This window comes from Pseudonocardia halophobica, assembly GCF_050948485.1.
Lineage (GTDB): Bacteria > Actinomycetota > Actinomycetes > Mycobacteriales > Pseudonocardiaceae > Pseudonocardia > Pseudonocardia halophobica.
The window spans coordinates 3851787-3908576 of sequence record NZ_CP192046.1 but is presented as its reverse complement, the minus strand read 5'-3'; the positions used below and the strand labels follow the sequence as shown (position 1 = coordinate 3908576).

General features: G+C 74.1%; 54 protein-coding genes (2 of these 54 running past the window's edge). 34 read left to right on the top strand and 20 right to left on the bottom strand.

From position 1 onward, the window contains the following. Positions 1-836: the 3' portion of a vWA domain-containing protein gene (locus tag ACQP04_RS18735; protein ID WP_433501865.1), read on the top strand. The gene continues 1120 nt to the left of window position 1, outside the view; only the last 836 of its 1956 coding nucleotides appear in the window; its start codon lies beyond the left edge, outside the window; it ends in the stop codon at positions 834-836. Between the two features lie 67 nt (positions 837-903). Here the strand turns inward: ACQP04_RS18735 and ACQP04_RS18730 are convergent, their stop codons facing one another. Then, positions 904-1758, bottom strand: a complete 855-nt coding sequence (locus ACQP04_RS18730; protein ID WP_433501864.1) for a LysR family transcriptional regulator — start codon at positions 1756-1758, stop codon at positions 904-906. An 82-nt stretch (positions 1759-1840) separates the two neighbouring features. Here ACQP04_RS18730 and ACQP04_RS18725 point away from each other — a divergent pair, with 82 nt between their 5' ends. Together ACQP04_RS18725 and ACQP04_RS18720 are read left to right on the top strand one after the other, a co-directional pair. After that, positions 1841-2836: a bile acid:sodium symporter family protein gene (locus ACQP04_RS18725; protein WP_433508394.1), complete on the top strand. Its 996-nt coding sequence runs from the start codon at positions 1841-1843 to the stop codon at positions 2834-2836. A 105-nt stretch (positions 2837-2941) separates the two neighbouring features. Next, positions 2942-3109 carry a hypothetical protein gene (locus ACQP04_RS18720; RefSeq protein WP_433501863.1) on the top strand — a complete coding sequence of 56 codons (168 nt, stop codon included), beginning with the start codon at positions 2942-2944 and terminating at the stop codon, positions 3107-3109. Between the two features lie 6 nt (positions 3110-3115). Here ACQP04_RS18720 and ACQP04_RS18715 read toward each other — a convergent pair whose 3' ends face one another. The 5 genes from ACQP04_RS18715 to ACQP04_RS18695 are packed head-to-tail and all read right to left on the bottom strand — an operon-like array spanning position 3116 to position 8520. Further along, on the bottom strand, positions 3116-3916 hold the full coding sequence (locus tag ACQP04_RS18715) for a CPBP family glutamic-type intramembrane protease (protein ID WP_433501862.1): 801 nt from the start codon (positions 3914-3916) through the stop codon (positions 3116-3118). A gap of 41 nt (positions 3917-3957) precedes the next feature. After that, a complete protein-coding gene (locus ACQP04_RS18710) occupies positions 3958-5103 on the bottom strand; it encodes an N-acetylglucosamine-6-phosphate deacetylase (RefSeq protein WP_433501861.1) in 1146 nt (381 codons plus the stop codon). A 59-nt stretch (positions 5104-5162) separates the two neighbouring features. Then, positions 5163-6179: an SIS domain-containing protein gene (locus ACQP04_RS18705; protein ID WP_433508393.1), complete on the bottom strand. Its 1017-nt coding sequence runs from the start codon at positions 6177-6179 to the stop codon at positions 5163-5165. A 29-nt stretch (positions 6180-6208) separates the two neighbouring features. Then, entirely contained in the window at positions 6209-7126 is a 918-nt protein-coding gene (locus ACQP04_RS18700; RefSeq protein WP_433501860.1) for an N-acetylglucosamine kinase, read from the bottom strand. After that, the gene (locus ACQP04_RS18695) at positions 7123-8520 is read right to left on the bottom strand and encodes a sugar porter family MFS transporter (RefSeq protein WP_433501859.1); all 1398 of its coding nucleotides are present in this window, start codon (positions 8518-8520) and stop codon (positions 7123-7125) included. Before ACQP04_RS18695 ends, ACQP04_RS18700 begins: the two co-directional genes overlap by 4 nt. Positions 8521-8605: 85 nt before the next feature. On the opposite strand from ACQP04_RS18695, the gene ACQP04_RS18690 reads away from it, so the two are divergent. Both ACQP04_RS18690 and mshC read left to right on the top strand, forming a co-directional pair. Next, positions 8606-9301: a GntR family transcriptional regulator gene (locus ACQP04_RS18690; protein ID WP_433501858.1), complete on the top strand. Its 696-nt coding sequence runs from the start codon at positions 8606-8608 to the stop codon at positions 9299-9301. A gap of 53 nt (positions 9302-9354) precedes the next feature. Further along, positions 9355-10593, top strand: coding sequence for a cysteine--1-D-myo-inosityl 2-amino-2-deoxy-alpha-D-glucopyranoside ligase (mshC, locus tag ACQP04_RS18685; protein ID WP_433501857.1), 1239 nt, complete (start codon positions 9355-9357; stop codon positions 10591-10593). Between the two features lie 93 nt (positions 10594-10686). Here mshC and ACQP04_RS18680 read toward each other — a convergent pair whose 3' ends face one another. Continuing rightward, positions 10687-11841 carry an MFS transporter gene (locus ACQP04_RS18680; protein ID WP_433501856.1) on the bottom strand — a complete coding sequence of 385 codons (1155 nt, stop codon included), beginning with the start codon at positions 11839-11841 and terminating at the stop codon, positions 10687-10689. Between the two features lie 20 nt (positions 11842-11861). Continuing rightward, a complete protein-coding gene (locus ACQP04_RS18675) occupies positions 11862-12758 on the bottom strand; it encodes a PAC2 family protein (protein ID WP_037038846.1) in 897 nt (298 codons plus the stop codon). 76 nt (positions 12759-12834) lie between these two features. Between ACQP04_RS18675 and metH the strand changes: the two genes are divergently transcribed. The 4 genes from metH to hisG all read left to right on the top strand — a co-directional run bounded on the left by metH (position 12835) and on the right by hisG (position 18579). Continuing rightward, positions 12835-16401 (top strand): methionine synthase, encoded by a 3567-nt coding sequence (metH, locus tag ACQP04_RS18670; protein ID WP_433501855.1) that lies wholly within the window; start codon positions 12835-12837, stop codon positions 16399-16401. Beyond that, positions 16391-17143 (top strand): HAD family hydrolase, encoded by a 753-nt coding sequence (locus tag ACQP04_RS18665; RefSeq protein WP_433501854.1) that lies wholly within the window; start codon positions 16391-16393, stop codon positions 17141-17143. The genes metH and ACQP04_RS18665 overlap by 11 nt, the downstream gene beginning before the upstream one ends. 218 nt (positions 17144-17361) lie before the next feature. Further along, positions 17362-17625: a phosphoribosyl-ATP diphosphatase gene (locus ACQP04_RS18660; RefSeq protein WP_433501853.1), complete on the top strand. Its 264-nt coding sequence runs from the start codon at positions 17362-17364 to the stop codon at positions 17623-17625. A gap of 69 nt (positions 17626-17694) precedes the next feature. Next, entirely contained in the window at positions 17695-18579 is an 885-nt protein-coding gene (hisG, locus tag ACQP04_RS18655) for an ATP phosphoribosyltransferase (RefSeq protein WP_433501852.1), read from the top strand. A gap of 66 nt (positions 18580-18645) precedes the next feature. Here hisG and ACQP04_RS18650 read toward each other — a convergent pair whose 3' ends face one another. Together ACQP04_RS18650 and ACQP04_RS18645 are read right to left on the bottom strand one after the other, a co-directional pair. Then, a complete protein-coding gene (locus ACQP04_RS18650) occupies positions 18646-19446 on the bottom strand; it encodes a thioesterase family protein (RefSeq protein WP_433501851.1) in 801 nt (266 codons plus the stop codon). Further along, entirely contained in the window at positions 19443-20558 is a 1116-nt protein-coding gene (locus tag ACQP04_RS18645; protein ID WP_433508392.1) for a PD-(D/E)XK nuclease family protein, read from the bottom strand. The genes ACQP04_RS18650 and ACQP04_RS18645 overlap by 4 nt, the downstream gene beginning before the upstream one ends. A gap of 243 nt (positions 20559-20801) precedes the next feature. Between ACQP04_RS18645 and ACQP04_RS18640 the strand changes: the two genes are divergently transcribed. The 3 genes from ACQP04_RS18640 (at position 20802) to ACQP04_RS18630 (ending at position 24159) form a co-directional block, all read left to right on the top strand. Further along, on the top strand, positions 20802-21662 hold the full coding sequence (locus ACQP04_RS18640) for a tRNA (adenine-N1)-methyltransferase (protein ID WP_433508391.1): 861 nt from the start codon (positions 20802-20804) through the stop codon (positions 21660-21662). 215 nt (positions 21663-21877) lie between these two features. After that, on the top strand, positions 21878-23635 hold the full coding sequence (arc, locus tag ACQP04_RS18635) for a proteasome ATPase (protein WP_433508390.1): 1758 nt from the start codon (positions 21878-21880) through the stop codon (positions 23633-23635). 119 nt (positions 23636-23754) lie between these two features. Then, entirely contained in the window at positions 23755-24159 is a 405-nt protein-coding gene (locus tag ACQP04_RS18630) for a VOC family protein (RefSeq protein ID WP_433501850.1), read from the top strand. A 324-nt stretch (positions 24160-24483) separates the two neighbouring features. On the opposite strand, the gene ACQP04_RS18625 is transcribed toward ACQP04_RS18630, so the two are convergent. Further along, positions 24484-25197, bottom strand: a complete 714-nt coding sequence (locus ACQP04_RS18625) for an AraC family transcriptional regulator (RefSeq protein WP_433501849.1) — start codon at positions 25195-25197, stop codon at positions 24484-24486. Between the two features lie 110 nt (positions 25198-25307). Further along, positions 25308-25868, bottom strand: a complete 561-nt coding sequence (locus ACQP04_RS18620; RefSeq protein ID WP_433501848.1) for a YceI family protein — start codon at positions 25866-25868, stop codon at positions 25308-25310. A gap of 92 nt (positions 25869-25960) precedes the next feature. On the opposite strand from ACQP04_RS18620, the gene ACQP04_RS18615 reads away from it, so the two are divergent. Together ACQP04_RS18615 and lpdA are read left to right on the top strand one after the other, a co-directional pair. After that, the gene (locus ACQP04_RS18615) at positions 25961-26497 is read left to right on the top strand and encodes a MarR family winged helix-turn-helix transcriptional regulator (protein ID WP_433501847.1); all 537 of its coding nucleotides are present in this window, start codon (positions 25961-25963) and stop codon (positions 26495-26497) included. Between the two features lie 88 nt (positions 26498-26585). Beyond that, positions 26586-27989 (top strand): dihydrolipoyl dehydrogenase, encoded by a 1404-nt coding sequence (lpdA, locus tag ACQP04_RS18610; protein ID WP_433501846.1) that lies wholly within the window; start codon positions 26586-26588, stop codon positions 27987-27989. 67 nt (positions 27990-28056) lie between these two features. Here lpdA and ACQP04_RS18605 read toward each other — a convergent pair whose 3' ends face one another. Continuing rightward, entirely contained in the window at positions 28057-28593 is a 537-nt protein-coding gene (locus ACQP04_RS18605; RefSeq protein WP_433501845.1) for an NUDIX domain-containing protein, read from the bottom strand. Between the two features lie 50 nt (positions 28594-28643). Here ACQP04_RS18605 and fdhA point away from each other — a divergent pair, with 50 nt between their 5' ends. The 5 genes from fdhA to prcA all read left to right on the top strand — a co-directional run bounded on the left by fdhA (position 28644) and on the right by prcA (position 33775). Then, a complete protein-coding gene (gene fdhA / locus ACQP04_RS18600; RefSeq protein WP_433501844.1) occupies positions 28644-29858 on the top strand; it encodes a formaldehyde dehydrogenase, glutathione-independent in 1215 nt (404 codons plus the stop codon). A 118-nt stretch (positions 29859-29976) separates the two neighbouring features. Then, a complete protein-coding gene (dop, locus tag ACQP04_RS18595; RefSeq protein ID WP_037039379.1) occupies positions 29977-31479 on the top strand; it encodes a depupylase/deamidase Dop in 1503 nt (500 codons plus the stop codon). A 146-nt stretch (positions 31480-31625) separates the two neighbouring features. After that, positions 31626-31823 carry a ubiquitin-like protein Pup gene (locus ACQP04_RS18590; protein WP_037038873.1) on the top strand — a complete coding sequence of 66 codons (198 nt, stop codon included), beginning with the start codon at positions 31626-31628 and terminating at the stop codon, positions 31821-31823. A 130-nt stretch (positions 31824-31953) separates the two neighbouring features. Next, the gene (gene prcB, locus ACQP04_RS18585; RefSeq protein WP_433501843.1) at positions 31954-32907 is read left to right on the top strand and encodes a proteasome subunit beta; all 954 of its coding nucleotides are present in this window, start codon (positions 31954-31956) and stop codon (positions 32905-32907) included. A 73-nt stretch (positions 32908-32980) separates the two neighbouring features. After that, entirely contained in the window at positions 32981-33775 is a 795-nt protein-coding gene (prcA, locus tag ACQP04_RS18580) for a proteasome subunit alpha (protein ID WP_433501842.1), read from the top strand. 63 nt (positions 33776-33838) lie between these two features. Here prcA and ACQP04_RS18575 read toward each other — a convergent pair whose 3' ends face one another. The 4 genes from ACQP04_RS18575 to ACQP04_RS18560 form a co-directional block, all read right to left on the bottom strand. After that, the gene (locus tag ACQP04_RS18575) at positions 33839-34201 is read right to left on the bottom strand and encodes a VOC family protein (protein WP_433501841.1); all 363 of its coding nucleotides are present in this window, start codon (positions 34199-34201) and stop codon (positions 33839-33841) included. Between the two features lie 25 nt (positions 34202-34226). Beyond that, positions 34227-35054: a formate dehydrogenase accessory sulfurtransferase FdhD gene (gene fdhD, locus ACQP04_RS18570; protein ID WP_037038879.1), complete on the bottom strand. Its 828-nt coding sequence runs from the start codon at positions 35052-35054 to the stop codon at positions 34227-34229. A 76-nt stretch (positions 35055-35130) separates the two neighbouring features. Then, positions 35131-35898, bottom strand: a complete 768-nt coding sequence (locus ACQP04_RS18565; protein ID WP_433501840.1) for a methyltransferase domain-containing protein — start codon at positions 35896-35898, stop codon at positions 35131-35133. Between the two features lie 60 nt (positions 35899-35958). After that, positions 35959-37536, bottom strand: coding sequence for a bifunctional phosphatase PAP2/diacylglycerol kinase family protein (locus ACQP04_RS18560; RefSeq protein WP_433501839.1), 1578 nt, complete (start codon positions 37534-37536; stop codon positions 35959-35961). A gap of 42 nt (positions 37537-37578) precedes the next feature. Between ACQP04_RS18560 and pafA the strand changes: the two genes are divergently transcribed. Continuing rightward, on the top strand, positions 37579-38940 hold the full coding sequence (gene pafA, locus ACQP04_RS18555; RefSeq protein WP_037038883.1) for a Pup--protein ligase: 1362 nt from the start codon (positions 37579-37581) through the stop codon (positions 38938-38940). A 63-nt stretch (positions 38941-39003) separates the two neighbouring features. Here the strand turns inward: pafA and ACQP04_RS18550 are convergent, their stop codons facing one another. Next, positions 39004-39252, bottom strand: coding sequence for a hypothetical protein (locus ACQP04_RS18550; protein ID WP_433501838.1), 249 nt, complete (start codon positions 39250-39252; stop codon positions 39004-39006). Between the two features lie 193 nt (positions 39253-39445). Here ACQP04_RS18550 and ACQP04_RS18545 point away from each other — a divergent pair, with 193 nt between their 5' ends. The 8 genes from ACQP04_RS18545 (at position 39446) to ACQP04_RS18510 (ending at position 48677) form a co-directional block, all read left to right on the top strand. Next, a complete protein-coding gene (locus ACQP04_RS18545; RefSeq protein ID WP_433501837.1) occupies positions 39446-40435 on the top strand; it encodes a helix-turn-helix transcriptional regulator in 990 nt (329 codons plus the stop codon). Continuing rightward, positions 40432-41433 (top strand): helix-turn-helix transcriptional regulator, encoded by a 1002-nt coding sequence (locus ACQP04_RS18540; RefSeq protein ID WP_433501836.1) that lies wholly within the window; start codon positions 40432-40434, stop codon positions 41431-41433. Before ACQP04_RS18545 ends, ACQP04_RS18540 begins: the two co-directional genes overlap by 4 nt. Continuing rightward, entirely contained in the window at positions 41433-41618 is a 186-nt protein-coding gene (locus ACQP04_RS18535; RefSeq protein ID WP_433501835.1) for a hypothetical protein, read from the top strand. Before ACQP04_RS18540 ends, ACQP04_RS18535 begins: the two co-directional genes overlap by 1 nt. Before the next feature lie 61 nt (positions 41619-41679). Continuing rightward, on the top strand, positions 41680-41994 hold the full coding sequence (gene tatA, locus ACQP04_RS18530) for a Sec-independent protein translocase subunit TatA (RefSeq protein ID WP_433501834.1): 315 nt from the start codon (positions 41680-41682) through the stop codon (positions 41992-41994). A gap of 61 nt (positions 41995-42055) precedes the next feature. Further along, on the top strand, positions 42056-42985 hold the full coding sequence (tatC, locus tag ACQP04_RS18525; protein WP_433508389.1) for a twin-arginine translocase subunit TatC: 930 nt from the start codon (positions 42056-42058) through the stop codon (positions 42983-42985). A 76-nt stretch (positions 42986-43061) separates the two neighbouring features. Next, positions 43062-45827, top strand: a complete 2766-nt coding sequence (locus ACQP04_RS18520; protein ID WP_433508272.1) for a DEAD/DEAH box helicase — start codon at positions 43062-43064, stop codon at positions 45825-45827. Between the two features lie 469 nt (positions 45828-46296). Next, on the top strand, positions 46297-47250 hold the full coding sequence (locus tag ACQP04_RS18515; protein ID WP_433508271.1) for a DUF4333 domain-containing protein: 954 nt from the start codon (positions 46297-46299) through the stop codon (positions 47248-47250). 83 nt (positions 47251-47333) lie between these two features. Then, a complete protein-coding gene (locus ACQP04_RS18510; protein WP_433508270.1) occupies positions 47334-48677 on the top strand; it encodes a GNAT family N-acetyltransferase in 1344 nt (447 codons plus the stop codon). 36 nt (positions 48678-48713) lie between these two features. Here ACQP04_RS18510 and ACQP04_RS18505 read toward each other — a convergent pair whose 3' ends face one another. After that, positions 48714-49664 carry a 5'-3' exonuclease gene (locus tag ACQP04_RS18505; RefSeq protein ID WP_433508388.1) on the bottom strand — a complete coding sequence of 317 codons (951 nt, stop codon included), beginning with the start codon at positions 49662-49664 and terminating at the stop codon, positions 48714-48716. 106 nt (positions 49665-49770) lie between these two features. Here ACQP04_RS18505 and ACQP04_RS18500 point away from each other — a divergent pair, with 106 nt between their 5' ends. After that, a complete protein-coding gene (locus ACQP04_RS18500; RefSeq protein ID WP_433508269.1) occupies positions 49771-50898 on the top strand; it encodes a M24 family metallopeptidase in 1128 nt (375 codons plus the stop codon). 32 nt (positions 50899-50930) lie between these two features. Here the strand turns inward: ACQP04_RS18500 and ACQP04_RS18495 are convergent, their stop codons facing one another. Continuing rightward, positions 50931-51989, bottom strand: a complete 1059-nt coding sequence (locus ACQP04_RS18495) for a GDSL-type esterase/lipase family protein (RefSeq protein WP_433508268.1) — start codon at positions 51987-51989, stop codon at positions 50931-50933. A gap of 293 nt (positions 51990-52282) precedes the next feature. Between ACQP04_RS18495 and ACQP04_RS18490 the strand changes: the two genes are divergently transcribed. From ACQP04_RS18490 to ACQP04_RS18470, 5 genes are all read left to right on the top strand, one after another. Further along, the gene (locus tag ACQP04_RS18490) at positions 52283-52471 is read left to right on the top strand and encodes a PspC domain-containing protein (protein ID WP_037038901.1); all 189 of its coding nucleotides are present in this window, start codon (positions 52283-52285) and stop codon (positions 52469-52471) included. A 64-nt stretch (positions 52472-52535) separates the two neighbouring features. Continuing rightward, positions 52536-54032: an amidohydrolase gene (locus ACQP04_RS18485; RefSeq protein ID WP_433508267.1), complete on the top strand. Its 1497-nt coding sequence runs from the start codon at positions 52536-52538 to the stop codon at positions 54030-54032. A 185-nt stretch (positions 54033-54217) separates the two neighbouring features. Next, positions 54218-55036 (top strand): PIG-L deacetylase family protein, encoded by an 819-nt coding sequence (locus tag ACQP04_RS18480; protein ID WP_433508266.1) that lies wholly within the window; start codon positions 54218-54220, stop codon positions 55034-55036. 35 nt (positions 55037-55071) lie between these two features. Continuing rightward, positions 55072-56724 (top strand): apolipoprotein N-acyltransferase, encoded by a 1653-nt coding sequence (lnt, locus tag ACQP04_RS18475; protein WP_433508265.1) that lies wholly within the window; start codon positions 55072-55074, stop codon positions 56722-56724. Further along, positions 56717-56790, top strand: partial view of a polyprenol monophosphomannose synthase gene (locus ACQP04_RS18470; RefSeq protein ID WP_433508264.1) — the 5' portion only. It continues 718 nt past the right edge of the window; the window shows 74 of its 792 coding nt (coding positions 1-74); its start codon is at positions 56717-56719; its stop codon lies beyond the right edge, outside the window. Before lnt ends, ACQP04_RS18470 begins: the two co-directional genes overlap by 8 nt.

Here is a 56790-nt window from a genome sequence, read left to right as displayed (position 1 = left end):
TCCTGCTGTCGCCCAAGGCGTTGCGCCGGCTGGGGCAGTCGATCCTGCGGGACGTCGTCGAGCAGCTCAGCGGGAGGAACGGGCAGCGGGACACCCGCCGGGCCGGTGCGGCGGGGGACGCGACCGGGGCGACCCGGCCGTGGGCCTTCGGCGACACCGAGGCCTGGTCGGTGCCGCGGACGTTGCTCAACGCCCAGCTGCGGCGGGCCGCCGGCGACCCGCGGGCGCTCGACGTCAGCGACGTGGAGATCGTCGAGACCGAGCAGCGCACCCGCGCGGCGGTCGCCCTGCTGGTCGACACGAGCTGGTCGATGGTCGCCGAGGGCCGGTGGGTGCCGATGAAGCGCACCGCGCTGGCCCTGCACCAGCTGATCTCCACCCGGTTCCGCGGGGACGCGCTGCAGCTCGTGACCTTCGGTCGGCACGCGCAGTCCGTCGAGCTGGGGGAGCTGGTGGGCCTGGAGGGGGCGTACGCCCAGGGCACCAACCTGCACCACGCCCTCCTGCTGGCCGGGCAGCACCTGCGCAAGAACTCCGACGCCACCCCGGTGGTCCTCGTGGTCACGGACGGCGAGCCGACGGCCCACCTGGAGCCCGACGGCGAGGCCTACTTCGACTACCCGCCCAGCCCATACACCCTGCGGGCGACGATCGGGGAACTCGACAAGCTGGCCTCGCTCAAGGCGGCGTTCACGTTCTTCGTGCTGGGCGACGACCCGCGCCTGGCGGTGTTCATGGACGACGTCGCCAAGCGGGTCGGCGGGCGGGTGGTCAACCCGACCCTCGACGGCCTCGGCGCCGAGGTGGTGGCGGACTACCTGAAGCGCCGCTCCTGACCCCACCGCGCCCAGCGTGAGCGAACGGCGCTCTCGCTCATACCAAATGAGCGAGAGCGCCGTTCGCTCACTGGTCCGCGGCGGTTCGAAGGGTGCCCGCGCTGTCCAGGATCGCCCCGGCCAGGGCCTCGGCCGGGGCGGTCAGGGCGCGGCGGCCGGTCTGCAGGGTGAAGTCGAACTCGCCGAGGCGCGGCAGCCCGGGGACCGGGGCGAGGCCGCTGGGGAGCAGCGTCTCCGCGTGCGCGACGACCCCGAGCCCGGCCAGTGCGGCCGCCCGCAGCCCGGAGAGCGAGCCGCTGGTGCAGGCCATGCGCCACGGCCGTCCCGCGGCCTCCAGTGCCGCGATCGCCGCGGCCCGGGACAGGCTGGGCGGCGGGTAGCTGACCAGGGGGATCGCGCCGTCGTCGGGCCGGTAGCCGGGGGCGCCCACCCAGACGAACCGGTCGTGCCAGACCGGCGTGCCGCCCGTCCGGCCGGGGGAGCGCTTGGCGAAGAGCAGGTCGAGCTCGCCGCGGTCGAGCTCCGCCTCCAGCGTCTCGCTGAGCCCGACGGTCAGCTCCAGGTCCACCTCGGGATGACGGCGTCGGAACCCATCGAGGATGGTCGGCAACCGGGTGAGCACGAGGTCCTCGGAGACGCCGAACCGCAGCCGCCCCCGCACCCGTGCGCCGCGGAAGTGCGCCAGGGCCCGCTCGCCGGTGTCGAGGATCGTGGTGGCGAACTCCAGCATCGCCTCGCCGTCCGGGGTGAGGGCGACGGTGTGGGTGTCGCGGGCGAGCAGGGTGCGGCCCACCTCGGCCTCGAGCTTGCGGACGTGCTGGCTCACCGTCGACTGCCGGACGGCGAGCCGGGCCGCGGCGCGGGTGAAGCTCAACGTGCGCGCGACCGCGACGAACGAGCGCAGGAGCACCGGGTCCAACATCTGCTCATCGTACGGCGTGATGACAGAGAGAGCGGTGTGCGTGTTTCCGAATGAGCGCCGGCGGCGGACGATAGGACGCGTGCTGCAGCGGTTGAAGCGTCTCCGGGACCGGGTCCGGATCGACACGTTCCTGGTGCTGATCCTCCTCACGGTGGGGATCGCGGCGCTGCTGCCCGCGCGCGGGGCCGTCGCGACCGGCGTCGGGCACGCGACGACCGTGGCCATCGGCCTGCTGTTCTTCCTCTACGGCGCGCGCCTGTCCACCCGCGAGGCCATCGAGGGGCTCAAGCACTGGCGGCTCCACGGCACGGTCGTGCTGGCGACCTTCGTGCTGTTCCCGCTGCTCGGGCTGGCGATCCAGCTCGTTCCGTCCGCGGTGCTGCCCACCGAGCTGAAGCTGGGCGTGCTGTTCCTGTGCTGCCTGCCGTCGACGGTGCAGTCGTCGATCGCGTTCACGTCCGTGGCCCGCGGCAACGTGCCGGCGGCGATCTGCGCGGCTTCGCTGTCCAACCTGCTCGGCATCGTGATCACCCCGCTGCTCACCGGCCTGCTGCTCTCCTCACAGGGCGGGATCTCCGGCGGCGCCATCGTCGACGTCGCCCTGCAGCTGCTCGCGCCGTTCGTGCTCGGCCAGCTCCTGCGCCGCTGGATCGGTGGCTGGGTCGCCCGGAACAAGAAGTACCTGCAGGTCGTCGACCGCGGCTCGATCCTGCTGGTCGTCTACGCGGCGTTCAGCGAGGGCATGGTCGAGGGGATCTGGGGGCGGCTCTCCCCGGCGGCGCTGGGTGCCCTCTTCGCGACGTGCGTGGTGCTGCTCGGCGTCGTCCTGGCGATCACCTGGTTCGTCCCGCGTCGGTTCCCGCGCGCCGACCGGATCACGATCCTGTTCTGCGGGTCGAAGAAGAGCCTGGCCAGCGGGCTGCCGATGGCGGGCGTGCTGTTCGCGGGCCCGCAGGTCGGGCTGCTCGTGCTGCCGCTGATGCTGTTCCACCAGATCCAGCTGATGGCCTGCGCCGCGATCGCCGGCCGGCTGGCCCGACACGCAGACGAGCCGGCCGCCACGCCCGTCCCCGCCTGATCCCGCGAGTCGGCGGGCTCGTGCGACCGAGGTGCACATCCCGGGGGAACGGGAATGTCTGGTTCGGTGACGCGAGAGTGCCGACTCGCGGAAGAGGGGAGCGGCATGTGGACCTGCGAGCGCTGCGGGGCGACGGTCGAGCCCGGTGATCCCGCGCGCCTGGCCTGGAGCGTCGAGCGGGAGCCCGACGGGCGGGACAGCGCGCTCTGCCCGGCCTGCGCCCGAGAACATGTCCGGGACATCGAGGCGCGGCTGCCGCGGGAGTGGTGGTGACCGCCGTCAGGCGGTGCGCGCCGCGAGCCGGGTCACCGTCGCCTCGTCCGGGGCCGCTCCGCGCATCCGCGGGTCGAGTGCGAGGCCCACGGCGAGCACGGTCCAGAGCGCACCGGTGAGCAGGTCCATCCGTGCGGCGTCGGCGCCGGTGAGGCCGAGCACGGCGTAGCCGACGGTCCCCTGCAGGACGTGGAAGACCAGGGTGAGCAGCACGCTGCCGCGCGCCCGGTCGAACAGCCACACGTAGACGACCGTGATCACGACGGTCACCGGCAGCCCGACCGGGGCCAGCTGCCCGGTGACGACCAGCGGCAGGTGCCACAGCGCCACGATCGGCCCGAGGACCAGCGCCGCCGTGAGCGGCGTCCGCCTGACCTGCAGCCACGGCAGGGCGTAGCCGCGGAAGCCCGGCTCCTCGCCCATCGGCCCGTCGAGCGGGTTGACGAGCCGGACGGCGGCGACGAGGGCCAGGTCGCCCCAGGCGATCCGGGCGAGGTCGGGCGCGGGTGCACCCCAGACGGCCACGTTCAGCGCCACGGCCACCGCGAGCACGAGGAGCGGGACGACGATCGCGAAGGCCCAGGGCCCGGCACCGACCCGCCACCGGACGAGCCGCGCGCCCAGGTCCCGGTAGCCCGCCCGGCCGTCGGCGATCCCGGCCACGATCAGCGCCGCGAGCAGCGGGCCGCAGCTCCAGTGGGCCACCGGGGCGAGGTCGACCGCCTGGAACGGCCACGACCACCACGACAGCACGAAGGTGAGCACGAAGAACGCGACGAGGCGGTGCCGGCGCACCAATGCGGTCATGGGGCCGCACGGTCCGCCCGTCCGGTCCGGCCGGCATCGCCCTACGCGGGCGGTGCCAGACGCGCCCCGCGCCGGTAAACCTCCCGCACCTTGAGCTCGGGCGACAGCACGACGACGTCCGCCCGGCGGCCCGGTTCCAGTACGCCGACCGGGAGCCCGAGGGTCGCCGCGGGTGTCGAGGCCGTCATCGCCACCGCTCTGACCAGGCCCGACGCCCGGTCGGGCGCGTTCTCGACGATGCGGCGGAACAGGGCGTCGCCGGTGGCCGTGCTGCCCGCGATCGAGCCGCGCCCGGCCAGCCGGGCGACCCCGCCCTCGACCCGGACGTCGAGCTCGCCGAGCCGGTAGCGGCCGTCGGGCATGCCCGCGGCGACCATCGCGTCGCTCACCGACGCCACCCGCGACGGGCCGGCCGAGGCCAGCACCAGGTCCCACAGCGCGGGGTGCACGTGCAGCCCGTCGGTGACCAGCTCGACCGTCACCCGCGGGTCGCCGAGCAGAGCGGCGGCGGGGCCGGGCTCGCGGTGGTGCAGCGGGGCCATCGCGTTGAACAGGTGCGTGCCGACCCGCGCCCCGGCCTCGATCGCGGCCCGGACCAGCGCGTACCCCGCGTCGGTGTGGCCGACGGCGGCGAGGGCGCCCGAGCCCGCCACCCGCCGGACGGCGTCGAGCCCGCCCTCCCGCTCCGGTGCGAGGGTGACCATCCGGACCACTCCGGTGCCCAGCAGGGCGTCGAGCTCGGCGGGATCGGGGTCGCGCAGCAGGGCCGGGTCGTGTGCGCCGCAGCGGCCCCCGGCGAGCCACGGCCCCTCGAGGTGCACGCCCGCGATCTCGCCGTCCTGCACCAGCCCGGCAAGGGCCGCGACCGCCCGGCGCAGCATCTGCGGCGTGGCCGTGACCAGCGAGGCGAGCGTGGTGGTGGTGCCGTGGGCGCGGTGGAAGGCCACCGCGCGGGCGGCCTCCTCCGGGTCCCCGGTCGTGTAGGCGGCCCCGCCCCCGCCGTGGACGTGCAGGTCCACGAACCCGGGCACGACGACGGCCGCGCCCAGCTCCCGGTCCGCGGGCCGCGGCGGGCGCCCGATGCCGGTCGCCACGATCCGCTCGCCCGCGATGCCGATCCACCCGGGCCCGCACGAGCCGGGCAGGACGACGGTGTCCGCGGCCAGGACGGCGACGTCGCTGCTCACCGGGGGTCGTGAGTGCAGAGTGCCGCTAGAGGGGCGGTCGCCACTCACGGGGTCGGGGGTCACAGGGTCTCCGTCACCTTCCGCAGGCCCCGCGGTGCGTCGGGGTCGCCGCCGCGGTCGACGGCGACGTGCCGGGCCAGGAGCTGCAAGGGCAGGATCTCCAGGAGCGGGGCGAGGGCGTCGGAGGTCTCCGGGAGCCGGATCCCCGCGCCGCCGGCCGTCGACACGGCGGCGCTCCCCACCGTCAGCACGTCGGCGCGGCGCTCGGCGAGGGCGTCGAGCACCGGGCGGAAGGCCTCACCGCCCGGCCCCGCGGACACCACGGCCAGCACCGGGACCCGCGGCTCCACCAGCGCGAGCGGGCCGTGCAGCAGGTCGGCGCCGGAGAAGGCCTGCGCCGAGACGTAGGCGGTCTCCATCAGCTTCAGCGCCGCCTCGCGGGCGGTCGGGTACGAGTAGCCGCGCCCGGTCGTGATCATCCGCTCGGCGAAGCGGTACCGGGTCGCCAGCGCGGCGACCTCCGCGTCCCGGTCCAGCACGCCTGCCCCCAGGTCCGGCAGCGGCGCGGCCGCCGCCGGCGCACCGCCGAGCAGCAGGTACAGCGCCAACAGCTGAGCCGTGTACGACTTGGTGGCGGCCACGGCACGCTCCGGTCCGGCGAGGACGTCGACGTGCGCGTCGGCGGTCGTGGCCAGCGCAGACCGGGCGTTGTTCGTCACCGAGACCGTGAGCGCGCCGCCGGCCTTCGCGACCTCCAGCGTGCGCAGCAGGTCGGGCGAGCCCCCGGACTGGCTGACCGCGATCATCAGCACGTCGCGCAGGTCCGGCCGGGCGCCGTAGGCCGTGAAGGTCGACGGCGAGACCAGACCGGCGGGCAGTCCGAGCGTGATCTCGGCCAGGTACTTCGCGTACAGCGCGGCGTGGTCGCTGGTGCCGCGGGCGACCAGCAGCACGAACCGCGGGGACCGGCGGCGCACGAGCGCGGCCGCGGCGTCGACCCCGGAGGCGCCCGACGGGCCGGACTCGGCCAGCAGCCGACGCCAGACGGCGGGCTGTTCCGCGGTCTCCGAGGCCATCAGCGCACCGGGGCGGCCAAGGGTCGTGGTCACGGGGTCTCCTCCAGGACGGGGACGGCGCCGGCCGGGGTCTCCGGGGCGCTCGCCAGGGCGCGCGCGAGGTGCAGCGCGCCGAGGACGGGTTCGGTGCGCAGGACCTGCAGGTCCACGCCGGGCAGGCGGTCGCGCAGCAGGCGCTGCAGCAGCGGGCGGTGCACGGCGAACCCGCCGCCCAGCACGACCGGACCGGGCAGGTCGAGCCGGTCGAGCACGCAGCGGGCCAGGTCGGCGAGGGCGTCGGCGGCGCGACCGAGGATCGCGGAGGCCGCCGGGTCCCCCGGCGCGAGCCCGGCGACGGCGTCGGCCCGCGCGGCCCAGTAGCGGCGGTCGGGCCGCCCGTAGACGTGGTCGAGCAGCTGGTCGCAGCCCTCGAGCCCGCAGCCGGTGAGCAGGGCGGCGGTCACGGCGTCGTGCGGCAGACCTCGGTCGTGCCGGGCGAGCGCGTGCCGCACGGCCTCGCGGGCCACCCACCACCCGCTGCCCTCGTCGCCGAGCAGGTAGCCCCAGCCGCCGGCGCGGAAGTGCCCGCCGTCGGGCCGGCGGCCCCACGCGACCGAGCCGGTGCCGGAGATCAGTGCGACGCCCGCGTCGAGCCCGGCGGCCGCCAGCATGAGCTGGGTGTCGTGCACGACCAGGACTCTTGCGTGCGGGACGCGCTCGGACAGCAGGGCGGTCAGCCGGGCGACGGTGGCGGGGGAGTCCGCGCCCGCCGCCCCGGCGCACACCGCCTCGACGCCGGTGAGGTCGCCGAGCCCGGCGAACGCCGCGTCGAGCCGGCGCCCGGCCTCGGCGTCGCCGACGGAGGCGAGGTTGGCCGAGCCGGTCTCCGAGGAGCGGCGGCGCCCGTCCGTGCAGCGCAGCGCCCGCGTCGTCGAGCCGCCGATGTCCAGCGCGAGGAGGTCGCTCATCGCGCGGTCTCCCGCTCCGTGTGGTTCGGGGCGGCCGGCCAGTGGCCGTCGTTCTCCCAGTACAGGCGGATCGCCTCCAGCTCCCGGCCGCGGGTCTCCGGCGCGTACCGGTGCACGAACACCATGGCCAGCAGGGCGAGTACCCCGAACACCACGAACGTCCCGACGCCGCCGAGCCCGTTGAGCAGGGTGAGGAACACGGCCGCGACCACGGCGTTGGCCACGAGGTCGGCGGTCAGCATGGTGCTGGCGCCGAGCGAGCGCAGCCGGGCAGGGAAGGCCTCCCCGGCGTAGACCCACACCAGCGAGCCGAACCCGAACGTGAAGCCCACGGTGAACAGCACCAGCCCGACGAACCCGAGCACCGTGCCGCCTCCCGTCGCGAACACCGCGATGAGCAGCACGTTCGCCAGCACCATGATCCCGATCCCACCGAGCAGCACGGGCCGGCGGCCCATCCGGTCCACCGTCACCAGCGATCCGACGACGGCGACCAGGCCGGCCACCTGCACGAGCGCGGGCAGCCCGAGCAGCGCCGCGTCGCCGCTGAAGCCCATCGCCTCGAAGATCCGCGGGGAGTAGTAGACGATCGCGTTGATGCCCGTGATCTGGATGAAGAAGCCCAGCCCGACGACGAACAGCGTGGCCCGGAGGTAGGGCTTGCGCAGCATCTCGCGCCAGACGCCCTTGCGCCGGGTCCCGCCGGACTCGGCGGTGATGTCCGCGAGCGCCGCGTCGGCGTCCGCACCCGGGTCGAGCCGTTCCAGGACCGCGCGGGCCTCGGCGAGCCGGCCGCGCATCGCGTACCAGCGGGCGGTGTCCGGCAGCCGCACGATCATCAGCGTGACCAGCGCGGCGGGCACGGCCGCGAGGCCGAGCATCCAGCGCCAGCTCCCGGTGCCGGCCAGCGCCCAGGCCACCAGGTAGCCGGCGATGATCCCGACGACCGTGGCCACCTGGTAGAGCACGAGCAGCCCGCCGCGGACCCGGGCGGGGGAGGACTCGGCCACGAACACCGGCGCGACCACGATCGACACGCCGATCGTCAGGCCCAGCAGCACCCGCGACACGAGCAGCATCGGCACGCTCACCGACAGCGCCGAGAGCAGCGAGAACAGCCCGAAGGTCGCCGCGACGCCGATCATGGCGGGCTTGCGGCCGACCCGGTTGGCCAGCGCGCCGCCGCCGAGCGCGCCCACGATCTGGCCCACGACGACTGCCGTGGTGACCAGCTCCTGCTGGCGCGTGCTGAGCCCGAACTCGTCGGTCATGAACAGCAGCGCACCGGCGATGTTCGACTGGTCGTAGCCGTAGATGACGCCGACGGTCGCGGCGGAGGCGGCGACGAGGAGTCCCAGCCTCGACGAGCCGCGCAGTTCCCCGATGAATCCCACGGTCGTGTAGCCCCTCTGATTGGTCTATACCAAAGCGATGCCTGGTAGGTTGGCATAGACCAATTCGAGCGTCAAGGGGGTCGGTGTGCGGGTGCCGCGGTACTGGACGGTCAAGCAGGCGCTGCTGGGCCTCGTCGACGCCGGCACGCCGGGCACCGCGCTGCCGACCGAGCGGGAGCTCGCGGAGCGGTTCGCCACGTCCCGGACCACCGTCCGGCAGGCCATCGCGGAGCTGGTCACCGAGGGGCGGCTGGACCGCACGCAGGGGAGCGGCACCTACATCGCCGAGCCGCTGCTCGTCGAGGTCCAGCAGCTCACGTCGTTCACCGACGACCTGGGGCCCGAGCGCGTGGCCAACCGGATCCTCGACGTCCGCACCGAGCCGGCCGACGCCGAGACCGCCGGCAGGCTGGGCCTCGCGGCCGGGGACCCGGTGCAGGTCGTGGAGCGGGTCCGGCTCGTCGACGGCGTGCCGCTCGCCCTGGAGACCGCCCGGCTCGCCGGCGACCTGCCCGGGCTCGCGGCCGAGCTCGAGGCGCGAGGGTCGCTCTACGCCACGTTGCGCGAGGCCTACGGCCGCGGGGTCGACCGGGTGCAGGACGCCGTGCAGAGCCGGTTGGCCGATCCGCGCGAGGCCGAGCTGCTCGCGGTCGACACGGGGCACCCGTTGCTGCTCGTCCGGCGGCTGAGCCACACGGCCGACGACCGGCCCGTCGAGTGGACGCGGTCGGTGTACCGCGGGGACCGGTTCACGTTCGTCGCGCGGGCCCGGACGGTGTGACCGTGCCGGGCGACGGCCCGGAACACCCCGCGTGAGCATTTAGTGTGGACGTCATGCAGACCTGGGCTCCCGTCGACCTCCCCGTGCTCGAGGGGAGCGGACCGCCGCTCCGCCTGTACGACACCTCGACCGCGCGGGTCCGGCCGACCGCGCCCGGCGCCACCGCGAGCATGTACGTCTGCGGGATCACCCCGTACGACGCCACCCATCTCGGCCACGCGGCCACCTACCTGGCGTTCGACCTGGTCAACCGGCTGTGGCGGGACCTCGGGCACGAGGTGCACTACGTCCAGAACGTGACCGACATCGACGAGCCGCTGCTCGAGCGCGCCGAGCGCGACCAGGACGACTGGGTGGTCCTCGGCATGCGCGAGACGGCGCTGTTCCGCGAGGACATGGAGGCCCTGCGGGTGCTCCCGCCGCGGGACTACATCGGCGCCGTCGAGGCCATCCCGGAGATCGCCGAGCTGGTGGAGAAGCTGCTGGTCAACGGCGCCGCCTACCGTATCGACGACCCCGAGTACCCGGACGTCTACTTCGACTCCGCGGCCACGGGGCACTTCGGCTACGAGTCGACCTACGACGAGGAGACGATGGTCCGGCTGTCCCGCGAGCGCGGCGGCGACCCGGACCGGCCCGGCAAGCGCAACCCGGTCGACGCGCTGCTCTGGCGGATGGAGCGCCCCGGCGAGCCGGCGTGGGAGTCCGACCTGGGCCGTGGCCGTCCGGGCTGGCACGTGGAGTGCGCGGCGATCGCGCTCAACCGGCTCGGCACCCAGATCGACCTCAACGGCGGCGGCTCGGACCTGATCTTCCCGCACCACGAGTGCGGGGCGGCGCACGCCGAGGCGCTGACCGGGGACCACCCGTTCGCCCGGCACTACGTGCACAGCGGCATGATCGGGCTCGACGGCGAGAAGATGTCGAAATCCCGCGGCAACCTGGTGTTCGTGTCGAAGCTGCGGTCGAAGGGCGTCGACCCCAACGCGGTCCGCGCGGCGTTGATCTCCGGGCACTACCGCGAGGACCGGCCCTGGACGGACGAGCTGCTGGCCGAGGCCGAGGCCCGGCTCGCGCGGTGGCGCGAGGCCGTCTCGCTGGACGCGGCGCCCGACGCGACCGGGCTGGTCGCGAGCCTGCGCGAGCACCTGGCGGACGACCTGGACACCCCGCGTGCCCTCGCCGCCGTCGACGCCTGGGCCGCCGAGGCGCTGCAGCGCCGCGGCACCGACCCCGTCGCCCCCGCCCTCGCCCGCACCGCGATCGACGCCCTGCTCGGCATCACGCTCTGACCCCGGCGAACGGCGCTCTCGCTCACACCTCGTGAGCGAGGGCGCCGTGCGTGATCGTGGGGTCGCAGGAGCGAGCGGCGCGCTCGTGCCCACCTACTGAGCGAGAGTGCCGTTCGCCGTGTCGGGCGGATCCTCGGCAGGGACCGGGCGGGGGAGGGCCAGGGGTGTGACGAGGGCGAGCACGCCCGCCGGGACGAGGAACCCCGCGAGCGGGTCGGCGTGGTAGACGGGCGGCAGCGCCGCGGGGGAGGCGGCCGCGCCGAAGAAGCGGATCGACTGCACCACCGACACCGCCCCGCCCCGGTTGCCGCCCTCCCGGGTCAGGACCAGCGCGTTCACCCCGACGAGGATGAGCTGGCTGGAGATCCCGGCGAGCGCCCAGCACGCCACGAGCAGCCACAGCACCGGGGCGAGCCCGACGCCGGCGAGCAGCACCCCTCCGGAGATCGCGCCGGCCAGCACGCACCGCCGCGCGCCGAGCCGGTCGACGCCCGCACCCACCAGCCGGGCCGTGACGATCCCCATCGCGCCGAGCCCGGTGAGGGCGAGCCCGCGCGGGCCGGCGTCGAGGGTGAAGACGTCGACCAGGCGCAGCGCGACCAGGAAGCCGAGGCTCGCCAGGCAGCCCCAGCCCAGCGCGGCGATCAGCCCGAGCCGCAGCACGCCCGGCGTCCACGCGCTGCGCAGCGGCACCCGCGCCCGGGCGGCCCCGCGCTCGTCGGCGGGGATCCCGACCACGGCGAGCGCGAGCGCCACCGCGGCGACGCCGTAGAAGGCGTAGTGCCAGTCCACCTCGGCCGCGAGCCCGCCCACCAGCGGTGCCGACGTCTGGCCCGCGGCCTGCAGCGAGCCGTACCAGCCGAGCGCCCGACCGAGGGCCTCCGGCGCGACGGACGCGGCCAACGCGGCCATCAGCAGCGGGGTGGTGAAGGCGTTGGCCACGCCCTGCAGCGCCCGCGCCCCGAGGAACAACGTCCAGGTCGGCGCGACCACGCACGCCAGCGAGGAGAGCGTGTAGAGGACGTACGCGGCGCGGACGGTCCGGCTGCGGCCCCAGCGCTCGCCGAACGTGCCGGAGACCAGCATCGCCGCGGCGAAGGGCAGCAGGAACGCCGTGAGCGAGGCCGACGCCGTCCCGGGGGACACGCCGTAGCTCGTCCCCAGCTCGGGCAGCATGGCCGTGGTGACCCCGCCCCCGAACGGCCCGAGGAAGCCGCCGAGGTAGAGCCCGGCCCGCCGGAGCGACACGCCGCGCAGCGCCTCCTCGGTCAGCTCCCGCCGCCGGGGCCGCCGCGCCGGCGCAGGTAGCGCTCGAAGTCGGCCGCGATCTCGTCGCCGCTGGCCTCGGCCAGGTCGACCGGCTTCTCCTCGTCGTCCTCGGTGGCCTGCTGCTCGAGCTGGCGCACGTACTCCCGCACCTCGTCGTCCGCGTCGGCCATCTCGTTGACCGTGCGCTCCCACTCCTCGGCCTGCTCGGGCAGCCCGCCCAGCGGGACCTCGACGTCGAGCGCCTCCTCGACGCGCAGCAGCAGCGCGATGGCGGCCTTGGGCACCCGGGCCTGCGAGACGTAGTGCGGCACCTCGGCCCAGTACGACAGCGCGGGCACGCCCGCCTCGATGCAGAGGCTGTGGAACACCCCGACGATGCCGGTCGGGCCCTGGTAGGTCGACGGCTCGACGCCCATCTTCTTCGCCGACGCGGTGTCGTAGCCCGTCCCGCGGACCGGGGTGGGCCGGGTGTGCGGGACGTCGGTGAGCATGGCGCCCAGGTTGATGACCTTCGTCACCCCGAGCCGGTCGACGTACTCGAGCAGCTCGGCGCAGAACGAGCGCCAGCGCAGGTTCGGCTCGATGCCGTTGACGAGGACGACGTGCCGGCCGCTGCCCGGGAGCTTGGCCGTGGAGAGCCGGGTGGTCTGCCACTCGATGCGCCGCGTGACGCCGCCCGCGAGCCGGACGAGCGGCCGCGTGACCTGGAAGTCGTAGTACTCCTCGGGGTCGATCGAGCCGAGCGGCTCGGCGTCCCAGCTCAGCTCGAGATGCTCCAGCGCGGAGCTGGCGGCCTCACCGGCGTCGTTCCAACCCTCGAACGCCGTGATCATGACCGGGTCGACCAGATCCGGGAGATCCGAGGGCACCCCCGCCCGCTGCTCTCGCTCGCTCATCCGTCCACCCTACGGCGCGCGCGGGTAACACGACGGGCCCGGTGGGCGACGCCGGTAGCCTGAGGGGGTGTCAGCCGTGAACGCAGCCGCGTCAGATCACAGCTACGACACCACGCTCCTGGGGACGCTGGACCAGCGCGTGGTGATCGCCGACGGTGCGATGGGCACCATGCTCCAAGGTGTGGACCTCACCCTCGACGACTTCGCGGGGCTCGAGGGCTGCAACGAGATCCTCAACGCCACCCGCCCGGACGTCGTGCGGGGCATCCACCGCGCCTACTTCGAGGCCGGCGCCGACGCCGTCGAGACGAACACCTTCGGCGCCAACCTGCCGAACCTCGCCGACTACGGCATCGCGGACCGGATCCGCGAGCTGTCGGAGCGGGGCGCCCGGCTGGCCCGGGAGGCCGCGGACGAGGTGGGCGGCGAGCGCTACGTGCTGGGCTCGATCGGCCCCGGCACCAAGCTGCCTACGCTGGGCCACGAGACGTTCGCCCGGCTGCGGGACGCCTACACCGAGACCGGCCGCGGCCTGCTCGCCGGCGGGGCGGACGCGTTCCTCATCGAGACCTGCCAGGACCTGCTGCAGGTCAAGGCCGCGGTGCACGGCGTGCAGCGCGCGATGGCGGCCGAGGGCCGGCACATCCCGATCATCACCAGCGTCACCGTCGAGACCACCGGCACCATGCTGCTGGGCTCCGAGATCGGCGCCGCGCTCACCGCCCTCGAGCCGCTCGGCATCGACCTGATCGGGCTGAACTGCGCCACCGGCCCCGCCGAGATGAGCGAGCACCTGCGCACGCTCTCCAAGCAGGCCCGTGTCCCGCTGTCCGTGATGCCCAACGCCGGCCTGCCGGTCCTCGGCCCGAACGGCGCCGAGTACCCGCTCTCCGCCGAGGAGCTGGCCGAGGCGCTCTCCACCTTCGTCCGCGACTACGGCTTGCGGCTCGTCGGCGGCTGCTGCGGGACGACGCCCGCGCACGTGCGGGCCGTCGCCGACGCGGTCGCGCAGGTCACCCCGGCCGCCCGGAGGCCGCGCCCCGAGCCGGGCGTGTCGTCGCTCTACGCCCCGGTGCCGTTCCGCCAGGACACCTCCGTACTGATGGTGGGGGAGCGGACCAACGCCAACGGGTCCAAGAAGTTCCGCGAGGCCATGCTCGAGGAGCGCTGGGAGGACTGCGTCGCGATCGCCCGCGAGCAGACCCGCGAGGGCGCCCACATGATCGACCTCTGCATCGACTACGTCGGGCGCGACGGCGCCGCGGACATGACCGAGCTGGCCTCCCGGCTGGCCACGGCGTCGACCCTGCCGGTGATGCTCGACTCCACCGAGCCCGAGGTGCTGCGTGCCGGGTTGGAGCTGCTCGGCGGCCGATCGATCGTCAACTCGGTCAACTACGAGGACGGCGACGGCCCCGGCTCGCGGTTCCAGCGGACCATGGAGCTGGTCCGCGAGCACGGCTGCGCGGTGGTCGCGCTCTGCATCGACGAGGAGGGCCAGGCCCGCACGCGGGACTGGAAGGTCCGCGTGGCCGACCGGCTCATCACCGACCTCAGCACGAACCACGGCATGCGGGTCTCCGACATCGTCGTCGACACGCTCACCTTCCCGATCACCACCGGGCAGGAGGAGGTCCGCCGGGACGCCCTCGAGACCATCGAGGCGATCCGGGAGATCAAGCGCCGCTTCCCGGACGTGCAGACCACCCTCGGCGTGTCGAACGTGTCGTTCGGGCTCAACGCCGCGGCCCGCCAGGTGCTCAACTCGGTCTTCCTCAACGAGGCCGTCAACGCCGGGCTGGACACTGCGATCGTGTCCGCCGCGAAGATCCTGCCGATGTCGAAGATCCCGGACGAGCAGCGCTCCGTCGCGCTCGACCTGGTCTACGACCGCCGCCGGGAGGGCTACGACCCGCTCAACCGGTTCATGGAGCTGTTCGAGGGCGTGACCGCCTCGTCGGCCAAGGCCGGGCGGGCCGAGGAGCTGGCCGCGCTGCCGCTGTTCGAACGACTGGAGCGGCGGATCGTCGACGGCGAGCGCAACGGGCTCGAGGCCGACCTCGACGAGGCCATGCAGTCCCGGCCGCCGCTGGAGATCGTCAACGACACGCTGCTGGCCGGCATGAAGACCGTCGGCGAGCTGTTCGGCTCCGGCCAGATGCAGCTGCCCTTCGTGCTCGCCTCCGCCGAGGTCATGAAGACCGCGGTCGCCCATCTCGAGCCGCACATGGAGAAGACCGACGACGAGGGCAAGGGCACGATCGTCCTGGCCACGGTCAAGGGCGACGTCCACGACATCGGCAAGAACCTCGTCGACATCATCCTGAGCAACAACGGCTACACGGTCGTCAACCTGGGCATCAAGCAGCCCGTCGCCACCATCCTGCAGGCCGCCGAGGAGAACCGGGCCGACGCCGTCGGGATGTCCGGGCTGCTGGTCAAGTCCACGGTGGTGATGAAGGAGAACCTGCAGGAGATGAACTCCCGCGGGGTGTCCGACCGGCTGCCGGTGCTGCTCGGCGGCGCCGCGCTGACCCGCTCCTACGTCGAGAACGACCTGTCCGAGGTCTACGACGGCCGCGTCTCCTACGCCCGGGACGCCTTCGAGGGCCTGCGGCTGATGGACGCGACCATGGCCCGCAAGCGCGGCCTGGCGCCCGCCGTCGACCCGGAGGAGGAGCGCAAGGCCGCGGAGCGCAAGGAGCGGCACGAGCGTTCGAAGCGGATCGCCGCGAAGCGCCGTGCCGCCGAGGCCGAGTCCGCGGGCCCGCTGCCCGAGCGGTCCGACGTGGCGCTGGACAACCCGGTGCCCACGCCGCCGTTCTGGGGCACCCGGGTGGTCAAGGGCGTCGCACTGGCCGAGTACAGCGGCATGATCGACGAGCGCGCGCTGTTCCTGGGACAGTGGGGCCTGCGCGGCGCCAAGGGCGGCTCGGGCCCCTCGTACGAGGAGCTCGTCGAGACCGAGGGCCGGCCGCGGCTGCGGTACTGGCTGGAGCGGCTCACCGCCGAGGGCGTGCTCGCGCATGCGTCACTGGTCTACGGCTACTTCCCGGCCGTCGCCGAGAAGGACTCGCTGCTGGTGCTCACCGAGCCGCAGGCGGACAGCCCGGAGCGGTACCGGTTCGCCTTCCCGCGGCAGCGCCGCGACCGGCACCTGTGCCTGGCGGACTTCTGGCGGCCGCGCGAGGTCGCGCTGGCCCGCGGCGAGATCGACGTCCTGCCGCTGCACCTGGTCACGATGGGCCAGCCCATCGCGGACTACGCCAACGAGCTGTTCGCCAAGGACGCCTACCGGGACTACCTGGAGGTCCACGGGCTCGGCGTGCAGCTCACGGAGGCGCTCGCCGAGTACTGGCACAAGCGGATCCGCGAGGAGCTCACCTGGTCCACCGGCCGCTCCGTCGCGGCGGAGGACCCGGAGGACGTCACCGAGTTCTTCTCGCTGGGCTACCGCGGCGCCCGGTACTCGCTGGGCTACGGCGCCTGCCCGAACCTCGAGGACCGTGCGAAGATCGTCGGGTTGCTGGAGCCGGGCCGGATCGGCGTGGAACTGTCCGAGGAGCTGCAGCTGCACCCCGAGCAGTCCACCGACGCGTTGATCGCGCACCACCCGGAGGCGAAGTACTTCAATGCCGGCTGAGCCCCCCGTGAGCGAACGGCGCTCTCGCTCACCAGGTCTGAGCGAGAGCGCCGCTCGCTCATCGGTCGCCGCCGTCCTGTTCGACATGGACGGCACGCTGATCGACTCCGAGAAGGTCTGGGACCGCTCGCTCGTGGAGGTGTTGCGCTGGCTGGGCGGCACCGATCTCTCGCCGGAGGCGCGCCGGGAGACCCTCGGCGGTAACCTCCGCAGCAGTCTCGCGATCGTGTTCCGCGAGGCCGGCGTGGTGCAGACGCCGGAGCTGAGCGAGCAGGCCGCGCGCAGGCTCGTCGAGCGGACCGCGGAGCTGTTCGAGGGCGGGTTGCCGTGGCGGCCCGGGGCCCTCACCGCGCTGCGGACGGTGCGCGAGGCCGGCTTCGCCACGGCGTTGGTCACCAACACCGGCCGCCACCTCACCGACAAGGCCCTGGTCGGGATCGGGGCGGAGCACTTCGACGTCACGGTCTGCGGGGACGAGGTGCCCCGCGGCAAGCCCGCCCCGGACCCGTACCTGCGCGCGGCCTCGCTACTGGGGCTCGCGGCGGAGGACTGCGTGGCCGTGGAGGACTCGCCGACCGGGATCGCGGCGGCCGAGGCCTCCGGGGCCGCGGTGCTCGCCGTGCCGTGCGAGGTGCCGATCCCGCCCGGGCCGGGCCGGGTCGTGTGGCCCACGCTGGAGGGGATCACGGCAGCGGACCTGACCTCGGCCCACCGCGAGGTGCGGGAGCGTCAGGCCGCCTGATCCGCCCGGCCGGCCCGGTGCCCTGGTCCGGGGGTACCGTCGGGCGTGTCGGAGGCACGACGAGCGGCGCCTCCGTCCGGGTGATCGGCCCGGCGGCGTCGCCGCCCGGCGCAGCCCGTGGTCCGGCGGCCTCACCGCGGTTGATCCGGTTCGTGACCGCGCGGAGCGCCCCCGACACTGGGTGCGCAGGAGTCGGCTGGAGAGGGATCGGCAGGGACGTGAAGACATTCGACGAGCTCTTCGAGGAGCTCCGCGGGAAGGCCGCCACCCGGCCCGCCGGGTCGGCCACCGTCGAGGCGCTCGACGCCGGCGTCCATGCCCAGGGCAAGAAGCTCCTCGAGGAGGCCGGCGAGGTCTGGATCGCCGCCGAGCACGAGGACGACGCCGCGCTGGCCGAGGAGATCTCGCAGCTGCTCTACCGCGCCCAGGTGATCATGCTCGGGCGTGGGCTGAGCCTGCAGGACGTCTACAAGTACCTGTAGGAGCCGACCGTGACGACCGCCCCCGCCCCGTCCGGAACCCGCCGTACCCACCCGAAGGAAGCCACACCCATGCTCCGCGTCGCTCTCCCGAACAAGGGCACGCTCGCCGAGCCCGCCGCGACGATGATGCGCGAGGCCGGCTACCGGCAACGCAGCGACTCGCGCGACCTGTCGATGGTCGACGAGGAGAACGGCATCGAGTTCTTCTACCTGCGGCCGAAGGACATCGCGACCTACGTCGGCTCCGGCGACCTGCACCTCGGCATCACCGGGCACGACCTCATGGAGGAGTCCGGCAGCCAGGTCCAGCAGGTCCTCAAGCTGGGTTTCGGCGCCTCGAAGTTCCGCTTCGCCGCGCCCGAGGACAAGGACTGGAAGCTCGAGGACCTCGACGGCCGCACGATCGCGACCTCGTACCCGCGGCTCGTCCGCTCGCACCTGTCCGGCAAGCGGATCGGCGCCACCATCATCAAGCTCGACGGCGCGGTGGAGATCTCCGTGCAGCTCGGGCTGGCCGACGCGATCGCCGACGTGGTGTCCTCCGGCCGCACGCTGCGCCAGCACGGCCTCAAGGTCATCGGCGACCCGATCGCAGAGTCCGAGGCCATGCTCATCGAGCGCGAGCCGCGGATGGACCGCGTCGAGCCCGACGAGATCAAGGCCTTCAAGCGGGTGTTCACCGAGCGGATCCGCGGCGTCGTCTACGCCCGGCAGTACCTGATGCTCGACTACGACTGCCCCAAGACGAAGCTCGACGCGGCCAAGGAGATCACCCCCGGCCTGCAGGCGCCGACCATCGCCCCGCTGGCGGACCCGGACTGGGTGGCCGTGCGGTCGATGGTGCGCAAGCAGGCGTCGAACCGGGTCATGGACGAGCTCGCCACCCTCGGGGCGAAGGCCATCCTGACCTCGGAGATCCGGTCCTGCCGCGCGGTCGACGGCGGGCAGTACTGACCGAGGAGACCTGGACGACGGTCCCGGCGGCTCCTGCCGTCGGGACCGTCGCGTTCTCCGGCTGGGTCAGCGGCGCCGGACGGTCAGCTCCTGCGCGATGTGCGCGGCGTGCCCGTCGAGGTCGAACAGCGTGGCCGTGACGGTCCCGGTGCCGGTCGGACCGATCGCGGTGGTGGCGTCGATCCCCGTCCACGCGCCCGTCGGCGGGCGGTGCAGGTGCACGCTCAGCTCGGTGTTCACGAACAGCCAGTCCTTCATGGGCAGCGACGCGGCCACGCCGTTGGCGGAGTCGGCGATGGCCGCGAGGGACTGCAGGGGCGTGGACTCCTCGCCCTCCACCACGGGCACCCGCAGCCGCCCCCAGGCGCGGCCCGGACCCAGGTCGTCCCACTGCCCGTCGAGCCAGCGCCACTCGACGGCGTCGAGGTAGCCGGGCAGCCAGCCGTGCGGCCGTTCGGCCTGCGGCGCCGCCACCTCGGGGGCGGGCAGCGGCGCGGCCGCACCGACCGCGGCGTCGGCGGTGTCCGTGATCGCCAGGCGCCAGGCGCGGGCCCGCAGCACGGCCCGGCCGCCCGCAGTCATCTCGGCCGCCAGCATCTCGATCGTCCGGCCCGGGCGCTCGACCCACGTGCGCACCTCGAGATCGCCGACGGATACCACGCCGAGGATCTCGATGGTGTAGCGGGAGAGCTGCAGCGGGGGAGCGTCGGGCCTGCTGGGGGCGCACCGCTCGAAGGCGCGGACCAGCAGCGCCGACGGCGGCCCGAGGTGCTGGGCACCGGCGAACCACGGGCCGGCGGTCGACATCGTCGCGTGGTAGCGGCCCGCACTCTCGTCGACGATTCGGTAGAAGGGCTCCTCGCTCACGCGGCCGATGATGCCCCGCCGCCGTGTGCGTCCCCGTGTGCGGGGCCGGACACGGTGTCGGGTGCGGTGCCGGACGAGGTGAAGGCCGCGGCGCGCAGCTCGGGCCAGCCCGGGTAGGGCGGCGGCGTGCCGTCCCAGGCGGGGCACAGCGCGCGGTGGGCGCACCAGTCGCAGCCCGGGCCGCGCCGCGGCCGGAAGTCCCCGGTGCGGTCCGCCTCCCGGATCGCGGCCCAGATCGCCTCGAGGATCCGCTGGAAGCGCCGCAGCTCGCCGGCCTCCGGGCGGTAGGTCAGCTCCTCGCCGCCCTCGCCGAGGTAGACGAGCCGCAGCTGCTCGGGCACCGTGCCGCGCAGCTCGAGCAGGGCGAGTGCGTAGAACTTCATCTGGAACAGCGCCCGCGCCTCCGCCGCCTCCCGCGGCGCCGCGCCCGTCTTGTAGTCGACGATCCGCAGGCCGCCCTCGGTGTCGACGTCGAGCCGGTCGAGGTAGCCGCGCAGCGGTACGCCCGAGCTCAGCTCCGTCTCCACCAGCAGCTCCCGGGACTGCGGCTCGAAGGAGCGCGGGTCCTCCAGGGCGAAGTAGGTGTCGAGCAGGGTCTCCGCCGAGGCGAGCCAGCCCGGGAGGAGGTCGGCGGCCTCGGGGGGCGGTACGGGCTGCTCGGCCTCCGCGATCTGCTCGGCCGCGACGGCCTCAACGGGCTGCTCGGCCTCCGCGGGCTGCTCGGGCTCCGCGGGCTGCTCGGGCTGCGCTACCTGGTCGGACCCGTCGGTGTCGGCGGCCGCCCGGCGCTCCCGCAGCTCCGCGAGCACGGCGGCCACGAGCTCCGGCGCCTCCTCGGCGATCTCCGCCCACACCACACCGACCAGCGCCTTCGCCCGCGCCGGCACCCGCTCGGCGGCCGGCAGGTCGAACAGCCGCTCCAGCACCGCGTGGACGAGGGTGCCGCGCAGGGCCGCCGCGCTCGGCGCCTCGGGCAGCCGGTCGACGGCACGGAAGCGGTAGAGCAGCGGGCACTGCTTGAAGTCCGCGGCGCGCGACGGGGACAGCGCCGGGCGGCGGCGCTCCTCGGCCGCCTCCTCCGCCGGTGCCGCGCCCGGGACGGTCGCGGGGATCCCCGCCTGCTCGCTCACGCCCGTCAGGCTAGGCGAGCCCACCGACAGTTCCGGCCGACGCGGACGGGCCGCGCGCCGGGAACGCGGCGCCGCGCGGAGGGGCCCGGAGCCGGGGAAGTAGCGTTGCCCCCCGTGCCCGACTCCGATCTCCGCACCGACCCCGTGGCCGACCTCGGCGCGCACGAACCCGCCGATGAGGCCGACGGGGCGCCCCGCGAGGAGCCCGTCGACGCCGGGATCGCGCTGGGCGCCGGGGAGCCGGCCGGGTTCCGCGCCCGCGGCGGCCCCTTCCGCGAGGGGGACCGGGTACAGCTCACCGACCCCAAGGGCCGGAAGTACACCGTCGTGCTGGAGGCGGGCGGCAGCTACCACACCCACCGCGGCGCCCTCGCCCACGACGACCTGATCGGGAGGCCCGAGGGCTCCGTCGTCCACTCCGCGGCCAACACGCCGTACCTCGCGCTCCGGCCGCTGCTCGCCGACTACGTGCTGTCGATGCCGCGCGGCGCCGCCGTGATCTACCCGAAGGACGCGGCGCAGATCCTCGTCTGGGGCGACATCTTCCCCGGCGCCCGCGTGCTGGAGGCGGGGGCCGGATCGGGCGCGCTGACCTGTTCGCTCGTCCAGGCCGTCGGCCCCACCGGTTCGGTGGTCTCGTACGAGATCCGCCCGGACCACGCCGAACACGCCGAACGCAACGTGCGACGGTTCTTCGGCGACACGCCACCCAACTGGACCTTGCGCCTCGGTGACCTCTCCACCCACGACGGGCGCGCCGAACCCGTCGACCGCGCGATCCTGGACATGCTCGCGCCCTGGGAGTGCCTCGAGACTGTGCGTGACGCCCTGATCCCGGGCGGCGTCCTCGTGGGCTACGTCGCGACGACCACCCAGCTGTCGACGCTCGTCGAGAAACTCCGCGAAATGCAGTGCTGGACCGAGCCGCAGGCGTGGGAATCGCTGATCAGGCCGTGGCACGTGGTCGGGCTCGCCGTCCGTCCCGAGCACCGCATGATCGGTCACACTGCGTTCCTGGTGACGGCTCGCCGCCTGGCCGAGGGCGTGGTCCCGCCCCGCCCCCAGCGCAGACCGACCAGTCGCTGAGGGCGTTCGGTCGAGACGTGAGAACCGCTCGACTACGGGAACCAGACACCCCGGTGGCGTCAAGGTGCCGTCCGCGTGAGTGACGGATCACCAGATCGCCTCACCGCCGTGGGCGACGTCTACGGGTACCGTATGGAAACGGAACACGGAGGGAGGATGCCGTGAACCCCTACGACGACGGTCCCGGCACTCACCAGCCAGGCGACGGCGGGGCCCTGTCCCCGGCGGAGGCGGCGGCCCAGATCCGCTACCTCGAAGAAGAAGTCGCGATGCTGCGGCGCAAGCTGACCGAATCCCCCCGGCACGCGCGGTTGCTCGAGCAGCGGCTCGCCGAGTCCGCCAGCAGGCTCTCCCAGCTCAGCGCGCGCAACGAGAAGCTCACCGAGACCCTCAAGGAGGCGCGCAGCCAGCTCGTCGCCCTCCGCGAGGAGGTCGACCGCCTGGCCCAGCCCCCGAGTGGCTACGGCGTGTACCTCACCGCCTACGAGGACAACACCGTCGACGTCTTCACCTCCGGGCGGCGCATGCGCGTCGCGGTCTCCCCGGCGGTGGAGCTCGACACCCTGCGCAGCGGTCAGTCCGTGCGGCTGAACGAGGCGCTCACGGTCGTCGAGGCCGGCGACTGGGAGAAGATCGGCGAGGTCTGCGGCCTGCGCGAGGTCCTCGCCGAGCCGACGGACGGCCTCGCCGGCCGTGCCCTGGTGGTCGGGCACGCGGACGAGGAGCGGGTCGTGTGGCTCGCCGCCCCGCTGTTCGACGAGTCCTCCCCGGACTTCGTGGCGCTCAAGCCGGGCGACTCGCTGCTGGTCGACACCAAGGCGGGTTACGCCTACGAGCGGGTCCCGAAGGCCGAGGTCGAGGACCTCGTGCTGGAGGAGGTCCCGGACGTCGGCTACGAGGACATCGGCGGTCTGTTCCGACAGATCGAGCAGATCCGGGACGCGGTCGAGCTCCCGTTCCTGCACGCCGAGCTGTTCACCGAGTACGAGCTGCGCCCGCCCAAGGGCGTGCTGCTCTACGGCCCTCCCGGCTGCGGCAAGACGCTGATCGCGAAGGCCGTCGCCAACTCGCTGGCCAAGAAGATCGCGGCCCAGCGCGGCGACGACCCGAACGAGGGCCGGGCGTTCTTCCTCAACATCAAGGGCCCGGAGCTGCTCAACAAGTTCGTCGGCGAGACCGAGCGGCACATCCGGCTGATCTTCCAGCGGGCGCGGGAGAAGGCCTCGGCGGGCACCCCGGTGATCGTGTTCTTCGACGAGATGGACTCGATCTTCCGCACGCGTGGCTCGGGCGTGTCGTCGGACGTCGAGACCACGATCGTGCCGCAGCTGCTGGCCGAGATCGACGGTGTCGAGGGCCTCGAGAACGTCATCGTCATCGGCGCGTCGAACCGCGAGGACATGATCGACCCCGCGATCCTGCGGCCCGGCCGCCTGGACGTGAAGATCAAGATCGAGCGGCCCGACGCCGAGGCGGCGCAGGACATCTTCTCGAAGTACATCACCAACACGCTGCCGGTCCACGAGGAGGACCTCGCGGAGTTCGCCGGCAACCGCAAGGCCTGCGTGGACGCGATGATCCAGCGCGTCGTCGAGCGGATGTACGACGAGTCCGAGGAGAACAGGTTCCTCGAGGTCACCTACGCCAACGGTGACAAGGAGACCCTGTACTTCAAGGACTTCAACTCGGGCGCGATGATCCAGAACATCGTCGACCGGGCGAAGAAGTCCGCGATCAAGTCGGTCCTCGAGACCGGGCAGCGCGGCGTGCGGGTCGCGCACCTGCTGTCCGCGATCGTCGACGAGTTCGCCGAGAACGAGGACCTGCCCAACACCACCAACCCGGACGACTGGGCCCGCATCTCGGGCAAGAAGGGCGAGCGGATCGTCTACATCCGCACGCTGGTCACCGGCAAGAACGAGGCCACCGGCCGCGCGATCGACACCGCGTCGAACACCGGCCAGTACCTGTAGACGCGCAGCACGGAAGAGGCCCCGCCCGGTCCGCCGGGCGGGGCCTCTTCCGTTCTCCGGGCCCGGAGCCTGGCCGATTCGTTCACGACGGCGGATGGGCGGGTTCGTAGCGTGGCGTCATGGGACCGCGACCGAGCTCCACCGTCATCGAGATCGTGACCGCCGACCTGGCGAAGGCCCTGGCCTTCTACCGGGACCTCGGCCTGGAGGTGCCCGACGGGGCGGAGGACCAGCCGCACGTCGAGCTGCCGCTGCCGGGCGGGAACCGCCTCGCCTTCGACACCGAGGCCACGATCGCGAGCTTCACCGCCGACTACGCCCCGCCGACGGGGGAGGGCCGGCTCGCGCTCGCCCTCGGCTACGACACGCCGGCCGACGTCGACGCCGCCCACGCCGCCCTCACCTCCGCCGGCGCCCCCTCCGAGTGCGAGCCCTTCGACGCCTTCTGGGGCCAGCGCTACGCCACCGTCCGCGACCCCGACGGCACCCACGTCGACCTCTTCGCCGCCCTCCCCACGACCTGAGTCGTGATCATCAGGAGCTGAGGGCTCGTTCCCTCCCCGGACCCAGCCCTCAGCTCCTGCTGATCGACGCGTCCACGGCCATCACCGATCGCGTGCAGCAACGGCTGCGGAGACAGCGTGATCGCACGAAAGCGGCGATCATGTGAGGCGTAGCGCGGCGCCTCGACACCACGATCAGCTGAAGCGTGCGCCGACGGCTCCGGGAACCGCCCTGAGCGCACCAGAACGGCGATCATGCGGCACGCCGCGGGCGACATCCAGCCGTGAATGCACGCGCCCGGGTCGGTCGGGCCGCCGATGCGCGCGACTCGCGTGCTCGCGGTGTCAGGTCGGGCGGAGGGCGCCGGCGGGGACCCCGGCGAGGGCGCGGACCTCGCGGGAGAGGTGGGGCTGGTCGGCGTAGCCGGTGCGGACCGCGACCTCCGCGGGAGCGACGCCCGCGTGCAGCAGGGTGGCCGCCGCGCGGAAGCGGAGCACCCGGCGCAGGACGGCGGGGCCGTAGCCGTAGACGGCGGTGCAGTGCCGGGTCAGCGAGCGGGTGGACCAGCCCAGCTCCTCGGCCACCGCGCCGACGGCCGCGCCCCCGCCGAGGCGCGTGGTGATCCGGCGCAGTGCGGGCAGACTCCAGGGCGCGGTCTCCCGCCGCGGCTCGGCCGCGGCCAGCGCGGCGACCAGCCGGAACAGCGAGCCCGGGTCGGACGGGACCGTGGGACCCGCAAGGCGGGCGGCGGCGGGGGAGACCTCGGCCAGCGCGACCCGCGTGTCGCGCAGCTCCGCGGCCGGGACGCCGAGCAGGCGGGGCAGCACACCGGGGTGGAAGCGGAGTCCGCCCGTCCATCCGCCCTGCCGGCCGCGCGTGACGAAGGCCGCGGTGTCCGGCCCTGCGACCGTGAGCCCGCCGGCCTCGTCGACGAGCAGGTCCATGCAGCCGTCGGGCAGCACGCGGGTGGGCCCCGTGCGTGCCGTGGGCCCCGTGCTCCACAGGCACTCGACCAGCCCGCGCAGCGGCGCGGGCGGGGCCAGCTCCCGGTAGCTCACGTCCGCGACGCTACCGCCGCGCACCGACTGAATCCGCGCGTGAGCCCCGAGAACGCCGGAGGCCCGTCCACATCGTCGGTGGGCGGGCCTTCCGCAGCGGAGCGCGTGGGTCAGGCGGTGCGGAGCACGGCCTCGATCTCGAGGGTCAGCTGGACCTTCTCGCCGACGACCACGCCGCCGCCGTCCATCGGCATCGAGATGTCGACGCCGAAGTCGTTGCGGTTGACGGTGGTGGTGGCGGTGAAGCCGGCGCGGGTGCCGCCGTAGGCGTCGGGGCCGAAGCCGCCGATCTCGAGGTAGAGCGAGACCGGCTTGGTGACGCCCTTGATCGTCAGGTCACCGTTGAGCTTGTAGTCCGAGCCGTCCGCCTCGATGCCGGTGGAGACGAAGGTCCACTCCGGGTACTTCTCGGTCTCGAAGAAGTCGGCGGACTTGATGTGCCCGTCGCGCTGCTCGTTGTTGGTGTCGATCGACGTGGCGTCGAGCGTCGCGGAGACCGTGGAGTCCTCGAAGCGCTCGGCGGTCTCGATGGTGCCGCCGAACCGGGCGATGCGACCCTTGACCTTGCTGACCATCATGTGGCGCACGGAGAAGGAGACGTCCGAGTGGACCTGGTCGATGTCCCACGTGCCCACGACGTAACCGGGGATCTGGGTGGTGGCTGCGGTCATCGTGACCCTCCAAGAAGATTTGGTTGAACTCTCAGGTGTTGAGAGCGACCATACTGGCGTTGAGTTGAGTGTTCAACCATAGGAGAAGTGACGTGGCGCACACCCGCTGGCTCGACGACGAGGAGCAGCGCACCTGGCGGGCCTTCCTCACCGCCCAGCGCCTGCTGTTCGAGCGCGTCGAGCGCCAGCTGCAGAACGAGGCACGGATGCCGCACGGCTACTACGAGATCCTGGTCCGGCTGTCCGAGGCGCCCGACCGCACGCTGCGCATGAGCAGGCTCGCCGACACCTCGCTGTCCTCGCGGAGCCGGCTCTCGCACGCGGTCGCGCGCCTGGAGGGGGCGGGCTGGGTCGAGCGCACCGCCTGCGAGACCGACCGCCGGGGCGCCTGGGCCCGGCTGACCGACGCCGGGCTGGCCGCCCTGCAGGCCGCCGCCCCGGGGCACGTCGAGACCGTCCGGTCGCTGCTGTTCGACGCGCTGACCCCGGAGCAGGCCGCGGCGCTGCGCGACGTCAGCGAGACGCTCGTCGCCCACCTGACCGACCGGCCCGTCTGGCCCGCGGGCGACGACGCGGGGTGCCCGACCCCGGAGCGGGCCGGCGAGGAGGCCTGCCCGGAGGCCGGGTGACGGCTGTCCGGTGTGCCCCGGATCGCATCGGTCGGCTCCGGCGGGGCCGGGCCCGGCCTGCGCGGCCGCGGCGTCCTAGGCTGGTGGCATGTCTCGCTTCGACGTCGTCGTACTCGGTGCCGGTCCCGGTGGTTACGTGGCAGCGATCCGCGCTGCGCAGCTCGGCAAGAGCGTGGCCGTCATCGAGGAGAAGTACTGGGGCGGCGTCTGCCTGAACGTCGGCTGCATCCCGTCGAAGGCGCTGCTGCGCAATGCCGAGCTCGCGCACATCGTGACGAAGGAGCAGAAGACCTTCGGCATCAGCGGGGACGTCACGTTCGACTACGGCGCGGCGTTCGACCGCAGCCGCCAGGTCGCGGACGGCCGGGTCAAGGGCGTCCACTTCCTGATGAAGAAGAACAAGATCACGGAGTTCGACGGCCGGGGCACCTTCACCGACCCGAACACCATCGAGGTCGCGCTGTCCGACGGCGGCTCGGAGACCGTGCAGTTCGACCACTGCATCATCGCCACCGGCGCCGTCACCAAGCTGCTGCCGGGCACCTCGCTGTCCGACCGCGTGGTCACCTACGAGGAGCAGATCACCACCCGTGAGCTGCCGGGCAGCGTGATCATCGCCGGCGCCGGCGCGATCGGGGTCGAGTTCGCCTACGTGCTGGCGAACTACGGCGTCAAGGTCACCATCGTCGAGTTCCTCGACCGGCTGCTCCCGCTCGAGGACGCGGACGTGTCGAAGGAGCTCGGCAAGCGCTACAAGAAGCTCGGCGTCGAGGTCCTGACCGGCACGAAGGTCGAGAAGATCGACGACTCGGGCGACCAGGTCACCGTCACCGTGTCCGACGCGAAGGGCACCCGGGACCTGCAGGCCGACAAGGTCGTCCAGGCGATCGGCTTCCAGCCGCGGGTCGAGGGCTACGGCCTCGACAAGACCGGCGTCGAGCTGACCGAGCGCGGCGCCATCCAGATCGACGACTTCATGCGCACCTCCGTGCCGCACATCTACGCGATCGGCGACGTCACGGCCAAGCTGATGCTCGCCCACGTCGGCGAGGCACAGGGCGTGGTGGCCGCGGAGACGATCGCGGGTGCCGAGACCCAGGAGCTCGACTACACGATGATGCCGCGGGCGACCTTCTGCCAGCCGCAGGTCGCGAGCTTCGGCTACACCGAGAAGCAAGCCCGGGACCTCGCCGAGGAGAAGGGCTGGAAGGTCAAGGTCGCGCAGTTCCCGTTCACCGCGAACGGCAAGGCGCAGGGCCTCGCCGACGCCGGCGGGTTCGTCAAGCTCATCGCGGACGAGACCTACGGCGAGCTGCTCGGCGGCCACCTGATCGGCCCGGAGGTCACCGAGCTGCTGCCGGAGCTCACCCTGGCGCAGAGGTGGGACCTCACCGCCACCGAGCTCGCGCGCAACGTGCACGCCCACCCGACGCTGTCGGAGGCGCTGCAGGAGGCGATCCACGGCCTCGCCGGCCACATGATCAACTTCTGAGGAACTGCCGCCCTGCACCAACGGCACTCTCGTGCGGACCTACCGCACGGGAGTGCCGTTCGTGCATTCAGAGGGTGGTCAGGAAGTGCTCGGCGAGGATGCGGGAGTCGGGGGCGAACCCGCGGGCCGGGTCGGCCAGCAGCTCCGCCAGCTCGGCGTTCGTCCGCCACCCGCCCTCCGCGACCTCCGACGCCTGGTGGTGCACCGGGCCGTCGGAGAACGCCTCGTAGCCGAACAGGTGGCAGCGCAACCCCTCCGGCCCGCCGAGGCCGGCGCCCGGCCCCGACTCCCACGCCACCGCCAGCAACGGCCGCAACGCCACCCCGCGCACGCCGAGCTCCTCGGCCAGCTCGCGGGTCGCCGTCCCGAGCGGGGTCTCGCCGGGATCGACCACCCCGCCGGCCACGCAGTCCCACAGGCCGGGCATCACGAGCTTGTCGTCCGCCCGGCGGTGGACGTACACGCGCCTGCAGTCCGTGCTGCGCAGGATCACGCCCGCGCTGCCGTGCCAGAGCGAACGGGCGTAGACCTCCGCGCGCGGTGCGGACCCTACGACCGTCCCGGCCGCGTCGTACACGGCGATCACCTCGTTCCCGCTCGTCATGGGGCCATGGTCCCGTTGTGACCTTGGACACGTCGGAGTAGGCAGGGTTCATGGGTGGAAACAGGATCGTCGTCTACAAGGAGCCCGGCCGTGTCGAGGTCGAGGACCACGACATGCCGAAGCTGGAGGTCCCCGCCGACGTCGCGCAGGCCAAGGGCATGAGCCGCGAGGCGCCGCACGCGGTGATCCTCAAGAACGTCTCGACCAACATCTGCGGGTCGGACCAGCACATGGTCCGCGGCCGTACCACGGCCCCGGCCGGCCAGACACTGGGCCACGAGATCACCGGCGAGATCGTCGAGAAGGGCAACGACGTCCAGTTCCTGGACGTCGGGGACATCGTCACGGTGCCGTTCAACATCGCCTGCGGGCGTTGTCGCAACTGCCGGGAAGGCGCCACGGGCGTCTGCCTGAACGTCAACCCCGCGCGCGCCGGCTCGGCCTACGGCTACGTCGACATGGGCGGCTGGGAGGGCGGCCAGGCGGACTTCGTCATGGTGCCGTTCGCCGACTTCAACCTGATGAAGTTCCCGGACCGCGACCAGGCGCTGGCGAAGATCCGGGACCTGACGATGCTCTCGGACATCTTCCCGACGGGCTACCACGGCGCCGTCTCCGCCGGGGTGACGACGGGCATGACCGTCTACGTGGCCGGGGCAGGGCCCGTGGGGCTGGCCGCCGCCTACTCCGCGCACCTGCTGGGCGCAGCCGTGGTGATCGTCGGCGACCTGAACAAGGAGCGCCTCGAGCAGGCGCGGTCCTTCGGGTGCGAGACCGTGGACGTCGGGCAGTCGGCCACCCTCGAGGAGCAGATCGACCAGATCCTCAAGACCAACGAGGTCGACTGCGCCGTCGACGCCGTGGGGTTCGAGGCCACCGGACACGGTGGCGGCGAGGAGAAGCCCGCCCAGGTGCTCAACGACATCATGAGCATCACCCGGGCCGGCGGGAGCCTCGGCATCCCGGGCCTGTACGTGACCGGTGACCCGGGTGCGGCGGACCCGGACGCCAAGGAGGGCACCCTCAAGGTGCGCCTGGGCCTGGGCTGGGCCAAGAGCCACAGCTTCGTGACGGGGCAGTGCCCGGTGCTGCGCTACAACCGCAAGCTGATGATGTCGATCCTGAACGACAAGGCGCACATCGCCGACGCGGTCAACGCCACGGTCATCCCGCTCGAGGACGCCCCGCGCGGGTACCAGGAGTTCGACCGGGGCGCGGCCCGCAAGTACGTGATCGACCCGCACGGCATGATCCCGGCGGCCTGATCCGAGGGCTCCGCACCACGGTGTCCGACCCGCCCGGCGACCGCCGTTCCGGCCGCCGGGCGGGTTAGGCTCTGGGGATGCACTCCCGCGAGGTCCGTTCGTGACCGCCCGCCGCATCATGGGCACCGAGGTCGAGTACGGCATCTCCGTGCCCGGCGACCCGACCGCCAACCCCGTCATCACCTCGACGCAGATCGTGCTGGCGTACGCGGCCGCGCAGGACATCCCGCGCAACCGCCGTGCCCGCTGGGACTACGAGGTCGAGTCGCCGCTGCGCGACGCGCGCGGGTTCGACCTGTCGGCGCCCACGCTCTCCAGCTCGAACAACGACTCGGAGCTCGACGACCTCGGCGCGGCGAACGTCATCCTCACCAACGGCGCCCGGCTCTACGTCGACCACGCGCACCCGGAGTTCTCCACCCCCGAGGTCCTGACCCCGCGCGACGTCGTGATCTGGGACAAGGCGGGGGAGCGGATCATGGAGGAGGCCGCGGTGCGGGCCGCCACCGTGCCCGGCGCGCCGCGGATCCAGCTCTACAAGAACAACGTCGACGGCAAGGGCGCGAGCTACGGCTCGCACGAGAACTACCTGATGGCCCGCCAGACCACGTTCCCGGCGATCGTCGGCGGGCTCACGCCGTTCTTCGTCTCCCGCCAGGTCGTCACGGGCGCGGGCCGGGTCGGCATCGGCGCCCAGGGGGACGCGGAGGGCTACCAGATCTCGCAGCGTGCGGACTACATCGAGGTCGAGGTCGGCCTCGAGACCACGCTCAAGCGCGGCATCATCAACACCCGGGACGAGCCGCACGCCGACGCCGACAAGTACCGCCGGCTGCACGTCATCATCGGCGACGCCAACATGAGCGAGTACGCCACGCTGCTCAAGGTCGGCACCACCGCGCTGGTCCTCGACATGATCGAGAACGGCGTCCGGTTCGACGAGCTGCGCCTGGCCGAGCCGGTGCGCGCCGTCCACCAGATCAGCCACGACCCGTCGCTGCAGCAGAAGGTGGAGCTCACCGACGGGCGCTCGCTCACCGCCGTCGAGCTGCAGTGGGCCTACCACGAGAAGGCCGTCAAGCACGTCGAGAACTCGCAGGGCGCGGACATCGACCCGGACACGGCCGAGGTGCTGCAGCTCTGGGGCGAGATCCTCGAGGACCTCGCCGAGGACCCGATGCGCACGGCGGACCGCCTCGACTGGACGGCCAAGCTGCGGCTGCTCAACGGCTACCGGGAGCGGGACAACCTGCAGTGGAACTCGGGCCGCCTCGGCCTGGTCGACCTGCAGTACACGGACGTCCGGATGGCCAAGGGCCTCTACAACCGGCTGGTCACCCGCGGGTCGATGAAGCGGCTGGTCACCGAGGAGCAGGTCGAGCGCGCGATCCGCAACCCTCCGGAGGACACCCGCGCCTTCTTCCGCGGCCGCTGCCTCGAGCGCTACCCGGCCGAGGTCGCGGCGGCGTCGTGGGACTCGGTCATCTTCGACCTGGGCCGCGAGTCGCTGGTCCGGATCCCCACGCTGGAGCCGCTGCGCGGCACGCGCCGGCACGTCGGGGAGCTGATCGAGGGCTCGCGGACCGCCGAGGAGCTGGTGAAGGCCCTCACCAACGGGTGAGCCGCCCCCGCCGGGACATCAGTTCGCAACCCGCGAACCGTGGGCGACGGCGGGTCCCGGCAAGTAGGCTGGACGCATCGGACCCCGGGGTCTGCCTGCCACGACGGTGGCGGGTCGCCCGGGATCGGACGCGAGGAGGAGACGTCATGTCGCAGGAGCAGACGAAGCGCCAGGGCGGTGGCGGCGGCGACGACGACGAGAGCGGCGACGCCTCGGCCGCCGGCCAGGAGCGCCGGGAGAAGCTGGGCGAGGACGTCGACACGATCCTCGACGAGATCGACGACGTCCTCGAGGAGAACGCCGAGGACTTCGTCCGCGCGTACGTGCAGAAGGGCGGCCAGTAGCCGCACCTGACAGCCGGTGGCGGGTCGGGCCCCGGAAGGGGTCCGGCCCGTCTCTGCTAGTACCTGGTATCCGGCCCCATCCGTGAGCGACACCCCGACAGCGACTTGCGAGAGAGGCACACCCCACACCATGGAGTTCCGCGAGGGCATCCCCGGGCCCGCTGCGATCGGCCGCCCCTTCCCCGGTTCCCCCGAGCCCGCGGCCGGCCGCCGGGACGGGCGGCCCGGGCAGCCCGGGCTCGGCCACCACGCCGCCTTCGCGGCACTGGGCGAGACGTCGTTCGCCAACTACGTCGCGGCCACCCAGCCGCACCTGCTCCCCGGCCGGATGTTCGACGCGCCCCGCGGCCCGGAGGGCCGTCCCATGACGCCCGACGCGCTGGGCGTGCCGCACGGCACCACGATCGTCGCGCTCCAGTTCGCCGGGGGCGTCGTCATCGCCGGCGACCGGCGCGCCACCGCGGGCAACGTCATCGCCCAGCGGGACATCGAGAAGATCTTCATCACGGACTCGCACTCCGCGGTCGGCATCGCCGGCTCGGCGGGCATCGCGATCGAGATGATCCGGCTCTACTCGGTCGAGCTGGAGCACTACGAGAAGATCGAGGGCGTGGCCATGTCCCTCGACGGCAAGGCCAACCGGCTCGCGGGGATGATCCGCGGCAACCTCGGCGCGGCCCTGCAGGGCTTCGTCGTGGTGCCGCTGTTCGCGGGCTACGACACCGAGGAGCCGGACCCGGCCAAGGCCGGCCGCATCGTCACCTACGACCCCACCGGCGGGCGCTACGACGAGTGGCTCGGCTACCACGCCGTCGGCTCCGGCTCGGTGTTCGCCAAGTCCTCGATGAAGAAGCTGCACCGGACGTCGGCGGACCTGCAGACCACGCTGCGCAACGCGCTCGAGGCGCTGTACGACGCCGCGGACGACGACACGGCCACCGGCGGGCCGGACCTGGTCCGGAAGATCTACCCGGTCGTCGTCAGCATCACCGGTCCCGAGGGCGCCGTGCGGCGCTCGGAGGAGGAGATCGCCGGGATCGTCGAGCGGATCGTGGCGGACCGCGCGGAGAACCCGGGCGGCTGAGCGTGCCGCGCCCGGTCCGCCGGGCGCGCCCGCCCCACCCGGCCAGCACGATGAGATCCAGGAGCGTCCCCCGATGACGATGCCCTTCTACTCCTCCGTCGACCAGCTGCTCCGCGACCGGTCGGAGCTCGCCCGCAAGGGCATCTCCCGCGGCCGCAGCGTCGTGGTCATGACCTTCTCCGGCGGCGTGCTGTTCGTCGCCGAGAACCACTCCAGCGCCCTGAACAAGGTCTCCGAGATCTACGACCGGATCGGCTTCGCGGCCGTCGGCCGGTACAACGAGTTCGAGGGCCTGCGCACCGCCGGCATCCGGCTCGCCGACTCCCGCGGCTTCTCCTACGACCGGCGGGACGTGACCAGCCGCTGGCTGGCCAACACCTACGCCCAGTTCATCGGGGCCGCGTTCGTCGAGCAGCAGAAGCCGTACGAGGCGGAGATCTGCCTGGCCGAGGTCGGCGAGACGCAGGACGGCGATCAGCTGTACCGCATCACCTACGACGGCTCGATCACCGACGAGCCGCAGTACGTGGTCATGGGCGGCACCACCGAGCCGATCTCGACGAAGCTCAAGGACGTCTACGACGGCGGGCACGACCTCGGCGAGGCGCTGGCGACCGCGCTGGAGGGCCTGCAGGTCCCCGGGTCCGGCCCCGGAAACGGCACCGAGGCCCGCGTGCTCGGCGAGAAGGCGCTCGAGGTGGCCGTGCTGGACCGCACCCGTCCCGGCCGCGCCTTCCGCCGGATCAGCGGCCCGGTGCTGCGCAGCCTGCTGCCGGCCGCGAACCGCGGCGAGGCCGCCGAGGAGCCGGACGTCCGCGGCGGCGACGACGCCCCGGCCGCGGGCGGTGCCCTGCCCTCGTCGAACTGAACCCGACCCCGGCGCGCCGGTCCACTCAGGTGGGCCGGCTGCGTCGTTCTCGGGGGGTCGTTCTCAGGAGTACGTGCGCAGCTCGACGCCGTTGCCGTCCGGGTCGGTCAGGTAGATGCCCCGGCCCTGGCCACGCGCCCCGAAGAGGTCCTTCGGGCCGGCCACACCGTGCTCCGCGGCGAGGGCGTCGAGGTCCGTCCCGGTCACGACCAGGGCGAAGTGGCCCATGTTGGTCCCGGTCCGCTCGCCGCGCTGGACGTCGATGATCGTCCCCGCGGACACCCGCAGGGAGGCGAACGGCACCTCGCCGCGCCGCCACTCCTCGAGCCGCTCGGGCGCCAGGCCCAGGGTCTCCCGGTACCAGGCGATCAGCCGCTCCGGGTCGTCCGTCACCAGCACGATGTGGTCCAGCCCGTCGACGCGCATGCCGCGAGCGTAGGGCGACGACCGCCTAGAGCGCGATGCGTTCCGGGTGCGTGTAGACGTTGCCCGAGCCGCCGCGCAGGAACCCGACGAGGGTGAGCCCGGCCTCGTCGGCCAGCTCCACCGCCAGGGAGGACGGCGCGGACACCGCGGCCAGCACCGGCACCCCGGCCATCACGGCCTTCTGGACCAGCTCGAACGAGGCCCGCCCGGAGACCTGCAGCACCGTCCCGGCGGCCGGGACCCGACCCTCGAGCAGGGCGTGCCCGAGGACCTTGTCGACGGCGTTGTGCCGGCCGACGTCCTCGCGCGTGACCAGCAGCGACCCGTCGGGCTCGAACAGGCCCGCGGCGTGCAGCCCGCCGGTCGAGTCGAAGACCTTCTGGGCCTCGCGCAGCCGGTCCGGCAGCGTCCCGACGACCTCCCACGGCACCCGCACCTGGTCGTGGGCGGGGGAGAAGCGGGACTTCAGCTTCACGGCGTCGAGCGAGGCCTTCCCGCAGACCCCGCAGGAGGAGGTCGTGTAGAAGTTCCGCTCCACCGAGGTGTCCGGCGGCTCGACGCCCGGCGCGAGGGCCACGTCGAGGACGTTGTAGGTGTTGCGGCCCTCCGCGTCGACCGAGTCGCAGTAGCGGGCGGTGAGGAGGTCCGTGGCGGCGCCGATGACCCCCTCGGTGAGCAGGAAGCCGTGGGCGAGCTCGACGTCGTGCCCCGGGGTGCGCATGGTCACCGTCAGGGGCGCCCCGTCGACGCGCAGCTCGAGCGGCTCCTCGACGGCCAGCGTGTCCGGCCGGCGGCGCTGCGATCCGTCCGCCGCGAGCCGCAGCACCGGCCGCCGTGCGGTGAGCCTTCCCATGGGTTCCAGCCTACGGAGCCGGGAGGTCCGCCGCCTGGCCTGAACGTGTGGGACCGGGCCCTCGGAGACCGGGCCCTCACTCCGGGACGGCGACCACGCAGAAGCGGTTCATGCTGAAGAAGTAGTCGCCACCGCGGACGTCGGCGAGCCACGCCCGGCCGTCCTCGCTGCTCAGACCCTGCCGGTCCGCGACGTAGCCCGCGATCGTGCGGGCGATCAGGGCGCTGTAGGTGTCCTCGTCGAGGCGCGGGTTGAGGATCGGGATCGCCGCCTGCACGGTGACCCGGAACCCGGCGGTCCGGAGGTGTCGGGCCCAGGTCGCGGGCAGGTGCGGGTGCACCAGGTGCTCCTCCCAGGCCGCCATGACACGGGCGTGCCGGGCCCGGTCCGCGACGTGCCAGACCACCGAGTCCCAGTCGGTGTCGAGCAGCAGCACCCGGCCGCCCGGCCGGACGACCCGGCGCAGTTCGGCGAAGGCCTGCGGGATGTCGGCGACGTACTCGTAGACCTGGGTGGACACGACGGCGTCGAGGTCGCCGTCGGGGTAGGGGAGGGCCTCCGCGGAGCCCTGGGCGATGGTCACGACCGGCAGCGCCCCCACCCGGCGCGTGGCCAGGGCGTTCATCGCCGGGCTCGGGTCGATGCCGTGGACGGTCCCCTCCGGGCCGACGGCGGCGGCGAGGGACTCGAGCAGGAAGCCGGGGCCGGAGCCGACGTCGAGGATCCGTTCCCCGGGCCGCGGCGCGAGCAGGCCCAGCACCTCGGCCCGCTGCTGGACGATGTCGGGCGTCGAGTAGACCCGCTCGACCTCGCGGGCGCCTTCCTCGTCGAACGCGAGCGTCATCGGTCCTCCCGGGGGCGTGTCCGGGTGGGTCGGACCGGATCAGCCGGGCATTACCGGCCGTCAGCCCTGGAAGGGCCGGTCCCGGCCGGTCCAGCGCTCCTCGTCGCGCCGGTAGATCGGGATCGGGTTCTTGGCGACCCGGAAGGTGTACCGGCCGGCCTCCTCGACCACCTCGCCGTCCGTGGCGAGCATGCTCGGCACGGCCAGCTCGACGTCGAGTTCCGCGGTCTCGAGCTGGGTGTAGACGCGGCTGTGCCCGAGCGCGCCGAAGATCAGGGCGCCGACCACCCGCAGCCGGGAGAAGGCGACGTCGGCGCGCAGCCACCGGACGTCGAGCAGTCCCGAGTCGAGGGTCGGCCGCCAGGCCGGGACCATGCCGCGCGGGTGGTAGGGCCCGTTGCCGACGAAGATGAACCACACGAGGTGCCAGCGGTCGCCGACCTTGACCCGCACCTTCTCCGACCGGCGCAGCACCGTGACCAGGGCGGCCGCGAAGGCCGGCCACTTGCCCCACCGCGGCTGCCACTTCTCGCGCAGCCGGACCAGCTCGGGGTAGGAGCCCACGCTCGCGGTGTTGAGGAAGTAGCGGGTCCGGATGACCTCGGGGTGCACGGGCTCGTCGCCCGCGCCGGGGTGCGCCTCGACCATCGCCAGGTCGACGGCCACCGCCTCGCCGGCCTGCGTCGCGTCGACCGCCTCCTGCAGGTCGTAGACGCCGACGTCCCGGGCGAAGTGGTTGAGCGTGCCCGCCGGGACCACGACCAGGGGCAGGTGGTGGCGGTCCGCCGCCGCGGCGGCCGCGGCCACGGTGCCGTCGCCGCCCGCCACGCCGAGCGCCCGAACCCACTCGCCCCGCTCGGCGACGGCCTCGTCGAACTGCTCGCCGACGTCCTTGCCCCGGGTCACGCGCAGCAGGTGCGCGGCGGGCAGCGCCTGCCGGACGTCCTCGGTGAGGTCCTGGTCGGGCGGGCCCGAGTGGGGGTTGACCACGATCAGCAGGCCCTCGCCCTGCGGCAGCTCCGGCACGCTGTCCACCGGCCGGGCGCGGGCCTCGTCGGTGCGCCGGGGCGGCCACCACCGTTGGGTGCCGAGCGCGATGCCGGAACCGACGGCGGCCCCCACCACGACGTCGGACGCCCAGTGCACACCCACGTGCACCCGCGAGTACGCGACGGCCGCGGCCAGCGGCACGACCGCGGGCGCCACCTTCGGGTTGTCCAGGGTGACCGCGGTGGCGAAGGCGGCCGCCGAGGCCGCGTGCCCCGAGGGGAACGACGACGAGGTCGGCGGCTTGGCGAGCGTCCGGTACGCCGGCAGCTCGGCCGCGGCCGGGCGCCGGCGCGGCAGCAACGGCTTGAGGATCCCGTTGGCCGTGGCGGACGACAGCGCGATCGCGAGCATGCCGCGCGCCGCCGCCTTCCGGCCGGCCCCGCGGCGCACCGCGAGCACCCCCGCGACGAGCACCCAGAGCGCGCTGTGGTTCGCCGCGGCGGACAGCCGGCGCATGACGTGGTCGAAGCGGGTGTGGGGGCGCGCCGAGACGGCGGCCGTCACGGCCCGGTCGAGGTCGTTGACGGCCGCCAGCCCACGATCGAGGCGGCGGGATTTCAGGGCGACTCGCCGGAACCAGTCGGTCACAGGCGTGACCTTATGGGGGTTCCTGCGCTTACGCTGTGAGACATGCAGCGTCGGATCTTCGGGGTCGAGACCGAGTTCGGGGTCACGTGCACCTTCCACGGCCAGCGCCGGCTGTCGCCGGACGAGGTCGCGCGGTACCTGTTCCGGCGCGTCGTGTCCTGGGGCAGGTCGTCCAACGTCTTCCTGCGCAACGGTGCCCGGCTCTACCTCGACGTGGGCTCGCACCCGGAGTACGCGACCGCCGAGTGCGACACGCTGACCGGACTCGTCGCCCACGACAAGGCGGGCGAGCGGATCCTCGAGGACCTGCTGGTCGACGCCGAGCGCCGGCTCGTCGACGAGGGCATCGGCGGGGACATCTACCTGTTCAAGAACAACACCGACTCCGCGGGCAACTCCTACGGCTGCCACGAGAACTACCTGGTCGCGCGGCAGGGCGAGTTCGCCCGGATCGCCGACGTGCTGCTGCCGTTCCTCGTCACCCGCCAGCTGATCTGCGGCGCGGGCAAGGTGCTGCAGACCCCGCGCGGCGCGGTCTACTGCCTGTCCCAGCGCGCGGAGCACATCTGGGAGGGCGTCTCCAGCGCCACCACCCGCTCCAGGCCGATCATCAACACCCGGGACGAGCCGCACGCCGACGCGGAGCGCTACCGCCGGCTCCACGTGATCGTCGGCGACTCGAACATGGCCGAGACCACCACGCTGCTCAAGGTCGGCACCACCCACCTGGTCCTGGAGATGATCGAGGCCGGCGTCCAGTTCCGGGACTTCACCCTGGACAACCCGATCCGCGCGATCCGCGAGATCAGCCACGACCTCACCGGCCGGCGCACCGTGCGGCTGGCGGGCGGGCGCGAGGCCAGCGCGCTGGACATCCAGCGCGAGTACCACGCCCGCGCCGTCGAGCACCTGCGCCAGCGCGGCAGCGAGGACCGCACGCTCGAGCGGGTCGTCGAGCTCTGGGGCCGCACGCTCGACGCCGTCGAGAGCCAGAACTTCTCCCTGATCGACCGGGAGATCGACTGGGCGATCAAGTACCGGCTGGTCGAGCGGTACCGCGCCAAGCACGACCTGGACCTGTCGAGCGCGCGGATCGCGCAGCTCGACCTCGCCTACCACGACATCCGGCGCGGCCGCGGCCTGTTCGACATGCTGCAGCGCAAGGGGCTGGTCGAGCGGGTCACGGACGACGGCGAGATCGAGGTCGCCAAGGACACCCCGCCGCAGAGCACCCGGGCCAAGCTGCGCGGCGACTTCATCGCCGCCGCCCAGGCGGCCGGCCGCGACTTCACGGTCGACTGGGTGCACCTCAAGCTCAACGACCAGGCCCAGCGCACCGTGCTGTGCAAGGACCCGTTCCGCTCGGTCGACGAGCGGGTGGACCGGCTGATCCAGTCCCTGTAGGCCCCGTACGCGAACGGCCCCGTCGCCCTCCCGGGCGGCGGGGCCGTCGTCGTCCGTTCCGGGCTACTCGATGCCGGGCATCATCTTCTTCCGCAGGGCGAGCAGGTCGTCCTGGATCGGCTTGGCGGCCGGCCCGGCGTGGTCGGGCGCGGGCTGGATGCCCAGGGAGTGCAGGAGCGCCTCGGCGGCCTGCTTGGGGTCGCCGGTCTCGCCGAGCACGGGGTGCAGCCCGTGGTCGGCGAGATGGTGGAACACCAGGTTCACGACGCTCCACGGGTTGAAGGTCTCCGGCTGGCCGGCGTCGTGCGTCATCGCGGTGGGCCTCCTCGTACTGTGCCGTGCGTCACCGGAAGCCTCTGCCGCGGTGATCGCCGGGTCAAGGCCGCGCGGTGTCGCTTCCTGAGACACCGACCCGGCGGGGCGCGCGTTCACCCGACCGCGGCCCGGCGTGCCGAGTTTCTCCGGGTGCCCGCGGCGTTCGAACGGTTGGTCGTATGCTGCCCCCGTGTCCTCCGCCCGTGCCGAGCGCCTGGTGAACCTGGTGCTCTGCCTGCTGTCGACGCGGCAGTTCCTGACCGCGGAGCGGATCCGCGCGACCGTGCCCGGGTATACCGACGCCACCAGCGACGAGGCCTTCTTCCGCATGTTCGAGCGGGACAAGACCGAGCTGCGCGAGCTGGGTGTGCCGCTCGAGACCGGCCGCACCTCGGCCTTCGACACCGTGGAGGGCTACCGGATCGCCCGGGGCGACTACGAGCTCGGCGAGATCGACCTCGACGCCGAGGAGGCCGCCGCCGTCGCGCTGGCCGGCTCGCTGTGGGACTCGCCCGAGCTGTCCGGCGCCGCGCACGGGGCCCTGCGCAAGCTGCGGGCCGCCGGTGTGGAGGTCGACGAGACGCGGGGTTCGGTGCAGCCGCGGGTCCGGGCCGCCGAGCCGGCGTTCGCGCCGCTGCTCGCCGCCGTGCAGGCCGGCCAGGCCGTCACCTTCGACCACCGTCGCGGCGGGCCGACCGGCGAGATCGCCCGGCGTACCGTGGAGCCGTGGGGCGTGGTGTCGTGGCGGGGCCGCTGGTACCTCGTGGGTCACGACCGGGACCGGGAGGACGTCCGGTCCTTCCGGCTGTCCCGCATCCTCGAGCCGGTCAAGACGGTGGGCGAGCCCGGTGAGGTGACCGTGCCGCCGGGCACGGACCTGATGGCGTCGATCCACCGGTCCGTCGACCAGGGGCCGGTCGTCGGGGTCGCCACCGTGTGGGTCGCGGAGGGCCACGCGCACGGCCTGCGCCGGCTCGGCACGGTCGTCGGGCCGCGCGAGCTGGGCGGCCGTCAGGGGGACATGCTGGAGATCGAGCTGCGCAGCGAGCGGACCGTCGCGCGCTGGCTGGCCGGGGCGGGGCCGGACGTCGTCGTGCTCGACCCCCCGGGGCTCGCCGCGCACGTGCGGCGGCTGTGGGAGGGCGCGCTCGCCGCCCACGCGGGGGAGCGCGTCCGGTGAGCGGGGTCGCCGACCGGCTTCCGCGGCTGCTGTCGCTGGTGCCGTACCTGCTGGCGCGGCCGGGCATCCCGATCGCCGAGGCCGCCGCGGACTTCGACATCACCCCGCGGCAGCTGCGCCGCGACCTCGAGCTGCTGTGGATGTGCGGGCTGCCCGGCTACGGGCCGGGGGACCTCGTCGACCTCTCGTTCTCCGGGGACACGGTGACCGTGACCGAGGACGCCGGGATGCGCCGCCCGCTGCGGCTGACCACCGCGGAGGCGACCGCGCTGCTGGTGGCCCTGCGGACGCTGGGCGAGGCACCCGGGGTCGTCGACACCGCGGCCGTGCGCAGGGCCACCGCCAAGATCGAACGGGCCGTCGGCGACGCCGGGGTGGCCACCGTCGCCGTGGACCTCACCCGCGAGGAGGAGGCCACCGCGGCCACCGTGCGCGGCGCCCTGGACCGCGGGCGGGCCCTGCAGATCGTCTACTACACCGCCGGGCGGGACGCGGTGTCCCGCCGGACCGTCGACCCGATGCGCCTGCTGCTCGTCGAGGGCCGCGGGTACCTGGAGGCCTGGTGCCGGCGCGCGGAGGGCGTGCGGCTGTTCCGGCTGGACCGGGTCGAGGAGGTCGCCGAGCTCGCCGAGCCGAGCGCGCCGCCGTCCGATGCGGAGCCGCACGACGTCTCGCGCGGGCTGTTCACGCCCAGCGAGGAGCACCGCACCGCGGTCCTCGAGGTGGCCCGCGAGGCCCGCTGGATCGCCGAGTACTACCCGGTCGACGAGGTCGTGGAGCACCTCGACGGGTCGGGCTCGGCGCGCGTGCTGCTCCGGTACGCCGACCCGGCCTGGCTGGTCCGGCTGGTGCTGGGCCTCGGCGGCGGGGCGCGGGTGCTGGAGCCGCCGGAGCTGGCGGTCGCGGTGGCCGAGCGGGCGCGTGCGGCGCTCGCCGCGGCGACCACCACGGACGACGTGCCCGCGGGCGGGCACGGCACGGGATCGGGGGAGCGTTGATGGGGCTGTACTGGGTGCCGGTGCTGCTGGGGGCGGCGGGGATCGTGCTGCTGCTGGCCGTGGCGGTGGTCTGCCTGGCCCACGTGCGGCGGTTCGTGCATGCCGCGCAGCAGGAGCGCCGGCGCACCGTGCAGGCCGTCCTCCCGCTGCGGTCGGCGGCCGCGGAACTGCGCGCCCGCCGCTGACGTTGCCCGGGGTACCGGTGCGTAGTATCAGGGTGAACCGGTTCCGTCGAAAGGACTGCTCATGCCGAGTCTCGGCGGGTGGGAGATCGTCATCCTCGTGGTGGTGGTGCTCCTGCTGTTCGGAGCCAAGAAGCTGCCCGACATGGCCCGCTCCGTCGGGCAGTCCGCCCGCATCTTCAAGGGCGAGATGAAGGGCATGAAGAACGACGGGAAGACCGAGGAGCCGGCGAAGCAGGAGCCCCCGGCCCAGCTCCCGCCGGCGCAGGGCTCCACCACGGGCACCACCGGCAGCACGGGTACCTCCGCCACCGATTCGTCGGCCCCGGCGGCGCGGCCCGCGGAGCAGCCGGTGGAGCAGCGCGAGCACCAGCAGTAGGGCCGCGCTCGACGTGGTGAAGCTCAGCCTCCGTCGGACCCCGAAGAACCCCGACGGCACGATGACGCTCGTCGAGCACCTCTACGAGCTGCGCAACCGCCTCGGGATCTCGCTGCTGGCGATCGCGGTCACCACGGTCGTCGGCTACATCTGGTTCGAGGTCGGGTTCTTCGGCGCACCGAGTCTCGGCGCCCTGCTCAAGGAGCCGTACTGCTCGCTGCCCGCCTCGTCGCGGGCGGTGTTCACCGCCGACGGGTCCTGCACCCTGCTCGGCACCGGGCCGTTCGACCAGTTCATGCTGCGCCTGAAGGTCGGCGCGGTCGCGGGCATCGTCATGGCCTGCCCGGTGTGGCTGTACCAGATCTGGGCCTTCATCGTGCCCGGGCTGTACCCGAAGGAGCGCAAGTTCGCGCTGATCTTCGTCAGCACCGCGGCGGTGCTGTTCGTCGCGGGCGCGGTGCTCGCGTACTTCGTCGTCTCGCAGGGCCTGGCCTTCCTGCTGACGATCGGCAGCGAGGTGCAGACCACCGCACTGACCGGCGAGAGCTACTTCGGGTTCGTCATCGCGCTGCTGCTGATCTTCGGCGTGAGCTTCGAGATCCCGCTGCTCGTCGTCATGCTCAACCAGATCGGGATCCTGAGCTACGAGCGGCTGCGCAAGTCGCGGCGCGGGATCATCTTCGGCCTGTTCGTGTTCGCCGCGGTCGCCACGCCGGGGCAGGACCCGATCTCGATGACCGCGCTCGCGGCGGCGCTCACGCTGCTGTTCGAGCTCGCCATCCAGATCGCGCGGGTGCACGACCGGCGCAAGGCCAAGCAGCGCAAGGCCGAGGGCTGGGACGACTGGGATCCCGACGCCCCGTCGCCGATCGACACCGCGCCCAGCCGGGTGGACGGGCCCAGCCGGATCGAGGAGCCGGGCGCCGTGCCGCCGCCCGCGCCGGTGAGCAGCGCGGAGCCGAGCGCCCGCAACGTCGACGACGTCACCTGAGCCCGGGCCCGTCCGTGAGCGGGGTAACGGGCCCGTCCGACGGCGGAGTGTCGGTGTGGTGTGACAGCCTGGTCGGGTGGCCAGCAGCACACCGGCCCCCGCCGAGGCGTACGCCGCGGCCCGGGCCCGCGCCGCGCATCCGCGGCTGAGCGAGTTCGCCGGGTCCCTCCCCTTCGGTCTCGACGCCTTCCAGCGGGAGGCGTGCGAGGCGCTCGAGGACGGGCACGGCGTGCTCGTCTGCGCGCCGACCGGCGCGGGGAAGACCGTCGTCGGCGAGTTCGCCGTGCACCTGGCCCTGGCGCAGGGCCTCAAGTGCTTCTACACCACGCCGATCAAGGCGCTGTCGAACCAGAAGTACGCGGACCTGGTCGACCGGCACGGGGCCGCGGCCGTCGGGCTGCTCACCGGCGACACGAGCGTGAACGGCGACGCGCAGGTGGTCGTGATGACCACCGAGGTCCTGCGCAACATGATCTACGCGGGGTCGCGGTCGCTCGACCAGCTCGGCTACGTGGTGATGGACGAGGTGCACTACCTCGCGGACCGGTTCCGCGGCGCCGTCTGGGAGGAGGTCATCCTCCAGCTGCCCGAGCACGTCGCGCTCGTCAGCCTGTCGGCCACGGTGAGCAACGCCGAGGAGTTCGGGGACTGGCTGGTCGCCGTGCGCGGCGACACCGCCGTCGTCGTCGACGAGGTGCGGCCGGTGCCGCTGTGGCAGCACATGATGGTCGGCAACCGGCTCCACGACCTGTTCGCCGAGACGGGCGGCGAGCTGTCCGTCGATCCGGAGCTGCTGCGGCAGACCCGCGAGCTGTCCCGCCAGGACAACATGGCGACCTGGGTGACCGAGGGCCGGCGCGGCCGCTCGTCGGGCCCGGGGCGGGGCGGGCCGCCGCGTTCCCGAGGTGGCATCCGGCCGGCCTCGCGGGTCACGGTGATCGACCGGCTCGACCGGGCGGCCCTGCTGCCGGCCATCACCTTCGTGTTCAGCCGCGCGGGCTGCGACGCCGCGGTGGGCCAGTGCGTCCGGGCGGGGCTGCGGCTCACCACCGAGGCCGAGGTCACCGAGATCCGGCGGATCATCGAGAAGCACACCGGCGACCTGCCGCAGGCCGACCTGGGGGTGCTGGGCTACTGGGAGTGGCGCGAGGCGCTCGAGCGCGGCATCGCCGCGCACCACGCGGGCATGCTGCCGGCGTTCAAGGAGACGGTCGAGGAGCTGTTCGTCGAGGGGCTCGTGCGGTGCGTCTTCGCCACCGAGACCCTGGCGCTGGGCATCAACATGCCGGCCCGGACCGTCGTCCTCGAGCGGCTGGTCAAGTACAACGGCGAGGCCCATGTCGACCTCACACCGGGCGAGTACACGCAGCTCACCGGGCGCGCCGGGCGGCGGGGGATCGACGTCGAGGGGCACGCCGTCGTCATCTGGCAGCCCGGGGTGGACCCGGAGCACGTCGCCGGCCTCGCCTCCACGCGCACCTACCCGCTGCGCAGCTCCTTCCGCGCCGACTACAACATGACGATCAACCTCGTCGAGCGGCTCGGCATCGAGCAGGGCCGCGAGCTGCTGGAGCAGTCCTTCGGGCAGTTCCAGGCGGACCGGTCGGTGGTCGGGCTGGCGCGGCGGATCGAGCGCAACACCGAGGCGCTGCGGGGCTACGCCGAGTCCATGCAGTGCCACCTCGGGGACTTCACCGAATACGCACGGCTGCGCCGCCAGGTGTCCGACCGGGAGAAGTCGCTGCGCCGCCAGGGCTCGGCCGAGCGCCGCAACGAGGTCGCGGAGTCGCTGCGCACCCTGCGGCCGGGGGACGTCATCGCGGTGCCGGGCGGCCGCCGGGCCGGGCTCGCGGTCGTCCTCGACCCGCCGGGCGACCATGAGGACCCGCGGCCGCTGGTGCTCACCGAGGACCGTTGGGCGGGCCGGCTCTCCACCGCCGACTTCCCCGTCGCGGTCAGCACGCTCGGCCGGATGCGGCTGCCGAAGCGCGTCGACCACCGCTCGCCGCGGGTGCGGCGGGACCTCGCGTCGTCGCTGCGCAACACCGGCATCGTGCCGCCCACCCCGCAGCGGAGGAAGCACGGTGGCGGCGCTGCGGACGATCCCGAGCTCGCCGCCCTGCGCCGGGCGCTGCGGGCCCACCCCTGCCACGGCTGCGACGACCGGGAGGCCCACGCCCGCTGGGGCGAGCGGCACGCGCGGCTGGAGCGGGAGACCGAGCAGCTGCGCCAGAAGGTGCGGGCGACCACGCACTCGCTCGCCCGCGGCTTCGACCGGATCCGCGCGCTGCTCACCGAGCGCGGGTACCTCGACGGCGAGACCGTCACCGACCACGGGTACCGGCTCGCCCGGCTCTGGGGCGAGTCGGACCTGCTCGCCGCCGAGTGCCTGCGGCACGACCTCTGGGCGGACCTCGAGCCTGCCGAGCTGGCCGCGGTGGTGTCCGCCCTTGTCTACGAGTCGCGCCGGGACAACGCCCCGGTCCCGCGCGTCCCGCAGGGCGCGGTCACCGAGGCCCTCGCCGAGACCGTGCGGATCTGGGCCGAGCTCGAACAGGACGAGCGCCGGCACAAGGTGGACCGCACGCGCGAGCCGGACCTCGGCTTCGCCTGGCCGATGCACCGCTGGGCCCGTGGCGAATCGCTGGCCCAGGTCCTCGAGGCGGCCGAGCGCAACGGGCAGGAGCTGTCGGCGGGCGACTTCGTCCGCTGGGCCCGCCAGGTCCTCGACCTGCTCGAACAGATCGCCTCCGTGGCCGGGAGGACCACCGGCGTGGGGCGCAACGCCCACAAGGCGGCCCGCGAGGTCCGCCGCGGCGTCGTCGCGGCCGGGGTGGGGTGAGTACTCCCTCGTCGTCGTTCTCCGGCGGCCCCGTTCTCCTGCTGCGGGACGGCGTGATCGGCGGTCCGTGATCACAGCGGGGCTCGTGGCGGTGTGGATGCCGACGCCCGGGTGGTGCTGGTCCCGGGGACGGTCACCGAGCCCTCGGCAGCGTGACCCGCTCCGGCCGTGATCGTCGTTCCGGACCGACGGCGGACGTACGTGGCCAGGGAGCGACCTGTCTGGCGATCATGCCCCCGGTCGGACCGCGAGCGGCGGGGCCGGAAGGGCGAGCGGGACGCGCACCGCTGGTAGCAGCGCGCGCACCCAGGGTGGGAGTGCGTGGTGCGGGCGACGACCGGCCGCGGCGGCGCGCCGAGGTGTGCTTGGATCGTTGCCCGGTGCGCCGGACAGCGCGGCGCGGTGCGGAGGCGCGACGGGCGCCGGACGCACGAGAGGCACGGAACGCAGGACGGACGGAAGGTCGGCGATGAGCACCCCACGGGACCCGCACGGCGAGACGGACCGGGGCCACCGGGCCGCCGGCGGCCAGGGCGACGCGACCGGACCCGATCCGTCCGCCGGGACGGACCGCGACACCTACGGCGCCCCCTACGGCACCGGGACAGCCGGCGCCGAGAGCGGCGATGCGACGGACGACTCCGCGTCGAGGACCGTGCCGCACACCGGGCGTTCCGGATGGGACTTCACCAGCAGCGCCGAGGCCGACCCGCCCACCCCGGCCTACGGGTCGCCGGCCGTCGAGTACGGCGACACGACGACGGGCACGACCGGTGCCGGACACGACGCCACCCCGTCCCACGGCTCGGCGCCGGAGAGCGGCGACACCGGCGGGTCCGAGTGGAGCGCCGCCGGCGGCTCCGGCTGGAGCTCGGGCGCCCAGGGCGAGGGCGTGGGCTGGGATCCCGCCGGAACGGCCGACTGGGACCCGGAGGGCACCCGGGGTCCGTCCGGTGGGTCGTGGGACCCCCGGAGCGACGACCGCACGGCGGCACACCCCGCGCCCGGCGGCTGGGACCCGGCGGGCGCCGGGATCGGCGGTGCCGCGTCCGCGACCTCGACCCTGCCCGGCGGGGAGAGCCGCGCCTCGCGCCGCCGCGGACGGTCCGGCGGTGGCGGGAAGAAGCTGATCGCCGGCGCCGCGGTGCTGGTGGCTGTGCTGGCGGTCCTGGCCGTGACCGCGTTCTGGCAGCCGGGCTTCCTCGTGACCGAGGAGTTCGACCAGCAGGCGCTGCAGGCCGGGGTGACCCGGATCCTCACCCAGGACTACGGCCTCGGGGCGACCGGCGTGAGCTGCCCCGAGGGGCAGAAGGTCGAGGCCGGCACGACCTTCACCTGCTCCGCGAACGTCGACGGCGAGGCGGTCGAGGTCCCGGTCACGGTCCTCGACGACCGGGGCACCTACCAGGTCGGCCGCGTCTGACCCCGCCGCGCGGCGCCGCCGGGACCGCGCGGACCCGGATTTCGGGTGACAGCGGGCGGCCCGGGGCCGGAGGATCGGCTCTCGTGAGCACGACCGGTACCGAATCCCGCGAGCCCGAGACCGACGCCCCGCACACGCCCCCGTCGCCGGACGGCACGGCGCGTCCCGCCGCCGAGGTGCGGGTGCTGGAGCCCGGCGAGTTCCGGGCGGCGCACGCCCTCTTCGGCGCCGCCCTCCACGCCGGCGGCCCCGTCGACGACGACCACTGGGCCCTCACGCGGCTCTCCTACGCCCCGGGCCGCACGTTCGGCGTGGACCTGCCCGCGGGCACGCTCGCCGGGACCGCCATGAGCTTCGGATCCGCGCTCACCGTGCCCGGCGGGGCACGGGTCCCGATGGCGGCCGTCACCCGCGTCGGCGTCCGGGCCGACCGGACGCGCCGCGGCCTGCTCACCGCGCTCATGCGCGAGCAGCTGTCCGACGCCGCCGATCGCGGCGAGGTCACCGCGACCCTGCGGGCCAGCGAGGCGCGCATCTACGGCCGCTTCGGCTACGGCGTCGCCAGCCGCGGGCGGAACCTGCGGGTGACCGCGGGAGCGCGCTTCCGCCCCCACACCCCGTCGGGCGGTGAGGTCCGGCTGCTCCACCCCGAGGAGGCCGCTCCGCTCCTGCCGTCGCTCTACGCGCGCATCCTCGGCGCCACGACGCGCCCGGGTCCCATCGTGCGCGACGAGGGCTGGTGGGCGCACGTCCTGCGCCCCCGGCGCAGTGCCGACGGCGCCCGGGGTATCGCGGTGCACACCGGCCCCGACGGCGACGACGGCTTCGCGACCTGGACCGTCCGCCAGGAGGGCACGGACTTCGGCGAGAACGTCCTCGAGCTCGGCGACCTGCACGCCGCCACCCCGCAGGCCACTGCCGGCCTGTGGCGCTTCCTGCTGGGCTTCGACCTCCTCCGCGCCGTCTCGGCGCACCTGCGGCCGCTGGACGAACCGGTGGACCTCTACCTCGAGGACCCGCGGGCCTGCCGCACCACCGGCATCGGCGACGAGACCTGGCTGCGTCTGCTCGACGTGCCCGCCGCGCTCGCCGCCCGCACGTGGGGCGGGACCGGGGGCGAGCCGCTCCGGATCCGCGTGCACGACGCCCTCTTCCCCGGCAACGACGGCGTACACGTGATCGGCGCCCTCACGACCGACACGAACGGCGCGCATCCCACGGATCCCGCGCCGGCCGAGGACGGCCCGGCCGACCTGGAGTGCGACGTCGCGGGCCTCGCGATGGCCTACCTCGGCGACCGGCGGCCCTCCGAGCTGGTCGCGAGCGGCTGGTGGACCGCGCACGACCGCGCCGCCGTCCCCCGAGCGGACCGGCTCTTCGCGGCCCCGGCGGCGAGCGGCGTGCCGTGGTGCGGGACGTTCTTCTGACCCGGCCGGGGACCGCCGGTGACGGCGACCGGGGTGTCAGCCCTTGAGCGCCGCCACCAGCCGGTCCACGGACCCGCCCAGGCCCCAGCGCTCCGCCAGGGCGGCGAGCGCACCGGCGTCCGCGGGGGAGTCGGGGAGCGCGTCGGACCGCGACAGCTCCACCGGCGCGTCCTGCACCACGCGCACGACCGGCTCGACGACGGCCAGGTAGGCCGCCGCCTTGCCGAGCTTGCTCCGCACGCTCGCGGCGAGCCGGGTGTCGGAGGTGTCCTCGACGGCCGCGACCAGCTCAGCCCACGAGCCGAACTTCCCGACGAGCGTGGCCGCCGTCTTCGCCCCGACCCCCGGTACGCCGGGCAGTCCGTCCGAGGGGTCGCCGCGCAGCATTGCCATCTCGGCGTAGGCCTCGCCGGCCCGGTCCCGCGGCACGCCGTACTTCTCGGCGACCTCCGCCGGCCCGAGCAGCTCGGCCTTGGCCAGCCCTCGGCCGACGTAGAGCAGCCGCACGGGCGTGGGCTCCTCCCGCACGATCTGCATGAGGTCCCGGTCGCCGCTCACGCCGAGCACCGGGTCGATGGTCTCGCGGTGGGCCAGGGTGCCGATCACGTCGTCCGCCTCGTGCCCCTCCGCGCCACCGGTGGCGATGCCCGCCGCGGCCAGGACGTCGAGAATGATCGGCACCTGCGGCTCGAGGGTGTCCGGCACCTCCTCGGGGATCCCCGCGGGTGCGGTGTCCGGCCCGCTCCCGGGCGTGGAGCCCTCGATCCGGTGCGCCTTGTAGGAGGGCAGCGCGTCCACCCGGAACGCCGGCCGCCAGTCGAGGTCCAGGCACGCGACGAGCCGCGCGGGGCGGTGCTCGGCGACGAGCCGGGCGATCATGTCGGTGAACCCGCGGACCGCGTTGACCGGGGTCCCGTCGGGCGCCGTGATCGACTCGGGCACGCCGTAGTAGGCGCGGAAGTACATGCTCGCGGCGTCGAGCAGCATCAGCGAGCCGGCGGGGGCCTGCGGGGCCGGGTTCCGGGGGGCCGTCACGGTGAGCCAGCATGCCAGGTGGGGACGGCGCGCAGCGTGAGCGCCCTAAGCTCGCCCCATGAGCCACGCCGTCCCCACCGAGCTGCTCGCCGACCGGTTGCGCCGGGCCGGCGAGGTCGCCGCCGAGCAGGGCGCCGACGTCCTCCTCATCACCCCCGGCACGGACCTGCGCTACCTGGTCGACCACGCCGGCGAGTCCCACGAGCGGCTGACCTGCCTCGTGCTCCCGGCCGCGGGCCACCGGGCCCCGCCGGCCCTGGTCGTGCCGCGGCTCGAGGCCCCCGGGTTCGACGTCGCCACCCTCGAGGCGCTCGGCGTCGAGGTCCTCACCTGGACGGACGGCGAGGACCCCTACCTGCTCGTCTCCGACCTCGCGGGCGGTCCCACCCGGATGGCGGTGGCCGACGGGATGCCGGCGCGGCACGTGTTCGGTTTGCGGGACGCCTTTCCGGAGGTCCGCCAGGCGCTCGCCGGGCCGGTCCTGCGCGAGCTGCGGATGCGTAAGGACGCCGCCGAGGTGGCCCAGCTCCGCGAGGCGGGCGCGGCCATCGACCGCGTGCACGCCCGCATGGGCGAGATCCTCAAGCCCGGCAGGACCGAGGCGCAGGTCGGCGCGGACATCGCGGCCGCGATCGTGGCGGAGGGCCACACCGAGGCCGCGTTCGTGATCGTCGGCTCCGGGCCCAACGGCGCCAGCCCGCACCACGACGTGTCCGACCGGGTCATCGAGCCCGGCGACGTCGTGGTCATCGACATCGGCGGCCCGCTCGCCAGCGGCTACAACTCGGACTGCACCCGCACCTATGCGGTCGGGGCGGAGCCGTCGGCGCAGATCCGCGAGACCTACGCCGTGCTGCAGGAGGCGCAGGAGCGCTCGGTGCAGGCGGTGCGCCCGGGCGTGACGGCCGAGTCGGTCGACGAGGCCGCTCGCGCCCCGATCACCGAGGCCGGCTTCGGCCCGCGGTTCGTGCACCGCACCGGCCACGGCATCGGGCTCGACGTGCACGAGGAGCCCTACATCGTGGGCGGCAACGCGCTGACCCTCGAGCCCGGCATGGCCTTCAGCGTGGAGCCGGGCATCTACCTCGACGGCGAGTGGGGCGCCCGGATCGAGGACATCGTGGTCGTGACCGAGACCGGCGCCGAGCGCCTGAACAACGGGCCGCGGAACCTGGTCGTCCTCTGAACCGTCGACCGGGGCCGCCGGGGCGATCCTGATCACGCCGCCACCTCCGGGTGCGCGGTCCCGTCCCGGCCGGGTACGCACGCCGCGCGCGCCGCGGTGCCGCCGACGAACTCGCGGAGGCACCCGGCGATCGCGGTGTGCGCCGCCGCGGTCGGGTGGAACGACTCCTGGAACAGGTGCCGGCCCGCCGTGTCGAGCGCGCCCTGGACGAGCGTCCGCGGGTCGACCGTGAGCCGACGCTGCCACTCGTCGCGCAGCGGGCCCGTGCACGCCTCGCGCCCCTCGGCGAGCCGGGTGAGGTCGAGGAACCGCGCGCCCACCCGCTCGGCCACCGCACCGACGGTGGCAGCGAGCTGCGGGAACGCGACGGTGCGCGCCCAGCCGGCGTCGGGCCGGGAGTACGGGCAGCCCTGGACGGCGTGCCAGGCCGGCATCGCCTCGCTGCCCGGCGCGGCGTAGGACAGCAGCACGAACGCGTAGCCGTCCGGCGGGTAGCCCGCCTCGGACATCGCCGCGCGGACGTCCCGGGCGGCCGCCTCGATCCGTGGCGCCACCGCCGCGAGCCGGCCGGCCCAGCCCGGGCCGACGGTCGTGCGGCACCCCGGCTCCCGCAGATCGAGGAAGGCTCGGATGCAGGTGACCGCGACGCCGGACAGGTCCGGCTCGTCGTTCGCGCCCACCTGCAGGGTCACCGCCCGCACGCGGTGCCGCCGCGCGACCTCCACCAGCCGCTGCGCCTGCGATCCCTCGGTCTGGTGCACCGCCGCGCCGAAGGCGACGTGCTCGGCACCCGCGCCGGAGCAGGCGAGGTTCACGGCGAGGTCCGCCAGCGCGCTGCGGTGCACGTAGGCCGCGGGGGAGCGGTGGCACCAGTTCCCGCCCTCGCCGCGGGTGCCCGCCTCGTAGTCGCCGGCGCCTTCACCGGAGGCCGCGCTGTCGCCCAGCGCGACGACCGCCGTCGGCCGCGGATCGGGTGGCACGCCGGCGGCCGAGGCCGGAGGGGCCGCCCCGACCGTGACCAGCGCGGCGAACAGGACGACCACGGGGAGCGCACGGTGGCGGGACGGCGCGGGGAGCAGGCGAGTCGGCACGCGGTGGACGCTAGGAGCGCCGACGCCGCCGGCGGGTTCGTCGTCGCTCCGCTGTGGACAACTCCGGTTCCGGGCACGCGGAACCGCGGACGCGGGCCCGGCCGGGGGTCCTGCTGTGGACAACCGCGCGCGATCGGGAGGAACTGTCGGTGGGGCGTGCTCCGTCGCCCCCTCGGGGGAACCCCGGAGTTTCTCCGGGCGTTGTCAGGAGGCACCCACCCCGCGGAGGCGGCGTCGTGAGGTGCAGGGCGGCGAGAACCGCCGCCGACCGGAACGAGGAGCTCGACGAAACCATGGCAACCACCCTCACCCGCCCGCGCAACGGCGCCGTGATCGCCGGTGTCTGCGCCGGCCTCGCGCAGCGCTTCGGCCTGAGCCCGTTCGTGGTGCGGCTGATCTTCCTGCTGTCCTGCCTGCTCCCGGGCCCGCAGTTCGTGATCTACATCGTGCTGTGGATCATCATGCCGAAGGCCCCGTACTGATCGACCCAGCAGTGATCGCCCCGGTGGCGATCGACCGGGCCGGGGTGCGGTAGACACCCGAACCGTGTCCCGCACCCTGCTCACCGGCCTCCGGCTGCCCGACCGGCCCGGTCCCGTCGCGATCGAGACCGAGGCCGGTCTGGTCACCTGGACCGGGGAAGCCGAGGAGGCCCGGGACCGGAGCGGTGCGCGCGTCGAGGACCTGGACGGCTTGCTGCTGACCTCCCCCTTCGTCGACGCGCACGTCCACGCGACGGCCTCCGGCCTGCTGCTCGACGGCCTGGACCTCACCCGCTGCGCGACCGCGGAGGAGGTCCTGGCCGCGGTGGCCGCGGCAGCGGGCGCCGCGCCGCCGTCCGCGGTCGTCTGGGGGCACGGCTGGGAGGAGGACCGCTGGGCCGGCGCACCTCCCACCCGGACGGAGCTGGATCGCGCCGCCGACGGCCGCGCCGTCTACCTCAGCCGGATCGACGTCCACTCGGCCCTGGTGTCCACCGCTCTGGTCGACCGGGCCCCGGGTGCCGTGGGGGCCGCGGGGTGGAGCCCGACCGGCCCGCTGAGCGCCGACGCCCACCACCACGTCCGCCGCGCCGCGCTCGCCGCCCTCGACCCCGCGCAGCGCCGCTCGGCCCAGCGCGCCTTCCTCGACCACGCCGCCGCCCACGGGGTGGCGGAGGTGCACGAGTGCGCCGGCCCGGAGATCTCCGGTCGCGCGGACCTCGCAGATCTGCTCGGGAGCGGGCACGGCGTGCACGTCGTCGGCTACTGGGGCGAGGCCGTCGACAGCGCGGAGGCCGCCGCCGCCCTCCGCGCGGACACCGGGGCGCACGGCCTGGCCGGCGACCTGTTCGTCGACGGCTCGCTCGGCTCCCGCACGGCGGCGTTGCGTACCCCCTACCGGGACGCCCCCGGCTGCACCGGCAACCGCTACGTCGGGCCGGAGACCCTGGCCGCGCACCTCACGGCCTGCACCCGCGCCGGGATCCAGGCGGGCTTCCACGTGATCGGCGAGGCCGCGGTCGAGGACGCCGTCGCCGCGCTGGAGGAGGCCGCCCGCCGGACCTCGCCCGCCGCGGTCCGCGCCGCCCGGCACCGCCTCGAGCACCTGGAGATGGTCGACGCCGGCCAGGCGGCCCGGCTGGCGGCGCTCGGGGCCGTGGCCAGCGTCCAGCCGCTCTTCGACGCCCTCTGGGGTGGCCCGGACGGCATGTACATGGCCCGGCTCGGGGTCGAGCGGGCCCGCGGCATGAACCCCTTACGCGCGCTGGACGAGGCCGGCGTCGTGCTCGCCTTCGGCTCGGACTCGCCGGTCACCCGGCTGGACCCCTGGGCCGCGGTCCGCGCCGCGACCGCCCACCGCACCCCGTCGTCGTCGGTCGACGAGGCCACCGCCCTGGCCGCGCACACCGCCGGCGGCCGGCACGCCGCGGGCGGCTCTGGCACACCCGCTCCGGTGACCGGCGGCCCGGCCTCCTACGCGCTCTGGGACGGCGCGGAGTGCCTGCGCACGGTGCGGGAGGGCCGGGTCCTGCACCGCACCGGGGGCGGACCCGAGGAGTGACGTCGGGCGCCCCCGCTTCCGGCGGAGGGCATCGGTCTGGCATCCTGTTCCGCGTGATCGACCGGACCGGCCGCCGCCCCCTCGTGGGTCGCTGCTGTCCGGGGTGTTGTCGCTGTTGCCGCTGACACCCCCGGAACCGTCCGCCCGCCGCACCACCGCGGCCCACACAGAGTGCGATCACCTCCATGACCGCTCCCGCGGCCCCTGTCCTGAACTCCGCCGTCTCCGCCGCCCAGGCGCTCGCCGAGCCGGACCTGCGCGGGCACACCGTCGTCGCCCTCCACCCGCATCCGGACGACGAGGCGATCTTCACCGGCATCACCCTGCGCCGCCTGGCCGATGCCGGCGCCCGGGTCGTGCTCGTCATGGCGACCGGCGGTGAGCTGGGCGGCTCCCGCCTCCCGCTGCGCCCCGGCGAGACCGTGCGGCAGCGCCGGCTCGCGGAGCTGGAGCAGGCCGCCGAGCTGCTCGGCGTGGCCCGCCTCGTGCTCCTCGGCCGCCGCGACTCCGGCCTGCCCGGCGGCCCGGACAGCACCCACGCCCGCGCGCTCGCCGGCGCGGAGCCGCTCGCCCTGGCGAGCCGGCTCGCCGAGATCGTCGACGACGAGGGCGCCGGCACCCTGCTCGCGGACGACGAGCTGGGCGTCTACGGCCACCCCGACCACCGGATGGCCGGCGTGGTCGGCACCATCGCCGCCGAGCTGACCGGCGCCGACTCCTACCTCGCGACGGTCGACCGCAACGGCCTCGGCCCGGACGGGCACCTCGTGCACGGCGCCGCCCGCGCCGCGTCGGTGCGCTTCGGCCGGGAGGGTGCCGAGATCGCGCTCACCGTCGCCGGCGACGCCCGCCACCTCGCGGTCAAGCGGGCCGCGATCCTCGCGCACGCCAGCCAGGTCGACCCGGCCGCGCTCCCGGAGCAGGACTTCGCCGCCGCCTACGGCCGCGAGTGGTTCCGCCGCACCGGTCCCGCAGCGCGCCCGGGCGTCCTGGACCTCCTCTAGGTCGCTCCGGCGCGAGCGCGCCGTAGGCTCTCCCCGTGGCCGCTCCGACCGTCGACCCCGCGCAGGCCGGGTCCGCCCCCCGGGTCCCGCGGTCCACCCGATCACTGCGGCTGCTGGCCCGGGCGCTCCCGGCGATCGCCGCCGGAGTGGTGCTCTACCTGAGCTTCCCGCCGCGCGGGCTGTGGTGGCTGGCGCCGCCGGTGTTCGCGGTGCTCGGCGTGCTGCTGCGCGGTGCGCGCGCCCGCCGCGGGTTCCTGCTCGGTCTCCTGTTCGGCCTCGGTTTCCTCGTCCCGCTGCTGAGCTGGACCGGGAGCTTCGTCGGGGCGCTGCCGTGGCTGGCCCTGTGCCTCTTCGAGGCCCTCGCGTTCGGCCTCGCCGGTGCGGGCATGGCGGTGACGTCCCGGCTGCCCGCCGCCCCGCTCTGGGGCGCCGCCGTGTGGGTCGCCGCCGAGGCACTGCGCAGCCGGGTCCCGTTCGGCGGCCTGCCCTGGGGGAGAGTGGGGTTCGGCCAGCCCGAGGGCCTCTTCCTGCCCGCGGCGTCGGTCGGCGGGGTGCCGCTGCTGTCGTTCGTCACCGTGCTCACCGGCCTCGCGCTCGGCGAGCTCGTCCGGCGCCTGGTGCGTCGGGAGGTCCGCGCGGCGGCGGTGCCGGCCGTCCTGCTGGTGATCGCGCTGGTGGCCGGCCCGGCGGCCGGGCTCGTCCCACCGACCGTGAACGGCCCGTCGAGGTCGATCACCGTCGCCGCGATCCAGGGCAACGTGCCGCGGCTGGGCCTGGACTTCAACGCCCAGCGCCGCGCCGTGCTGGACAACCACGTCTGGGTCACCGAACAGCTCGCGGCCGACGTGTCGGCGGGCCGCCGGCCGCAGCCCGACGTCGTGATCTGGCCGGAGAACTCCTCCGACATCGACCCGTTCCGCAACGCCGACGCCGCCGCCGTGATCTCCCGGGCCGCCGCCGCGATCAAGGCGCCGATCCTGGTCGGGTCGGTCCTGGTCAACTCCGACCGGACGGCCAGCAACGCGATCCTGGTGTGGGACCCGGTGCTGGGCCCGGTCGCGCGCAACGACAAGCGGCGGATCCAGCCCTTCGGCGAGTACATGCCGTGGCGGTCGTTCTTCCGGCTCTTCTCCAGCTACGTCGACCGTGCGGGCAACTTCGTCCCCGGTCCCGGCCCCGGCGTGCTGCAGGCCGGGGGCGCGGAGATCGGCATCGCGATCTGCTGGGAGATCGCGTTCGACGACCTGGTGGCGGACAGCGTGGCGGCGGGTGCGACGATGCTCGCCGTCCCCAGCAACAACGCCACCTTCGGGCTGTCGGAGATGACGTACCAGCAGCTGGCGATGTCCCGCGTGCGGGCGGTCGAGCACGACCGGCCGGTCGTGGTCGCGACCACCTCGGGGGTGAGCGCGACGATCACCCCGGAGGGCGTCGTGACCGGCAGTACCGGGCAGTTCGTGCCCGGAACCCTGGTCGCTGTCGAGTCGCTGGAGGACACGACTACGCTGGCCACTCGGCTGCGATCCGTGCCCGAGTGGGTGCTGACCGCAGTGGGAGTCATGGCGATCGGCGCCGCGCTGCTGGCCGGAAGGCGGGCACGCCGGGGTGCGGCCGCCGCGCAGGAGGGGGCGGGGCCCCGCACGGGGCCCGCGGAGGCCCCCCGGGCAGGAGAGGACGTCGATGGCTGAGCCCCCGGGACCGGTCCTGGTGGTCATCCCGACCTACGAGGAGCGGGAGAACCTCGGCCGGGTCGT

Excerpts from the sequence above, each read along its gene's own strand:
- mshC (WP_433501857.1), top strand. The coding sequence starts at position 9,355 with ATGCAGACCTGGGCTCCCGTCGACCTCCCCGTGCTCGAGGGGAGCGGA.
- ACQP04_RS18720 (WP_433501863.1), top strand. The coding sequence starts at position 2,942 with ATGTGGACCTGCGAGCGCTGCGGGGCGACGGTCGAGCCCGGTGATCCC.
- prcB (WP_433501843.1), top strand. The coding sequence starts at position 31,954 with ATGGAGTTCCGCGAGGGCATCCCCGGGCCCGCTGCGATCGGCCGCCCC.
- ACQP04_RS18590 (WP_037038873.1), top strand. The coding sequence starts at position 31,626 with ATGTCGCAGGAGCAGACGAAGCGCCAGGGCGGTGGCGGCGGCGACGAC.
- ACQP04_RS18550 (WP_433501838.1), bottom strand. The coding sequence starts at position 39,252 with ATGACGCACGACGCCGGCCAGCCGGAGACCTTCAACCCGTGGAGCGTC.
- ACQP04_RS18630 (WP_433501850.1), top strand. The coding sequence starts at position 23,755 with ATGGGACCGCGACCGAGCTCCACCGTCATCGAGATCGTGACCGCCGAC.
- dop (WP_037039379.1), top strand. The coding sequence starts at position 29,977 with ATGGGCACCGAGGTCGAGTACGGCATCTCCGTGCCCGGCGACCCGACC.
- hisG (WP_433501852.1), top strand. The coding sequence starts at position 17,695 with ATGCTCCGCGTCGCTCTCCCGAACAAGGGCACGCTCGCCGAGCCCGCC.
- ACQP04_RS18700 (WP_433501860.1), bottom strand. The coding sequence starts at position 7,126 with ATGAGCGACCTCCTCGCGCTGGACATCGGCGGCTCGACGACGCGGGCG.
- tatA (WP_433501834.1), top strand. The coding sequence starts at position 41,680 with ATGCCGAGTCTCGGCGGGTGGGAGATCGTCATCCTCGTGGTGGTGGTG.
- ACQP04_RS18500 (WP_433508269.1), top strand. The coding sequence starts at position 49,771 with ATGAGCCACGCCGTCCCCACCGAGCTGCTCGCCGACCGGTTGCGCCGG.
- ACQP04_RS18505 (WP_433508388.1), bottom strand. The coding sequence starts at position 49,664 with ATGCTGCTCGACGCCGCGAGCATGTACTTCCGCGCCTACTACGGCGTG.
- lpdA (WP_433501846.1), top strand. The coding sequence starts at position 26,586 with ATGTCTCGCTTCGACGTCGTCGTACTCGGTGCCGGTCCCGGTGGTTAC.
- prcA (WP_433501842.1), top strand. The coding sequence starts at position 32,981 with ATGACGATGCCCTTCTACTCCTCCGTCGACCAGCTGCTCCGCGACCGG.
- ACQP04_RS18715 (WP_433501862.1), bottom strand. The coding sequence starts at position 3,916 with ATGACCGCATTGGTGCGCCGGCACCGCCTCGTCGCGTTCTTCGTGCTC.
- ACQP04_RS18480 (WP_433508266.1), top strand. The coding sequence starts at position 54,218 with ATGACCGCTCCCGCGGCCCCTGTCCTGAACTCCGCCGTCTCCGCCGCC.
- ACQP04_RS18565 (WP_433501840.1), bottom strand. The coding sequence starts at position 35,898 with ATGACGCTCGCGTTCGACGAGGAAGGCGCCCGCGAGGTCGAGCGGGTC.
- ACQP04_RS18730 (WP_433501864.1), bottom strand. The coding sequence starts at position 1,758 with ATGTTGGACCCGGTGCTCCTGCGCTCGTTCGTCGCGGTCGCGCGCACG.
- ACQP04_RS18705 (WP_433508393.1), bottom strand. The coding sequence starts at position 6,179 with ATGGCCTCGGAGACCGCGGAACAGCCCGCCGTCTGGCGTCGGCTGCTG.
- ACQP04_RS18490 (WP_037038901.1), top strand. The coding sequence starts at position 52,283 with ATGGCAACCACCCTCACCCGCCCGCGCAACGGCGCCGTGATCGCCGGT.
- ACQP04_RS18665 (WP_433501854.1), top strand. The coding sequence starts at position 16,391 with ATGCCGGCTGAGCCCCCCGTGAGCGAACGGCGCTCTCGCTCACCAGGT.
- tatC (WP_433508389.1), top strand. The coding sequence starts at position 42,056 with ATGACGCTCGTCGAGCACCTCTACGAGCTGCGCAACCGCCTCGGGATC.
- ACQP04_RS18575 (WP_433501841.1), bottom strand. The coding sequence starts at position 34,201 with ATGCGCGTCGACGGGCTGGACCACATCGTGCTGGTGACGGACGACCCG.
- fdhA (WP_433501844.1), top strand. The coding sequence starts at position 28,644 with ATGGGTGGAAACAGGATCGTCGTCTACAAGGAGCCCGGCCGTGTCGAG.
- pafA (WP_037038883.1), top strand. The coding sequence starts at position 37,579 with ATGCAGCGTCGGATCTTCGGGGTCGAGACCGAGTTCGGGGTCACGTGC.
- ACQP04_RS18605 (WP_433501845.1), bottom strand. The coding sequence starts at position 28,593 with ATGACGAGCGGGAACGAGGTGATCGCCGTGTACGACGCGGCCGGGACG.
- ACQP04_RS18620 (WP_433501848.1), bottom strand. The coding sequence starts at position 25,868 with ATGACCGCAGCCACCACCCAGATCCCCGGTTACGTCGTGGGCACGTGG.
- ACQP04_RS18675 (WP_037038846.1), bottom strand. The coding sequence starts at position 12,758 with ATGAGCGAGCGAGAGCAGCGGGCGGGGGTGCCCTCGGATCTCCCGGAT.
- fdhD (WP_037038879.1), bottom strand. The coding sequence starts at position 35,054 with ATGGGAAGGCTCACCGCACGGCGGCCGGTGCTGCGGCTCGCGGCGGAC.
- ACQP04_RS18515 (WP_433508271.1), top strand. The coding sequence starts at position 46,297 with ATGAGCACCCCACGGGACCCGCACGGCGAGACGGACCGGGGCCACCGG.
- ACQP04_RS18535 (WP_433501835.1), top strand. The coding sequence starts at position 41,433 with ATGGGGCTGTACTGGGTGCCGGTGCTGCTGGGGGCGGCGGGGATCGTG.